Origin of the sequence: Acinetobacter nectaris CIP 110549 (assembly GCF_000488215.1) — a bacterium.
Lineage (GTDB): Bacteria > Pseudomonadota > Gammaproteobacteria > Pseudomonadales > Moraxellaceae > Acinetobacter > Acinetobacter nectaris.
The window spans coordinates 57,672-110,877 of the sequence record NZ_KI530736.1 but is presented as its reverse complement, the minus strand read 5'-3'; the positions used below and the strand labels follow the sequence as shown (position 1 = coordinate 110,877).

General features: G+C 34.6%; 33 protein-coding genes and 2 pseudogenes (1 of these 35 running past the window's edge). 24 read left to right on the top strand and 11 right to left on the bottom strand.

The annotated features are described in order from the left end of the window. Positions 1-620 precede the first annotated feature (620 nt). From P256_RS12160 to P256_RS12150, 3 genes are all read right to left on the bottom strand, one after another. Positions 621-2,219 carry an FAD-dependent monooxygenase gene (locus tag P256_RS12160; RefSeq protein WP_023273992.1) on the bottom strand — a complete coding sequence of 533 codons (1,599 nt, stop codon included), beginning with the start codon at positions 2,217-2,219 and terminating at the stop codon, positions 621-623. A 257-nt stretch (positions 2,220-2,476) separates the two neighbouring features. Next, positions 2,477-2,956 carry an Rrf2 family transcriptional regulator gene (locus P256_RS12155; protein WP_023273991.1) on the bottom strand — a complete coding sequence of 160 codons (480 nt, stop codon included), beginning with the start codon at positions 2,954-2,956 and terminating at the stop codon, positions 2,477-2,479. A gap of 27 nt (positions 2,957-2,983) precedes the next feature. Continuing rightward, on the bottom strand, positions 2,984-3,898 hold the full coding sequence (locus P256_RS12150) for an NAD(P)/FAD-dependent oxidoreductase (protein WP_023273990.1): 915 nt from the start codon (positions 3,896-3,898) through the stop codon (positions 2,984-2,986). Between the two features lie 1,071 nt (positions 3,899-4,969). Between P256_RS12150 and P256_RS12145 the strand changes: the two genes are divergently transcribed. The 5 genes from P256_RS12145 (at position 4,970) to P256_RS12125 (ending at position 10,157) form a co-directional block, all read left to right on the top strand. Next, a complete protein-coding gene (locus P256_RS12145; RefSeq protein WP_023273989.1) occupies positions 4,970-6,169 on the top strand; it encodes a tyrosine-type recombinase/integrase in 1,200 nt (399 codons plus the stop codon). Between the two features lie 404 nt (positions 6,170-6,573). Next, positions 6,574-7,743 (top strand): MFS transporter, encoded by a 1,170-nt coding sequence (locus tag P256_RS12140; protein ID WP_228130242.1) that lies wholly within the window; start codon positions 6,574-6,576, stop codon positions 7,741-7,743. Between the two features lie 183 nt (positions 7,744-7,926). Next, entirely contained in the window at positions 7,927-8,502 is a 576-nt protein-coding gene (locus tag P256_RS12135; RefSeq protein WP_023273987.1) for a TetR/AcrR family transcriptional regulator, read from the top strand. A 66-nt stretch (positions 8,503-8,568) separates the two neighbouring features. Next, positions 8,569-9,252: an NAD-dependent epimerase/dehydratase family protein gene (locus P256_RS12130; RefSeq protein ID WP_023273986.1), complete on the top strand. Its 684-nt coding sequence runs from the start codon at positions 8,569-8,571 to the stop codon at positions 9,250-9,252. A gap of 26 nt (positions 9,253-9,278) precedes the next feature. Further along, complete coding sequence (locus P256_RS12125) at positions 9,279-10,157, top strand: SDR family NAD(P)-dependent oxidoreductase (RefSeq protein WP_023273985.1); 879 nt, start codon at positions 9,279-9,281, stop codon at positions 10,155-10,157. Between the two features lie 693 nt (positions 10,158-10,850). On the opposite strand, the gene P256_RS12120 is transcribed toward P256_RS12125, so the two are convergent. Genes P256_RS12120 through P256_RS12110 form a run of 3 tightly spaced genes read right to left on the bottom strand, consistent with a single transcriptional unit; the run spans position 10,851 to position 20,176 of the window. Further along, complete coding sequence (locus P256_RS12120) at positions 10,851-14,828, bottom strand: prealbumin-like fold domain-containing protein (protein WP_023273984.1); 3,978 nt, start codon at positions 14,826-14,828, stop codon at positions 10,851-10,853. Next, entirely contained in the window at positions 14,815-17,496 is a 2,682-nt protein-coding gene (locus tag P256_RS12115; RefSeq protein WP_023273983.1) for a COG1361 family protein, read from the bottom strand. Before P256_RS12115 ends, P256_RS12120 begins: the two co-directional genes overlap by 14 nt. Positions 17,497-17,515: 19 nt before the next feature. Further along, the gene (locus P256_RS12110; RefSeq protein WP_023273982.1) at positions 17,516-20,176 is read right to left on the bottom strand and encodes a DUF11 domain-containing protein; all 2,661 of its coding nucleotides are present in this window, start codon (positions 20,174-20,176) and stop codon (positions 17,516-17,518) included. Between the two features lie 617 nt (positions 20,177-20,793). Here P256_RS12110 and P256_RS12105 point away from each other — a divergent pair. The 10 genes and pseudogenes from P256_RS12105 (at position 20,794) to P256_RS13415 (ending at position 39,141) form a co-directional block, all read left to right on the top strand. Next, a complete protein-coding gene (locus P256_RS12105; protein WP_407637989.1) occupies positions 20,794-21,237 on the top strand; it encodes a hypothetical protein in 444 nt (147 codons plus the stop codon). 136 nt (positions 21,238-21,373) lie between these two features. Next, positions 21,374-24,079, top strand: a complete 2,706-nt coding sequence (locus P256_RS12100; protein WP_023273980.1) for a beta strand repeat-containing protein — start codon at positions 21,374-21,376, stop codon at positions 24,077-24,079. A 151-nt stretch (positions 24,080-24,230) separates the two neighbouring features. Next, entirely contained in the window at positions 24,231-30,197 is a 5,967-nt protein-coding gene (locus P256_RS12095) for an SdrD B-like domain-containing protein (RefSeq protein ID WP_023273979.1), read from the top strand. Between the two features lie 488 nt (positions 30,198-30,685). Then, complete coding sequence (locus tag P256_RS12090; RefSeq protein WP_023273978.1) at positions 30,686-31,909, top strand: glycosyltransferase; 1,224 nt, start codon at positions 30,686-30,688, stop codon at positions 31,907-31,909. Positions 31,910-32,327: 418 nt separating this feature from the next. Continuing rightward, complete coding sequence (gene edd / locus P256_RS12085; protein WP_023273977.1) at positions 32,328-34,175, top strand: phosphogluconate dehydratase; 1,848 nt, start codon at positions 32,328-32,330, stop codon at positions 34,173-34,175. 25 nt (positions 34,176-34,200) lie between these two features. After that, positions 34,201-34,830, top strand: coding sequence for a bifunctional 4-hydroxy-2-oxoglutarate aldolase/2-dehydro-3-deoxy-phosphogluconate aldolase (eda, locus tag P256_RS12080; protein ID WP_023273976.1), 630 nt, complete (start codon positions 34,201-34,203; stop codon positions 34,828-34,830). 126 nt (positions 34,831-34,956) lie between these two features. After that, entirely contained in the window at positions 34,957-35,469 is a 513-nt protein-coding gene (locus tag P256_RS12075; protein WP_023273975.1) for a gluconokinase, read from the top strand. 386 nt (positions 35,470-35,855) lie between these two features. Continuing rightward, a complete protein-coding gene (locus tag P256_RS12070) occupies positions 35,856-37,238 on the top strand; it encodes a GntP family permease (RefSeq protein ID WP_023273974.1) in 1,383 nt (460 codons plus the stop codon). A gap of 9 nt (positions 37,239-37,247) precedes the next feature. Next, the gene (locus tag P256_RS12065) at positions 37,248-38,006 is read left to right on the top strand and encodes a glucose 1-dehydrogenase (protein ID WP_023273973.1); all 759 of its coding nucleotides are present in this window, start codon (positions 37,248-37,250) and stop codon (positions 38,004-38,006) included. A 305-nt stretch (positions 38,007-38,311) separates the two neighbouring features. Next, positions 38,312-39,141, top strand: a pseudogene (locus P256_RS13415) (IS982 family transposase). Positions 39,142-39,159: 18 nt separating this feature from the next. On the opposite strand, the gene P256_RS12055 reads toward P256_RS13415, so the two are convergent. The 4 genes from P256_RS12055 to P256_RS12040 all read right to left on the bottom strand — a co-directional run bounded on the left by P256_RS12055 (position 39,160) and on the right by P256_RS12040 (position 43,935). Continuing rightward, positions 39,160-40,116 carry a Csu type fimbrial protein gene (locus tag P256_RS12055; RefSeq protein WP_023273971.1) on the bottom strand — a complete coding sequence of 319 codons (957 nt, stop codon included), beginning with the start codon at positions 40,114-40,116 and terminating at the stop codon, positions 39,160-39,162. A 161-nt stretch (positions 40,117-40,277) separates the two neighbouring features. Beyond that, positions 40,278-42,707 (bottom strand): fimbria/pilus outer membrane usher protein, encoded by a 2,430-nt coding sequence (locus tag P256_RS12050; protein ID WP_023273970.1) that lies wholly within the window; start codon positions 42,705-42,707, stop codon positions 40,278-40,280. Next, positions 42,708-43,406 carry a fimbrial biogenesis chaperone gene (locus P256_RS12045; protein WP_023273969.1) on the bottom strand — a complete coding sequence of 233 codons (699 nt, stop codon included), beginning with the start codon at positions 43,404-43,406 and terminating at the stop codon, positions 42,708-42,710. Positions 43,407-43,419: 13 nt separating this feature from the next. Next, complete coding sequence (locus tag P256_RS12040; protein WP_023273968.1) at positions 43,420-43,935, bottom strand: Csu type fimbrial protein; 516 nt, start codon at positions 43,933-43,935, stop codon at positions 43,420-43,422. Between the two features lie 1,848 nt (positions 43,936-45,783). Between P256_RS12040 and P256_RS12035 the strand changes: the two genes are divergently transcribed. The 8 genes from P256_RS12035 to P256_RS12000 all read left to right on the top strand — a co-directional run bounded on the left by P256_RS12035 (position 45,784) and on the right by P256_RS12000 (position 51,941). Next, positions 45,784-46,785, top strand: coding sequence for a thiamine pyrophosphate-dependent dehydrogenase E1 component subunit alpha (locus tag P256_RS12035; RefSeq protein WP_023273966.1), 1,002 nt, complete (start codon positions 45,784-45,786; stop codon positions 46,783-46,785). A 10-nt stretch (positions 46,786-46,795) separates the two neighbouring features. Next, positions 46,796-47,809 carry an alpha-ketoacid dehydrogenase subunit beta gene (locus P256_RS12030; RefSeq protein ID WP_023273965.1) on the top strand — a complete coding sequence of 338 codons (1,014 nt, stop codon included), beginning with the start codon at positions 46,796-46,798 and terminating at the stop codon, positions 47,807-47,809. A 127-nt stretch (positions 47,810-47,936) separates the two neighbouring features. Then, positions 47,937-48,380: a GlcG/HbpS family heme-binding protein gene (locus P256_RS12025; protein ID WP_023273964.1), complete on the top strand. Its 444-nt coding sequence runs from the start codon at positions 47,937-47,939 to the stop codon at positions 48,378-48,380. Positions 48,381-48,390: 10 nt separating this feature from the next. Continuing rightward, positions 48,391-48,999 (top strand): nitroreductase family protein, encoded by a 609-nt coding sequence (locus P256_RS12020; protein ID WP_023273963.1) that lies wholly within the window; start codon positions 48,391-48,393, stop codon positions 48,997-48,999. A gap of 75 nt (positions 49,000-49,074) precedes the next feature. After that, a complete protein-coding gene (locus tag P256_RS12015) occupies positions 49,075-49,992 on the top strand; it encodes an FAD-dependent oxidoreductase (protein ID WP_023273962.1) in 918 nt (305 codons plus the stop codon). A gap of 7 nt (positions 49,993-49,999) precedes the next feature. Then, positions 50,000-50,197, top strand: a complete 198-nt coding sequence (thiS, locus tag P256_RS12010; protein ID WP_023273961.1) for a sulfur carrier protein ThiS — start codon at positions 50,000-50,002, stop codon at positions 50,195-50,197. 3 nt (positions 50,198-50,200) lie between these two features. Continuing rightward, positions 50,201-50,962: a thiazole synthase gene (locus P256_RS12005; protein WP_023273960.1), complete on the top strand. Its 762-nt coding sequence runs from the start codon at positions 50,201-50,203 to the stop codon at positions 50,960-50,962. A gap of 10 nt (positions 50,963-50,972) precedes the next feature. Further along, positions 50,973-51,941, top strand: a complete 969-nt coding sequence (locus P256_RS12000; RefSeq protein WP_023273959.1) for a HesA/MoeB/ThiF family protein — start codon at positions 50,973-50,975, stop codon at positions 51,939-51,941. Between the two features lie 2 nt (positions 51,942-51,943). Here P256_RS12000 and P256_RS11995 read toward each other — a convergent pair whose 3' ends face one another. After that, the gene (locus P256_RS11995; RefSeq protein WP_023273958.1) at positions 51,944-52,654 is read right to left on the bottom strand and encodes an IclR family transcriptional regulator domain-containing protein; all 711 of its coding nucleotides are present in this window, start codon (positions 52,652-52,654) and stop codon (positions 51,944-51,946) included. A gap of 482 nt (positions 52,655-53,136) precedes the next feature. Between P256_RS11995 and P256_RS13520 the strand changes: the two are divergent. After that, positions 53,137-53,206, top strand: a pseudogene (locus tag P256_RS13520) (cupin domain-containing protein); its annotated part runs 182 nt beyond the window's last position; the annotation flags it as partial.

The window sequence follows — 53,206 nt, the reverse complement described above, 5'->3', positions numbered from 1 at the left end:
GTATCCCAGATAAAGAGTCGATCATCTAGAACTGGGAAGTTTGCAGGTACAAGAGGTTGAGTTGTTGTTGGATCATCTGTGTGTACTTTTAAAGCATCTGCACGAGTCCAAATTGTTGATTGAAAGTTTAAGTTAGTCATTTCTATTTTCCTTATTTAATTAAGATTTGCGAAACCGCATTTAGAAAATAGAACAAGAGGAGAATTAAAAAAACTAAATCCCGATGTATGAAAAACTACACAACGTACTGATTTAATTATAGTAATAATTAACTGTCCACCTAATCACACAACCATAATAGTTGTATTATTTTATTAAAAATATTTATACTCGAAATAATTATGTCTTCTTCAAATCTGACACATGAGTGAGCTTTGTTGTACACAAATACTATTTGTATAATCAATTGGTCTTCTTATAAGAGGTGGTTAATAAATGTTTTTATCAAAACTCTATACTCAAGGTGTAGAATAAAAAGAAATAGCTTAATAACCAAAATTATCTAATTATTTTATAAGAAGGATTGTTAAAAACTAAAATCTTCAAAAAAGTGGAGAGTGCTATTAAATCAGATAACAGCCATTTCAGGTCTATTATCTGGTTAAATTTATTTAATTTTCTTATTTGTATGATGTAACTTTTTTAAATGCTTCCTTAAAACAGTTATATTTGTTTCCACACTGTTTTGTTGAACGCCAAGCTACTATTGCATCTGGCCTAACCAAGATGCAGTCATCTTTAGAAATGTCAAATAGCTCTTCAAATATTTTATCGTCTAGAAAATGAATATCTATACCAACGTGTAAAACCTCTATATCTATCCCTAATTCTTTAGATATTCTTTTTGCTATATCTAACCATGAAATATCTTTACTAATGGCGACAAAGCTTTTTGTAAATAGGTCTATGGTAGAAATGCGCTCTTCATATCTAGAAACCCAAGCATGAGGCACGCGTGTACCTGTATGTCCTAACCAAATATTTGGATGAGCAGCTAAAGGTAGATTTGCACAAGTATCATTATTTAAAACGGCTGTTGAGTTGACTCTTTGGCCAAATTCCATTGCTTCTGAACTCAATAGTGTTTCTGCTTTAAATGATGTATCTACCCACTGTAAATAATCAGGTCTTGAAAATGTTTGCTGATGTCTTAACCATCCAATTGGATAGCGCTCTAGGTGATAAGTTTCAAGCAATTCTTTACCTACATTTTTATTTTGTAAAACCATTTGTAGTTTCCAAGCTAAGTTATAAACATCATCAATTCCTGTATTTGCACCAAAACCACCTCTAGTAGGTGGCAGTTGATGAGCTGCATCACCTACTAGAAAAATATGTCCTTTTTGATATTCTTCTGCAATTTGACCCGCCATTTCCCAAGTACCTGTCGTAATAATATCTATATTCATTTTTCGACCAAGTGCTTGCAAAATATAGCTTTTTAAATCACTTTCAGAGTATTCATGATCAGCGTTGAACATAAGTACCCAGCGCCCATCAGGATAATGTGTTAAAAATGCTTTAAATTCTGTTTGATCAATTTCAAATTGCTGAATCCCTTCTTCTAGATAAAATTCTGCTTCTGTACAATAGAACAGTACGCTACGAATAAAACGTAAATGCCCGACCCCTTTTATTTTTATTCCCAATTGTTCACGTATAGAACTATTTGCACCATCTGCAGCAATTACATACTTCGCAGATATTTCATATATTTCATTTTTCTTACGATTTTTTACGCGGGCAAGGATTCCTTCTCCGTTTTCTATCAGTTCAATTAACTCAGTTCCCAAATGTAGGTTTGCACCAAAATCTTTCGCAGATTGTCGAATAATTGGTTCTAATAAATCCTGTGCTATTGCAGCGCCAGTTACAGGCGATAGTATTCCTTTATCATTTTCTTGTTCATGTGGTGTCCAAGGAATTTCCGCATGCCAATTCCCTGTAAGGCTTTCGACCTTTGCCCGTCTTAAACGACTGTTTGAATTAACCTGAGGAATTTTATCTATAATGCCAGCCGCACGATAATGTTCTAAAGATAGCTCTGTAAAACCAATTGCCCTAGGGTGTTTAGAACTACTTTCATGCTTTTCTACCACAATGACATTTACATTACGCCATGCAAGAAATAGAGCTGCAGATAAGCCTACGATACTGCCGCCTACAATGAGAACATCTGTATTATATTTTGGAAAGTTTTTAGAAATTTCTTGATTCATAATGAATCCCCTTTATTCAAGCCATATGAGCAATTAATAAAGGCGTATTTCTTCTGGTGCTAGATAGAAAAGTAAAAAACCATAGACAAAAGATAGACATACGCCTGCTTTTGTCATGGTCCGCGACCCAAATGGGTTGGAATTTACTTTTCTAGAATGATTTGCTAGATAAGTTAACTGGGGCTCACCACATCCAGTTTACCTTTTTTGACTACTTCATATTAAAGTGAGTAATTTAGGATGTCAATTGACTAATGTTACTCTGATTCATTTATATGAATAGGTTGAGGAGGTCCATTTTTTGTCCATCCTCCTTCTAAGCATCTTATATTAAAATCATTAAGTACATCTGCTAACGTAATTTGCATTAGCCTCATATGAATGAGTTTTTCAGCTTCATTAAATGTCTTATCCAAAATGCTCATTACAGATTTTTCCACAGCGCACTGTGAACCTTCAGTTCCAATGCCTAAAGCAATTAAACGTGGTTGTCCTACCGCATTATAAATGTCAGAGAGTGTTACTTTTTCTAAATTACATGAAATTGTCCACCCGCCTTTTCGGCCATTTATAGAGCTAACATATCCAGCGTTTCGTAATCCAGCCATAGTTCTACGAACTAAAGCTGCATTTGTATTTAACATTTTTGCAATTTGTTGAGATGTAAATGGCTCATCATGTCGAGCCATATGGAGTAATACGTGTAACATTCTAGATAAGCGGCTATCAGTCTGCATTTTTCCGACTCTGATACAAAAATGTTATCATACTTTAGGCTGCTTCAATTCTAAAATTCTTTGTTCTAAAAGATAATTTGTAACGATTGGTCCGATACGTGTACCAGATGCTGAAGCATGGGCTAGGTGATCCCATGGTTGGGTAATATTACCTATGGCATAAACACCTTTTTGACTTGTTTCTCCAAGATGATTAGTAATCACTGTACCATCTTGATTAGTCTTGCATAAGGTTGAAGTAAACTCAGAACTTTTTGCATATGTTTTAAGTGCTACCCATGTCGCATCACAAGGAACATAATCACCTCGTATGGTACGAACTGCTGTCAGTTTGTTCTGTTCATGAATTAACTCTTGAATATCATCTTGAATGATTTGAATATTTAATAGTTTTAACTTTTTCTCTTCTTGTTCATCAAACTTATGTGGAGATATAACCGTTATGTTATCTGACCACATGCTAACCCAAGATGCCATGTGGGCTAAACGCTCATGTATACCAAAAACAATAAATTTTTTTTCTGCAACTTCATAACCATCAAAACAAGGGCATACCCTTAGGTCTTTACCCCATAATGGAGAAATACCTAAAATATTTGGCTTTTCGTAATGAATACCTGTTGCAAGAATAACTGTCTTTGTGATTATTCTTTTATTTTCAGAGATGACTTCAAACCATCCATTTTCTAATGGATGAATATTAGAAACATGCTCTTCAATAATATTTACACCATAATTCAACACTTCTTTTCGAGCGTTATTAAGCATTACTTCAGGAGAAACACCATCAAAACCTAAATGTTCTCGCACTTTATCTACTGCCAAAATATTAGATTTTTTATCATCAAAAACACAAACGGATCTTTTTGCTCGTCCTAAAAATAGAGCTGCTGCTAGGCCAGAAATACCTCCATCAACAATAACACTATCTATTACTTTCATTTTATAAATATCTCTTGCAAGTAATCCCTTATAGTATATCGTAACTTTAATAGTTACAATATTGTATTTGGAAAATTTATAATAGGTTTTAAAAGAAGTAAAATTCTGGCTATTAAGTGAATTGAATTTTTTTGCTTTAAATCATAGGTAATAAGTGACAAAAATGTTCATAAAAAAGCCGACTTATTGCTGAGTCGGCTTTTTTATTCCTTAATATAATAAAATCATTTAAATGGATTTTTTTTATAATCGAAAAATAGGGAAGTAGATAAATAAACTATAAGTACCAATAGGGAGAGAACTAAAATAGAAAACAGCATAAAGTTACAACTAAAAAATACAAAAATATACTTTAATTGTTATTTTTTGTAAAATCAAACTTATATAATATATAATTTTTTATATTTAACATGCTATATAAAATTTAAACTTAGTATAAATGCTATCATATTAATTAAGGACCTAAAATTATATTTTTCTTAGCATTTAGAATAGATATGATCTAATCTTTCTATAATTTAGAAATAAATAGTAACCCAATTAATACTTAATGAATCTAATACTTGTTATTTTTTAAATAGAAAATAAATTACTAAAATTACTCCAAAATATTAACTAATTTTAATTGTGTCTTACTCCACCTTTAAGCTTTTCTTATAAGTAGAGTAATTAACCTTAAAGTAATATGAATTTTTACTAATTCCATTCTAATATTCTAGACATAAAATATCCTCATTTGGAAGTTACTTCAGAGGCTATACGGATTCAGTAGTAGCCAGCATTGTATTTCTTGAGTGTAAAAAATAAATCTCAGAATGTTTCAAATTTAGGCTATTTATATCGATGTACCATATAAATAATTAAAACTTTCCGCGAAATATAAATTTTATGCCGAATTTTTAAAATATTTATGGTACCTAAAGTGGTTACTAAAAAATCATTAACTTAAATAATAGTATTATAAAACAATATCTTGTATTTTTATATGATGCGTATAGTACGCATCATATAAAAATAATTTTATTTTGATATAATTAATTTAACTGGTCTCTCAATAGGTTTTATAAAAATATGAGTCTTACTGAAATTAAAGTTCGCCAAGCTCATTGCCAAGAAAAAACTTGTTTTTTATTTGATGAAAATGGATTAAGTCTAAAAATTGAGCCAAATGGAAGAAAAGTTTGGTGTTATCGCTATACAGATCCAAATACAAAAAAACGTCGTCGGATTCAGTTAGGAGTTTATCCATATCTATCTCTGAAAAAAGCACGACAGGTAAGAGATGATTTTAGAGAGAGTAATTTTTGTTTTGAACAACAGAATTCTTCTAAACTGGTAACATTTCGTAAAGTAGGAGAAGAATGGCTCCAATTCAAGCTTAAAAACTCATTTAATGATTTACCTCGATGTGGTGTATTCGAGTTAGCAGAAAAATGTTTACAACATGATATTTATCCCAAACTCCAAGATATACCTTTCCAAGAGATTAAACGCTATGATCTTGTTTCTGTCATAAAGAAAATAGAGGAACGTCAAGTAAAAGAACCTGTTAAAAAAGCTTGTAGTTATCTAAACCAAATTTATGATTATGCTGTAGCAATGGGCTATTGTGATTATAATATTGCTTATGGTTTAAATAAAATTACTATCAATCAAAAAATAAAAAGGAATTATCCACATTTAAAAGCGAATGATATATCTGATTTTATAAAAAAATTAAAAAAATTGAATACTCATCCCATTATTAAAAAAGCATTAATGTTCAAGTTGCATACCGGTGTAAGAGGAGCAGAACTACTTTTAGCTGAACCACATCACTTTGATTTAAATAATAAAATTTGGAAAATCCCAGCATTGCATATTAAGCAATTCCGAAGAAAAGTTATTTTAGGCCATGATATCCCTGATTTTTTAGTACCACTATCAGATCAGGCTTTAGAAATTTTAAAAGACGCTATGCAATGGTCATTTAATGAAAAATATATCTTTGCTAGCCCAAGAAAATATAATCACCCCATTCATTTTAATACATTAAATATGGCTATACGTAAGATGGGATATGAAAAAAATGAACTTTCCTCTCATGGTTTACGTTCTACTTTTAGTACTATTTTGAATGAATCAGGGTTATTTCAAGACAATTGGATTGAAGCACAACTTTCACATGTTGATAAGAATCGTACTCGTGCGAGCTATAATCATGCTGAATATTTCACTCAACGTACTGAAATGATGCAGTGGTGGGGTAATTATTTAAGTACTGTGATGTAATAAAATATATTTCTATATAAAAAATTGAATTCCAAAAGTGCACTTTTAATAGTACTTTACAGTAAAAATTAAAGTCAGCTAAGTATATTTAGAAAATTTTAACTGATTTGGGACATCTATTATCTAAAACAGAGGTATTATAGTTGTATTAAATACTGAAAAAATGCCAAATAAGAAGCTGATATTCCTACTAAAGCTGAAATATGGGTATTTATTTACTATTAATTAAATTAGTAAACGCTATCGATAGTCGATTTGATACTAAAAAAGTAACTAAAATGAAAAAATATAGTACCTATCTTAATGAGTTAGATCTACTTCTAAGTAGGTCTTTTATTTCTTTGATATATAAAAATTAATTTTATAAGACTTTACTTATTAGAGGAAAAATAATGAGAAATAACATGAAAAAGCACTCTATGTTCTTGATTCTACTTTCCCTAGCACTGGGTGGTTTTTGTATAGGAACAACAGAATTTTTAGCAATGGGACTTATTCAAGAAATTGCAAATAGTTTGAGTATCTCTGTACCTATTGCTGGTCATTTCATTAGTGCATATGCTTTAGGTGTACTTATTGGAGCCCCAATTTTTGCCATACTAGGAGCGAAAATTCCTCGAAAGCAATTCTTACTTGGATTAATTTTATTCTATGGCATTGCAAATGCCATAACCGCTATTTCAAATAATTATGAGGCAATCTTATTTTCTAGATTCATTGCTGGCTTACCACATGGTGCATATTTTGGAATAGCATCATTAGTTGCTGCTGAGTTCGCTGGGCCAAAAAAAAGAGCTACAGCTGTTGCACGTATGATGTTGGGTTTGACTGTAGCAAATGTTTTAGGTGTTCCATTTGCTACATGGATTGGCCAAAAATTTGGATGGCACGTAGGGTTTGGTTTTTCTGCAGCCATTGCATTACTTACCGTTATAGCCATTTTAATATTTGTACCATATGTTCCAATACATGAAACAGCAAGTATTAAACGAGAGATAAGAGGTTTTAGAAATATAAATATGTGGCTAACACTTTCTGTTGCTGCGATTGGTTTTGGCGGAATATTTGCAGTTTATAGTTATATATCTCCTATACTTACCAATTATACACATCTAAAAAGTGATTTGATTCCTGTCGTATTAGCAATTTGGGGGGTAGGTATGGTGTGTAGTAACTTTATCGCTGGCTATTTTGCAGATAAAAATAATACTAAAACAATTATTGGTATCCTCATATTTTCTACAATAGCATTTTCTCTATCATTCTTCATGATGCACAGTATTTATACTGCTGTTATTGCTCTATTTTTAATTGGAATTACAGTGATGGGGCTCGCTGCACCTTTACAAACAAGACTCATGGATGTGGCTGGTGATGCCCAATCTTTGGCGGCTTCTCTTAATCATTCTGCTTTTAATTTTGCAAATGCATCAGGTGCTTTTCTTGGAGGGTTAACTTTAGAACATAATTTGGGTTGGCTTTCTCCTTTTGGTGTAGGTATTTTATTGAGCTTAGGAGGATTGCTGATGTTTTTCATCGCTTTGAAAGTAGAAAAACTGAATAGCTATTCATAACATATTTAGATAAAAGTAAGGTATTTGTATTCTTATCTAATTGCTAGTGAGAACATAAATACCTTACAGGCGCTAAAGTTGTTTTATAGAAATTCCAGTGTTCTTTGTATGAAAAAACTCTATATTGACTTAATAAAATAAATAAATATAATTGAGTGATTACTTATTTATTTTGGTTTGTTAATGGCTCGTCCTCTAAGTGAAGAAAAGAGAGTATCTATTTTAGATGCTGCAACTGTTCTAATTGCTGAGCAAGGATTGAATGTATCTACCTCAAAAATTGCCCGTTTAGCAAAAGTATCAGAAGGTACAATTTTCACCTATTTTCAAAACAAAGATGAATTAATTAATCAATTATATTTAGATATTAAGGGAAAGCTACGAGAATCCCTTATCATTCATAGTCAAAAAACAGAATTACAGAAGCAAATTCAAGAAGCTTGGAAAGTATATATTAACTGGGGGTTAGAAAATCCCAATGAATATAAAACTCTTGCAACTTTAAGCTTATCATCAGTGATTACTGACGTGACAAAAGCTAAAGGTAATGATGCTTTTTGTGATATTAGCAATATTCTTAAAACTGTAATGCAAAGTGGTCAACTAAAAAATCAGTCTTCTGAGTATGTTGGTGCAATTATGGGAGCAATGGCAAATACAACTATTGAGTTTATAAAGCTCAATAACGCTGCTAAAGAAGAACTATTACAAGATAGTTTCTTAGCTTTCTGGAGAGTAGTATCCAATCTCAATAACTAATAATTTTTTAACCATTAAATGAGTGATTAAATACTCATTTAATGACTGGTAGAAATGAGAGTCTTAATGAATGTAATTATTTTTGGTGCAACAGGTATGGTCGGTAAAAGTGTTTTGATTGAAGCACTTAAAAAAGATGATATCGATCAGGTTCTTGTTATAACACGTCAAAGTTGTGGAATAGAACATTTCAAACTTAATGAAATAATACTTGATGATCTTTTTGAGGTGGATAAGTGTAAGGATGATTTAGTGGGATATGACGCATGCATTTGGGCCATTGGGGTAAGTGCCGTCGGTAAGACTGAAACTGAATATTCAAAAGTAACAGAAGACCTTACTCTAATTTGGGCAAATCGTTTATTAGAGAATAATCCTGAATTCTCATTTTGCTATTGTTCAGCAGGTGGAGCAGGTGGCTATGGAATGTGGGCACGTGTACGCCGCAATGTCGAAAATGCATTAAGAAATATGTCTTTTTTACATGTTGGAGTGGTGCGTCCAGGCGTTATCAAACCAGCTGAAGGTATTACAAGTCGAACTCGTGGATATCAGATTGGCGTTAAGTTAATGAAAACTTTGTCCTCAATTTATCCATTGCTTATATCTTGTTTTCCATGGCTATTTACTACTTCAGAGATTCTAGGTCAAGCAATGATTGGCATTGTTCAAGGCAAAAGTAAAAAATTTATTCTTGAGTCTAAAGATATTAATAATTTTGGAAAATCCATCGTAGGTTCAAAAATCTAGATTAAATTCACAATAAGGAACTAAATATGACTACAAAAGACTTAACTGGAAAAATTATTCTAATTACTGGAGCGACTAATGGCATTGGAAGAGCAGCAACGATAGAGTTTGCAAGAAGGGGAGCATCTCTCGTTTTAATTGGACGTGATAAAGAAAAGACAGAAAATACTATAAATGAAATTCGTAGAATTACAGGTAACTTCAAGCTAGATTATATTCTTTGTGACTTAACACATCTAGCTGATGTACGTCGTGCAGCAGAAGACTTTAAATCGAAATACCAAAGACTTGATATATTAATCAATAATGCAGGTGCAACATTTAAGAAACCTAAATTAGGGCCGGATGGTTATGAAATTACATTTGCATTAAACCATCTCGCTTATTTCCAAATGACTACGGCATTATTGGATATAATCAAAAAAACACCTTATGCCCGAATTGTAAACACATCAAGTTCCATGCAAGCTCGTGGAAATTTAGATTTAAAATTAACACCTTATGATACTAGTGTATCTGGGCCAAAAGCATACGGTACATCAAAACTTGCAAATATTCTTTTCACTAGAGAATTACAAAGAAAATTGAATGGAACAACTGCAATTGCAAACTGCTTTGAACCAGGAATGGTAAATACGAGCTTTGGTGCATTTGGAACTGATCAGGGCTGTTTTGTTAATCTGATTTATAAGTTAGCAAAACCATTTGCAATAACGCCTGAAAAAGGTGCCGATTCTCTTATTTGGTTGGCTACATCTAAAGAAGCAGAACAAATGAAAGGTCAATATATTTCAAAAAGAAAGGCAACTACTCCCTCTAGACAAGCATTAGATAATAAACTCGCAGTAGATTTATGGACATTAAGTGAAAAGCTATGTAAAGAAATTAAATCATTATCCAGTTAATATAATTATGATAACTATTTTGAAATTAAATTATTAGTTTGTAATCTAAAAAGTGAAATTTATGTTAAAAATCATATTTTGAGTTTTGGGATCTGATTTAATATATTCCATCAATAAAATTGGGTAAATAGGCTTTTAAGGAAAGTATCATTAGATACCAGTTTCAGTGTACCTTTAGACTATATCAAACATCTGCAATAAGGTGTTTGTTTGGGAATTTAAAGTATTCTGCGATCTTAAATGGTATACGTACTATATAGCAAGATATTACTTATATAATTAATTTATTCAACATATTAGAGAGCTAAAAATGGTTAAAGTTAGCTATTTACTAGTGTTTATATAGTTGAGCCCTTTCAAAACTGAAAAAATATATTGTGATGTATTTCAGTAATTTTTCAAGGTAATGATCCTACTGAATTGTTTAGTACACTAGCTATTATTCTAAAGTAAAAGAAATAATTCAAAGTGCAAACGAATAGGCATTATATTAAAACTTAGTACTCTACTTTGACAGAGTTAATCATGTACTAGATGCGACTAGCTTAAATATTAAAATAAAGTGCCATAAAACAATTAAAACCTAGGGGGGTATTGCCCCCGAGGCTACTTATTTTCTTTGATCTCATACTCTGTAATTATATCTTCAAGAGTATGTAAGCCAAATCCTATCGAATACATTGAGTAATTAAATCAATTAGATTGTGCTACACAAAACCTTAATGTTCCTGAATCTTGAGGATTTAATAATCCTGTTAGATTCCATTCTAAATCACTATTAGCATGGCTTGTATTACATGTAGTGCTACTTGGTGTTACATCACACTTCATACTGCCAAACTTAGTTCTCATAGGTAGACTATCTTTTACTTTGACATTTTGAAGTCTTTTCGTACTGCTGTTTTTATACGTAATTTCATACTCTAAATAATCTTTCTGAGCCACGTCATTTTTAGTCATAAAAACATTTGTATCAGATGCAGTAGATGGACATGCCGAAACAGCTCTAACTTTCTTTGTTAGGTTAAGTCCCGCACTGCCTATCAATGTTACATCTTTACGTTTCATTGTTTGTGCAGAAATAAGTTCCACAGGATTGGCTAAATTAATTTGATAGTTTGCTTGCAGTTCACCAATATGCTGTGCGCCTGCAACGACATTATTCGGAACATGAACCCTTTGTACTAAACAAATTTCTGTATTTGGTTGAAGTAATATTGTATTTGACTGGGCTGGACTAAATACTCTTTCTCCCAAATCTACTTGACCATTACAGTTGCTATCTAGATAGACAAGTGCTTGCCATGGTTGGTCTATACTTGAACTAGGTTGTTGTGTTTGTACCTGTAATAACTGTGTTAACTGTACTGGTGTTTGTGCTGTTAAACGGTGTGGATAATCCGTAACATCACCTGCAACAACCGTATGCTGACCATCTTCATGTAAAATAACGCGTTGAATGACATCACCAAAATTATTTTCTGTATAACTTGTCGCATCTGTCTTGTTGAGCGTAATTGTATCTGTTGAACGGTTATAACCTTTAGTACCACTTACAGAGATATATTCAGCTAAGTTCTGCTCAGCAATGCAAAAAGATGATGGCAATACGTTTTGATCTATAGAAAAAGAATAATCACCGTTGGCATTCGTAACCGCTGATGCAAGCTGGGTAGTACTACAATTACTTAACTTAATCATCGTATTTGCAATCCCTGTTTCGCCTGCATCTTGAATACCGTTATATGCCTTACTTACATCTAGTGTTGTGCCACTATTATCAGTAAATACCCGACCTGTAATACTTACAAAAACCTGCTTAGTATTGGTAAAAGTACAGGTAATGTTTGCCCCTTCTTTTATACGTTCCGCAGGAATCGTGGCTGTATTATTAGAAAGCCTCCAAAACACGCCTGTATTCCCTGTATTTGCGCTATTTTCGTCTATACAACTCACACTAGATAAAACATATCCATCTGCATTATTTTCAGTCAATGAAACATCGTCACCAAGTAACTTTGCCCATAATTGTTGGGTAGAGCTTACCGCTGTACCTGCCGTTACAGTCGTCACACTGTCTGTTGTTACAGTAGAATCTTTATTCATTAAATTGGTCAGGTTGCTAAAGTTAAAGATATCCACACCATTTATCGAGTTTTTCGCAATTTTAATTTTTGCACCATCAGTAATCTGAATGTTTACAGGAATACCTAAATTTGTTGCGTTGTCATAGCTTGCTGTTGAACAATCTCCAGTAAGCGATAGCCCTATTGCTCCATAGCCACCAGCAGATCTTTCATTACTACTATAATTATTTCTATTTGCAATACGATACGTAATTCTATGATAGCCAGATGCCAAAATAGCAGATTTGGCAAGTATACCATTTGATATATAACCATCTATACTGCTAACCACAACACCATCGACCATAATGTATCCGCTATCATCTATTCCTAAGTTGTTGTTACCAATACATACAGTAACTGATTGTTTATTTGGAATATAAATACCTGTTGTAAATTCCCATGCCCGGCGATTATCACCTATTACGTCACCATTACTTTTTGGACCAATATATGGAAGATTTACTGACGAGTTCGGATCAGCGGTAATATTGTTTATGATTCTTTGCGTCATTGGCTGTGCATTTTTACTAGATGCAGCATAAACAGAGTCCCTTACACTGTTACCACTATTCACAAGATAGCCACCAATTGGACTTATCTGGTTAATAGGCCATGCAGCTTGTATACTCGTCTTTTCATCGCTATAGTCACCTACTTTTTCTGTACCGCCTGTACCTTCATAGCCGACCCAAAAAGCACCATTTTTTCTAATTTCATTTTGCTCATTGGTTCCCCAAACTTTATAGAGTGTTTCCCCAACACCACTCCCAGGGTTAAACTCGTCGCTTGAGACCTTAATGCTTGCCTGCTGAGCCACCCCTAATGTAGACTCAGCTGTTGTGCTATAACGTACCGAAAGTTGTTTGATGGCTCCATTTGATATCCCACCTAGTGGGCATGACCAATTATTCCCATTTGCTGTACAGACAGCACCATCAACAACACTCATTCCCATTACAGTAATACCTTTTTGAGGTGAAGCAGTATATATTGCAACTGCATTGGTTGCGCTATTCGGACCTTCATTTTTAATATCAATGAGTTGTGTTCCTATTCGGCCACGCTCAATGATAGGTATATTGGGATTAATACTGAAACGTGCTTCTAAAATTTCAGGATCTGCAGTAACTTCGGGGTAAGTAATTATTGTATTTACAGAGCTACTGTCATTTGCTGTGTTTTGGTCTGTTGAGGTTGCCGCTATGGTTGCTGTATTTGTAATATTTCCCTCTACAGCTGCGGTTGCTTGTAATATAATAGTGCATGTTGTACCAATCGAACCACTAAAAGTACCATTTAGGGTGTTACCCGACAGTGTAGGTGAGCATGCTGCTCCTGTATCATTTTTTGTATCAACAATTTTCACATCTTTTAGATTAGACGGCATGGTATCAGTAAAAGGAGCTAAATAAACTGAGCCACCTACAGTTGCATTTTGTGGTTTATTATTACTGATCAATAGCTGATACTGGATCGTCGAATTTAATGGTACACTCAACTGATTTTGCGCAAAATTTCCAGATGTTCCTAATCGCTGACTTTTTAGAATAGATAGATCACTGTCAGCATCCATACTTGATATACCGAAGAAAAAAGCATCTCCACTACCAGCTGTGTAGTCTCCGCCAGCATCACCATGCATATATACATCAAATGTTAATGATCTAATACCTTTACCTTTAAGATAAACACTACCACTTGCTCCTCCATTGCCACTAGTACTAAGGCTATTTATAGTTGTGGATGTATTTATAATATTATTTCCATCAACTGCAAAGTTACTATTACCTGCTATTCGTCGAAGAGTAACTGCTGTATTACTATTGGTTAGTGTAAACTCAGCACTGAAGCCTAACCCATAACCTGTTGTCCCTCCCAAACCGCTCACTTGTAAGATTGGATTAGTAATTGGACGATTAAAGGTAATTTCTACTGTACCAATTTTGACCCTAGAGCGATTTGCGCCATTCACATTTCTCAAACTTTTAGCCATTGCCAAAAAGCTTACACCTTGGTTAGTTCCTGCATCTATCCCACCATTGGTAGTTAAGCAACTACCTCCGTTATTATTACAACCAGCTGGTGCATTTTGTAGTGAAGCAGCGAACATATTGCTTTGTGCACTACCAATTAGATTTAATGCTTGTAAAATATCCGTGGAGACTACAGTAGAGTTTCTTGTTGTCCCACCAAACATCAATTCAGGCTGATTTGAGCCTTTATCGGCATATACAGCAGTATTGTATACTGAGTTTGTAATCTGATAACTTACTGTTGTATTTGGGGTGTAAGGTTCAGCAATATTATCTGATGGGTTATTTTTATTGAGTAAAAAAGTATGCGTTCCTGAGTTTGCTGTTGGTCCTTGTCCAGAACCAGATCCTGCATAAATTTCAAGTGTTGGTGGTTCTGAAAAAGCATTTTCTGTAAATATTAAAATAATAAATAATAGAAATACCCACGAAAAAAAAGATTTCATCATACCTATAGAAAAAGAAGTTTGAGTTACTTTTTGCTGTGTTGCAACTTTATTGTCCAACATAACGTACTCCAAAATTAAGGTCATAACTTTGGTTTGCTACAACACGATTTAATGTACCTGTAATTGCACCCGACTGACCAACTTCTGGCGCTGTAGTTCGACTACAAGCGATACAGCTTGGCTGTTGAAACAACACTGTATAAGCTGGTGTCATATCCCTAAACGTAAATGGTTTTTCTAAATTTGTGGAACCTGTATTGGTTAAGCTAATTTTATACAGTACACATTGCCCTTCGCCATTGTTTTGCTTTCCAATTGTTAAACTATTGGTGGTATAAGGCTCATCTGCCGAGCCATTGCAGTCAAAATCGCGTGCTTGTTGCTTTGTCAGTTTTAACTGTATTGAATTTACAACCGTCACGTCAGTGATTGATGCAAGTATTTCATTATTTGCTAAGTTGGTTAGCTTAACCATGCTACTGTTGGTTTGTGAAATGTTATTTCCCACTACATTTTTTACTTGTAATAATAAATTGATCCGCTGATGTGCAGCTAGCTTTCCCTTTGGCAAATCACTAATACTTCTGACAACTATATCTCCTGCGTCAAAAACACCATTTCCATTCACATCATAGAAAAGAGTACTTTTAAATGTATTCTGATCATCATTCAGTATGAAACTATAATTTCCTGTCAGGTCGATATCGGTATTATTGATAAGTGTATGGTTATAGATCACTGTACCTAAAGGTGATACTTGACCACGAGAGCTAGGCATCATTTCCACTTGTGATACTGCATTTAGACTTCTAATCGTAATGGCATTTTTAAGTATATCTTGGCTTGGATTACTCGTATTATTTCCACTCACAAAACTTGGAGACAGCACACGAAAGTAAATTGGTGTTGTTATATTATTTTGATTTGATGGGTTAACTGTGACCACAGCACATACGAGCTGGCTTTCACCATCATTTAAGTAGCGTGTTTTGCCTATTTCAGCACCTAACCTGTCACATCCATTATTTTGCGCTATATAAAAGTGAATAGCTTGTATGCCGATAGGTAATGCCAAATGTGTAAAATCGTTGGTTGCATTGGCACTTAGCAAGTATTCTGTGCCAATGCCTGTATGTTTAACAGTCAAAGGAAATACAATTTGACTACCTGCAACAGCGTCCACACTTGTTGTAGTTTCTAACGTTTTCCAAGCATAACCAACATTATCAACATTACCATTGCCCAAACCATTATTTTCAGGACTATTCACTAAATCTACCAACTGCGATGTAGTGGTTGCACGTAATGTACCCTGATCTGTAACGATACTTTTTTTCGTTGTATCACCTAAAGATTGTGCTTGCAGATTTATATTAAATGTACTGTCTGCTGTCACTGTATAATCACTGGGTAAGCGCACTTTCACAATTACGGGTAAATAGCTACCTGATAATAATTCACCTGTATCAGGGATGCCATCTCCATTACTGTCTAATAAAGGTGTTACACCATCGATACGGTAAAAATCGATTTGACTGCCTACAGGAAGATTACTTTGAGCTACAGTTAAATTGAAACGATCTGTTATATTTCCTGTATTCCAAATATAGTTGGTAAAGCTCAATACGCCGCCTTGCGTAATTGGCTGAGCAGTCACATTATTACTATTACCACTATCATTGCTATTACCATTCATTTTTACCGCATATATTGGCGCAATATTTAGTGAAGCTGTATTACTTACATCAGATATGTTTGCAGTTGCGCTATTATTATCATGGTCATATTGAACATTTAGCGTATTATTTACTATACCTGCACTGGTTTTATTGACCTTTACTTTAAACTCAATATAACCGCTACTGTTTGCAGCAATCCGATCTAAAACAGCAGTTACAACATTTGAATTTACGCGATAATTTATACCAGCAGGGTTACTCCCAACACTTGAACTTAAAGCCAACCCATTCCAGTTTTCACCATTACTCGACTGATATTCTAAGCTAGGGTCTAAAGTATCGGTCAGTGTCACTATACCTGTTGCTGTATTACTTAAATTTTGATAGTCCAAACGTACTGTAACGATATCGCCATTTGCGACTAAACTCTGAGAAAACTTCTTACGTATCAGCAATGCTGACTGATTAGTTACCGTACTTGTATCTATATTTGTTGTTGTTCCAATTGCTTGCTTTGATGAGCTAATATTTAAGCTTAGAGCACCTTTTTGCCCAACCGTTGCATTGGCGGGTACAGTTGCAACCACAATAAGCCCTACAGATTCGCCAGCACTTAAGCTATAAGATGTAATAGGTATTCCATCGGGTATCCCATCATGGTTTTGGTCTAAAAACACAGAAAAATCATTTAGATTGTAGTTGTTGCCTGTGTTATTACTTACCGTGAAATTGTATTGATCGGTATCGTTTCCTGTATTACTCAAAGTATGGTTAAAATATACCTTTTGGCCTGCAAGTACATTTTTTATATTATTTGCTGTTAAGTTGACTGAATATACAGGCAGTACTGTTGTTTGAACCAAGTTAGATCGGCTTACCTGTACCACCGTAGAGCCTTCCTCACTGTATTCACCGACTGCCATATTACTAATAATTTGCTGTGTGGATGCTGCAAAACTTGCCTGCTGTATCATAAATACAGCCACAACCAATTGTATTAAGAATATAGCTTGACGACGGAAACGTATGAATGTCTTGATAATATTCATTTTATATTAACTGCCCCAATTACGGTGTAACTTGTATTGAAAAGTACAATGCTGCTTGTTCTTGTGGCACAAGGTCTCCTATTTTCCCTACAATCCTCCCACCACTTATAACAACACTACCTTTACTCACAGAAGGTGCCAAATCACTACGCAATATGCTATAAGCGGGCACCATATCATTAATGACAACATTTTCTGCGCGTGTTGAGCCATCATTTTTTATTGTTAAACGATAGGTTAAGCACTGATTAGGTTTGATCATAAGAGGCGTGCTGCTATATGTTGCTGTAACTGCATTCGTTAACATACAAGCTTCATCTTTGCTTTGCTCTTTTATTAAACGAAGTTGCGTCGGGTCAACCATCGTGAAGTCTGTATTTTGTATTGTATTTAAGCTCAAACCTTGTATGTTATTTGGTGCAGATACCATAATATTTACAATGCTTGATACACCATTTGTCGCTGTAGATGGTGCTTGAACTTTTAATAAAAGCTGTACGGATTTTTGTGGGCTTATACCACCAGTCACAGATAAATCTGTTGCAATCGGATCGGCTTCATCTAATATGCCATTGTTATTTGCATCATAATAAAGAGCATAGGTAAAGCCATCATTCAGATTTTGAGGAACAACTTTTAGACTAATTTTTCCTGCAGTATCTCCTTCAGTGACGGTACCCATATTTTTTAATGTATGTAGATAAACAACAGTACCGCCAATATTTACTTTTCCTTGCTGGTCATTGGCTAAAGTAAGTTGACGTACTGAAATATCTACTTGATCTTTAATACTGTCTCCCTGAGCATTCATCGGAGATTTCATCGCGAACCAAAGCTGTAAATTTGATAAGTCTGTATATTCAGGGATGTTGACCACCGCACAATATTGCTTTGTTCCCCCCGATGAAATATTCCCTGTATTTGTAATTTCATCTTGCAAGGATTGGCAAGTTGAATCGCCATTATAAAATTTGATCGTCCAGTCTGTAGGTAGGGTTGTGTTGATATTATTAATATCGATACTTGCACTTGAAGCATATAAGTTATAGTTATTTATAACTGCACTACTATTTTTAATAGCTAAAGGAAAAATAATCCGGCTACCTTTCATCGCATTTTTCACAAGTAATGCTTGTCCACTAGAGCCTGCTATATTTCCAATGCCAACACCCGAATTATTGCTATTGTATAAGTCACTTTCACCCACTGAAATAGTATTCGTTAGGCGATCTCGTGTACTATTTTTAATGGTTGTATCTGTTACAGAAGTTGCTGTCAGGTCAAAATCCATAACCGCATTAGAAGTACAATCCGATGGAAAATAAACACCAAGTTTAATTTTCTTTACAGTGCCTGCTGTAAGACTGCCTGTGTCTATTACGCCATCGCCATTGGTATCTGTCAGTAAAGTTCGACCATCGGCATGGTAAAAGCGAACAACTGCACAGCTAGGTACATTACTCGTTACAAGATTTAAATTATAGTTATCTGTCGATTGCCCTGTGTTCCAGATATAGTTATCAAATTGAATTTCTTTAGAAATACCAATAAATGTATTATTCAAAGTTTGTAAATTACTTGAGCTTATATTTGGTTCGCCATCATCATTTGCTGTACTACTATTCGCATTGAGTACAACACCAAGTGTTTGCATGACATTAAATATAACTGTATTGGTCATTGCATTTTTAGTTAATGTATTTAAGTTATTATATTGTTGATAATTTACAGTATTTGCTATTTTGTCTGTCGCATTTGTATTTACAATTGCTTTAAAACTAATACTGCCTTTGCTTAGAGGGGTTACATTGTCCAATTCGACATTAACTTGACCATTCGTGACTTTATATTTAATACCTGCATTTTCACCTGTTTCAATATCGTCTGCATCAGTCAAGCTATTGGTATTATTTCCCCAGTACCCACTATTTTCTTTATAGCTAAGACCTTTAACTAGACTGTCTTGCAACACAAGCCGAGCTGCTGCTGTACCTGTATTTGTATAGTTAAATGTATAGGTAATTTCTGTACCTGTTCGACCTACACTAACACTCTGTGATTTAGTCACTTGTATCACAGCATCATCTACTACTTTTGCTGTATCACTGACTGTCATTGCAATATTATTGTTATGTTGACTTGTAGCAGTTAAATTTAATTGTGCAAGATTATTTTCAGATACATTGGTTGGAATATCTCCAACAACAACCAATGATGCAAACTCACCTTCATTTAACCTTAGTGTTTTATTTTCATTGAGCAGGTTATTATTATCATCTGGTTCACCATTTTGATCACGATCAATATAAACAGCCATGTTTTCTAGGTTAAATTGGTCATTTGTAAGCTGGGTTAGACTAAACACATAGTCATCTGGTGTATTTCCTGTATTTATTAGTACATGAGGAAAGCTTACTTTACTTCCAATCGTACCAATATTCTGCTGATTAGTTTGTAAGCTCAGTGCATAAATCGGTTGTACTGTTAAAGCAACCGCATTGGAATTAATAACTTGTAAGTTACCTTGCTCATCATAGAAGTCACCACTTGCAATATTAATAATATTGCTTCCAGCTTTTGGTTGGGCAAAGACTAAAGTGCTATAACACCCAACCAATAAACCACTTAAAGCAACGAATGTTGTTCTTAAAACGGCATGTTTACTTAGCAGGGCGATCATTACTTATCCTTCAACACATATCATCACGATAACTTTGATTAAAAATTAGAGAAAAATTAAAAAATTACTTTTAAATAATATATTTAATAAATATTTAAATTACGACGAGGTGAAGGCTATTTCCACTTTTCATTATTTAAATCATTCTAGCTATGAAAGCTATCACAACCTGAATTCTATTAAAGATTGGGCTTATTAAGATTTATTCTTGTAGATTAAAAGTTTAAGCCAATCTTTATACGAAATAATGAATAAATAGATTCAAACCATGTATCTATGATTTATCTGCTGTGAGATGTTATCAACATATCTATATCCTAATGGCAAGAATCAATCTCTTTAGAAGGTGCCGTATTCAAAAATATTCTCTTTCATTTCTACAAAAAATCATTTCAAGAGCAGTTTATGCTTATAAAAATGAAATAATTGTTATACAAACTATACATTTTAAACAAAAACACATGTAATAGTTCATATTATAGATACAATATGGAGATTATTTTACCAATGTGTGAGAAAATGTCTAGGAAATGATTGGTTTAAGTTTAGGAGCAGTAAAATTGGATTTAAAAAGTATTTTCATTAGAGGGTTATTGGGAGTAACCAGTTTAGCTTTTATGACTATTAATGCTTCTGCTGAAACAAAAGTAGCAAAAGACCCTGTTTCTGTAGATCTAAAGACTTATCTGATCAGTGTAGGAAAGGATGGAAACCAAACAGCCAAATTGGTTTCGAATGTAAAACCAAATGATGTTATTGAGTATCGTGCAACATATACAAATAATACTTTAGGTGAGATAAAAAATTTATCAGCTACTTTACCTATACCTACAGAAACTCAATTTCTAGGTAAATCTAAGCCAGAAAATGCAAAGGCAACTACAGACGGTATAAATTTTTCTCCAATGCCTTTAAAGAAAAAAGAAGGCAACCAATTGGTTGATATTCCACTTCAAGATTACCGCGCACTGCGTTGGACAATTGCAGTACTTCCAGCAGGTAAGTCCATTACTGTTTCAGCTCAGATTCAAGTTAGAAGTGAAAAAGCCGAAACTAAATAAGCTAGCTTCTTTTAAAGACCAACATATCCTGATTATCAGATAGAACTATGCTGTGAAATTATCATGCAATCATGATTTCTAATCGTCAGTAATTTACGCGAAATATATTGAGTACATAAATAGGGGAACTTCCTAAATGTTTAGTCAGACACAATGTTTGAAATTAACAAAACTTGCAACTGCAATGGCATTAGTTGCTGGTGGATTTGCATTGACATCTGTAGCAAATGCTGCTGCACCAAATGCAGGTACGAATATTAGTAACATTGCATCTGCAAGCTATACAGATACGAATGGATCTAGTAAAACAGTCACATCAAATGTGGTAACTACAACAGTTCAACAAGTTGCTAGCTTTGCATTGAGTTCAGATCAAACACAGACAGCAAACGCAAATGGTCAAGTATCGCTATCTCATACATTAACAAATACAGGTAATGGTACAGATACCTTTACAGTTGGTGTTACAAATAATGATAGTCGAAATAACACATCAGATAATTATGATTTTAGTGGTTTAAATGTCTATCTTGATGCCAATAAAGATGGTGTTCCAGACAGCCAAACACCAATTACAAATGTTACTTTAGGAGCTGGTGAATCAGTTAACCTGATTGTTCAAGCGACGACTGCAAGTAATAGTGTTAAAGATGATCTTGGTAAATTAACAGTATCTGCTGCAAGCCATTTTGATACAACAGTTAACGCAAAAAGCATTGATACTGTAAAAATTACGACTGGTGCAGTAATTAGCCTTGTGACTTCTGCGAACGTAAAAAATGTAGATGCGACGCAGGCAAGTACAACAGTGCGTGAAGTAGAATATAGCCTAGCCTATCAAAACACAGGTAATACAACGGCAAAAAATGTTACGATTACAGATATACTTCCTGCTGGTTTAACTTATGTTGCAGGCTCTGCAACATTGAATGGAACAGCATTAAATGATGCAAGTTCTGATACAGATGGTTATGACTTTACTTCGGGCAAAGCAACATTAGTTATTCCTACTGTCGCTGCCAATAGCTCTGGTGTATTGAAATTTAAAGTTCAAGTTGTTCAAAATACTCCCGCAGGTAAAATTACAAACATTGCTGGAGTAGATCCAGATGGTTCAGGCCCTGAGAACACCACACCATCTAACTCAAATGATATTAATGTATTGAGCGTTAAAAAAGGTACGATGAATGACAGCTTGTCAGATGCCTTTGCTGATGGAACAACAACAACAACGCCAACTCCTGATGTAATTACTAAATCAACGACTCAAGGTACACCTGTTAGTTTTGGCTTGACGAATGATAGCGGTGAACCAATTGTTATCCATAACACAGGTAACGTTACAGAAGCGTATAATATTACGGTAAATAAAGATGCTTTACCGCCTGGTAGTATCGTTGAGCTATTCAAAGCAGATGGTGTTACACCATTAACAGATACAAATGGCGATGGTATTCTTGATACTGGACCAGTTGCGAGTGGGGCGACATATCAGGTTGTTTCTAAAGTAACACTTCCTGCTAACTATTTCACACCAGCACCTGCACCAACAACACCAATTAATGCAATTTTAACATCTGCGCCTGTAAGTAATTCAACAGGGACAGATACAATTAAGTTGGTTATTAGTCAAGTAACGGCATCTACTGTTGACTTATCTAATGGTGATACAACAGACAGTACAGGAAATACGGTAGGTGCTTCAGGTCAAGATACAGCTCAATACATTGATACAAAATCAACAAAACCAGGTCAAGCAGCGAGCTTTCCATTAGCTGTTAAAAATAGTGGTGCCACTGGAGATAACTATAATTTATCTACATCATCAGCATTGCCAGAAGGTTGGTCTGTTCAATATTACTTAGCAGATTCTTCAGGTGCTGCAATGGGTGCTCCACTGACAAACACTGGAAATGTGCCTAGTGGAAGTACTGTAAAATTAGTTGCGCTTGTTACTCCTCCAAGTAATGCTTCAGCTGGTAATCAGGAAGTTTTATTTAAAGTAGCTTCACCTGCAACGGGCTTAACTGATGTTATGTCTGACCGTGTAACTGTAGAAACTGTGCGTAAATTAAGTGTTCAAAATGACCGTAGTGGTCAGGTTGCACAAGGTGGTACGGTTACTTATACACATACATTGACAAACAACAGTAATATTGTTGAAGGTGCAAGTGCAGGCAGCCTACCATTTGAATTGAAGAATGCTCAGGCAGGAACTGGTTGGGTAGCAAGTATATTTGTTGACTTGAATAACGATGGTGTTGCCGATGCAAATGAGTTGGTTACAGGAAGTGACCTAGCTGAAAAACTTGGTGCCAGTGGTCTTGGAATTGGTAAATCAGTAAACTTATTAATTAAAGTTCAATCTCCAACAAGTGCAACTGCTGGAACAGCAAATAATGTGACTTTAACCATCAAACCAACAGTAATGGGTGGACAATCTAGTACTGATCTTATAAATACGGATGTAACTACTGTAACGAGTGGTCAGGTTCGTTTAGTGAAAGAGCAAGTGCAGGCTGACTGTTCTACAGGTAATAATTCATCTGCTTACACTCAAGGTAGTATTAATGCTAAACCTGGTGAGTGCGTGAAATATAGAATTACAGCATCTAACGAAGGTAATGCCAACGTAACTAATGTTGTAATTAGTGATGCAACACCTGCATATACAACTTTAAAAGTGATTAAAGATGTTTCTCCAGTTGCGACAAATGCAACAATTAGTTCCTCAACAACTACTTTAACTGATGGTTCAACAGGTACAGTCTCTGCAGAGAAAACACCGCTTGCACCAAGTTCAAGTGCTTCATTAGAGTTTATGATTAAGGTAAATAATTAATAACTCTATTTAATTTATTCATTATGAATATATGAAGTTTGTGGGCATTTACGTCTAGTAAATGCTCACATGAAGTTTTTTTATTGAGATTAGTTGGTTGGGTGCTGTGAAACGAAAGACAAAAGCGAAAGTATGTAAAAACATATCTTTTATGTTATCTACGTTAACAATATCTATATTGTCTACTCAGTATAGTAGTGCTTCGAGCATTCCAAGTTTTGGTACGACAATTAAAAATATTGCCTATGCAAACTTTACAGATATAGACAATAATAAATACCAGTCAGTTTCAAACACGCTTGAAGTGAACGTTTCAGCATTATATGCAATTGGGTTAACGGCATCACCTGTACTAGATATAGAACCAAATAAAAGAGTTATATGGGCAAATACTTTAACGAATAACAGTAATACACCTGTAAGTGTTCAGTTGGAAGCATTAACCACGAGCACATTAAATAATGTTAAAATTTATGTAGATACGAATAAAAATGGTCAGTTTGATGATGCTGATCAAGAGATAACGACAGTTGTACCTTTACAGGCTGGACAAAGTGTTAACCTATGGGTTGTTGCAACAACAAGTGCAACCTTAACCGATGATCAGCAAATTAATTTACCTATTAAAGCTACAGTTGCTGAGAATAGTCAAACAACAGTGACAATAGAGGATCATGCGGTAAACTATGGTGCAAAACTGGTTGCAAATGCCGATGTACAACAAAAGACATTTATACCTTCAGCGACATCAAGTTATGATTTGAACTACACCTTTAATGTGAATAATGAGGGGAAGCGGGCAGCTAAACCTATTGATGTTGTAGTCAATGGGCAAGTACAAAAAATGGTACTATTGGAAAATGATATTCCACCAAATACAACCTTTAAATCAGCTTTAGCTAAGAATCCTCAAGCTAAAATTTTATATAAACTTACAAATAATAGTTATAGTACAACGCCACCTAGTGATTTAACACAACTTAGTCAGTTTATTGTTGGGTTTCCACAAATTGATAAAAACACATCAGAACAAGTTAATCTTATTTTAAGTATGAACAATGATGTTGCCAAAACGACAATTAAAAACTCCTATAAAGTATCTTATGCTTTCGATGAAAAGCAGAAAGAAATAGTTTCTAATGTAGTGTCTACATTGGTAACAGGTACAGCACATATTTCACATAACTCAAGTAACTTCAAAAATATCTTAGCAACGGGAAGTGTAAATACTCCTTTAAATATAGAAGTAAAAAACTCAAGTTGTAATATGAGTCGTGATTCAGTAGATCATGTGAAAATTAGGATTAAATCAGAAAAAACGGGTGATATAGAAGAAGTTGTTGGTGTTGAAACAGGGGTAAATACGGGCATATTTCATTATAGTCTACCCACCACTTTGGCAAATAAAGGTATTTCGTACGACTCAGTTTTACAGACAATAAAACGTGATAAAGTTAATATTAGTTTAACTGACTGTTTAGACTCACAACATAACTCAACCGGAGTAGTTGAAGATCTAAATACAGATGTTCTTATAGACCCATATGGTATTGTTTTTGATGCAAAAACTGGGTTGCCTGTATCTGGAGCAACTGTAACCTTATTAGATCAAAGTGGTCACCCCATTGCTGATGGAGTTGCATTTAAAATTGATTCTCAAACGGGAGAAGAAATTTCAATTCCAGCAACACAAACAACGAATAGCTCAGGCGAATTTATTTATCCACTTGTGAAGGCAGGTACTTACAGTATAGTTGTAGATACAAAGACAATCCCTGGTAATACTAAATATACTTTTGTAAGTGATAAGTCAGTATATCCAAGCTTTTCTGCAGATAAAGCTGTTGACCTCAAGTGGTCTTACGCAGAGCAATTCACATTAAATAATGGCGATCCTGCACTTAATATAGATATTCCAATCGACCCTGTTGTATCAAATATAAGCTCATCTCTATTTGTTAAAAAATCTGCATCGAGTTCAACTGCAGAAATTGGTGATTTCGAAGACTATACAGTGACTGTTGCCAATAGAGGAACCGTAGATTCAACAAATGTAGCAATGACAGATACATTACCTAGAGGTTTTGTTTACATGCAAGGTTCTATGCGTGTAAATGGTGTAAAAGTTGAAGATCCTCTTGGTGGTAAAGGTCCTTATCTAAAACTTGGTCTTGGGACATTGAATCCAAATAATGAGGTCAAAATCCAGTATCGTGTATACATAGGTCCAAATGCACTCAATAGCGATGGTATTAACCGCGCTCGTGCTAAAGATGCTACTGGTGTCGACTCTAATGAAGCAATTGCCACAGTTGCTGTTATTCCAGGTGCACTAATTTCTGATGGTTTTATTATTGGTAAAGTATTTGCCGACTGTAATAAAAATGGTGTACAAGATCCTGGTGAACTTGGCGTACCCGGTGTACGTATTTATCTTGAAGATGGCAGTTATGTAATTACTGACAGTGAAGGTAAATATGACTTTTATGGCGTGAGCGCAAAAACACATGTTTTAAAAGTTGATAGTACAAGTCTGCCTATTGCATCTAAATTAGAGTTAATCAGTAACCGACAAGCAGGTGACCCAAATAGTCGTTTTGTTGATTTAAAACGTGGTGAACTACATCGAGCAGATTTTGCGATAACAGATGAGACTCTTGCATGCTCTGATATATTAATACAGCGTATTACTGATCGGAAAAAGAAAATTGAGCAAGACAATATTAATTTAGAGCAAATTCTACGGTCAGATTTAACACTAGACCCTATTTCATCGAAAGTAACAGATGTACGTGGACAGCCAGCCAGTGGCTGTATTTCAGCACAGGGTTTTCCTGCAAATTGTAACCTTGACTTTTCTAAAGACCAAATTAGAGAGTTAAAACAAACTCAATTTGAACCAGACAAAAAATTAGAAAGTAAGTCGTTATCTACGGCAAATACGAAAATGGTGAGTTTAGAGTCGGCATTAGAGAATTCGACCAATAACCAATTAGAAATTTTAAACCTGAAGCCAGAGCAAATCTTAGCTTACCCTCAAACATCTGTTCAGATTAAAGGTACAGCGGGTACACAGCTTGAGTTATGGGTAAATGGTCAAAAAATACCAGAAGCGCGTATTGGTAAGCGCGCGGTTTTACCAAGTCTGCAAGTTTCAGGTTTAGATTTTATTGGTATCGACCTTCAAGTAGGACGTAATACTATAGAAGCTCGTCAAGTAGATATGATGGGTAATATTCGTGATACAAAGCGTATAGAAGTTATTGCTCCTGATCAGCTAGATAAGCTTCTACTTGAACCGAATAAGGTAAATGTACAGGCAAATGGCTATGATCATTACAATGTTGTTTTAAAAGTTGTAGATCGACATGGAACGTTAGTCTCTAGTCGTACTCCAGTTACTTTAGATAGCTCAATTGGTAAAATTGATTTGCCAGATTTAGACCCAAAACAACCAGGTACTCAGGTCTTTGTTGAGGGGGGTACATTGGTTGTACCTGTTATTGCACCAATTGAGGCTGGTGAAGGCGTGTTGTCTGTAGAAAGTGGTATTTTTAGTGCCAGTACTCCCATACGCTTTTTGCCAGATTTACGCCCAATTATTGCTGTAGGGATGCTTGAAGGATCTATAAATTTTAAGAGATTTGATCCAAAACAATCTGGTCATTTAAAATCAAATGATGGTTTTGAGGAAGAATTAACTGAGATTTCTTCATCTCAACATGGTCGTTATACGACGAATGGGAGAGCTGCATTATTCTTAAAAGGTCAGGTTAAGGGAGACTATCTACTCACAGCAGCATATGACTCTGATAAAAGTAAAAATCAGCGTTTATTTCGTGATATTCGTCCAGATGAATATTATCCAGTATATGGAGATGCCGCAACAAAAGGCTTTGATGCCCAGTCTACAGGTAAATTATATGTACGAGTAGACAAAGGTCGTTCCTATATAATGTATGGGGATTATGTGACTCGTACCGAAAGTGATGAAGGGCTTTCTTTAGGACAATATAACCGCTCTTTAACTGGTATTCGTAGTGCAACAGAAACAGATCGGTATAAAGTCGTCACATTTGCTGCAAATACAAATACGCAACAGGTTGTGAATGAACAACGTGCAATTGGTATCTCAGGTCCTTATAGCTTAGGTAGCGTGAGTCTTCAAGATATACAAGAGAATAGTGAAAAAGTTGAAGTAATTACGCGTGATCGTAATAACCCCGGACTGATTATTGCACGAACCACACTAACTCGTTTTACCGATTATGAAGTAGATGCTTTTAGTAATAGTATTTATTTAAAAGACCCTGTATCTAGTGTTGATGCTAACTTGAACCCTGTATATTTACGTATTACCGTGGAATCTGATCAAGGTGGTGCAAAGTATACATTGGGCGGTATCTCAGGCTCAATGAAGGTAACAAAGCAAGTAAAAGTAGGAGGGTCTTATGTAAAAAGTAATAATCCACTTACTCAAGACCAACTCGCGAGTGTAAATACAGTCGTTAAATTTGCGAATGATAAAGGCAAGCTCATTGGTGAGTTAGCTCATTCAGAAAATATTTATAGTGATTTAATTAGCACAACTCAAGTGAGTACAGGCTCTAAGTCGTCAGGAAAGCTATCAGGGAATGCTGGGCGAATCGAACTAAATTATGTATATAAAGACTTGGATATGAAAATTTATCATACGCAAGCCGACAGTAATTTTTATAATACAGCAGCATCGATTACCTCAGGTCGTAAAGAAAGTGGTGTTAAAGGACGTATTCAATTAAATAAGATTGGTCTAGCAAAATTAGAGGCAATTCGTACAGAAGATCAATTAAATGGCATTAATCAAGGTGCTTCTGCGAGTATTGAGCGTGCAATTAACAGAATTCTTGCATTGGAACTGGGAGTAAGGTATTACGATAAATCGGCTGTACAAACAGCATTAGATAACTCTCAAATCGCACTTTATCATGGTATGTCAGTTCGAACAAAATTGACGAGTCAATTGCCTTGGCAAGGTTCTAATGTATTTGCTGAATATGAGCAAGATGTATTGGATAGTACTCGTCGAGTTTTTGCTTTGGGTGCAAACTATCAAATTAACTCTAAATTAAGAGCATATGGTCGCCATGAGCTTATTTCAAGCCTGAGTGGTTTATATGATTTAAATAGTAGCCAACGTCAAAATGTTACGGTTTTTGGTCTTGATAGTAAATATAATAATAATGGAACAGCATTTAGTGAATATCGTGTGCGTGATGGTGTAAGTACACGTGAAGCTGAAGCCGCTATAGGCTTGCGTAATCGTTGGGAGCTAGGACAAGGTATTTATACCAATACTAGTTTTGAACAAACTAAAGCACTGTCTAGTTTAAATACAAGCAACTCTGAGAGTACAGCAGCTTCAGTAGGAATAGAGTATTTAAAAAACCAAAATTGGAAAACAGTTGCACGTATTGAAGGTCGTTGGGCAAGTCAAACCAATACACTCTTAAATACATTGGGATTTGCATATAAATATTCTGAAAATACAACGCTTTTAGCTAAGAATATTGTAAGTCAAACGAATAGCAAGACCACGAGCAGTGGAGACCGTTTAATTAACCGTTTTCAACTTGGTTTAGCATATCGTGATACCGAGCGTGATCGTTTTGATGCTTTGGCAAAGGTAGAATACCGTTATGATCACAATCAATCAGACCTAACTAACCCTTATTTGAAGCATGTATATATTCTATCGCATCATCTTAATTATCATCCAATGAAAGATCTTACAATTTCTGGGAACTATGCAGTAAAAAGCGTAAATACAACTTTTTCTAACTTAGAATCTAGCGGTGTAACTCATATGCTAAGTGCACGTAGTATTTATGATATTACTGAGCAATGGGATGCAGGTGTAAACACGGGTGTATTGTGGTCAAATGTGGCATCAGGTCAACGTACTCTGTTAGGTGCTGAAATAGGATATCTTGTAGCAGAAAACTTATGGGTTTCTGGAGGCTATAATTTTTCAGGCTATAGAGATGATGATTTGGTAGAAAGTGATACAACCCATCAAGGTGCATATCTACGTTTTAGATTTAAATTTGATGAGAATCTATTTAAAAAAAATAAATAACTTGTGTTTGACGTAAGAGTTCTAAATTCGAATCATTTATTGAAATTTAGGTTTATTTGCAATCTAATGTAGATTCGAGATTATGCTCTATCTAATTGAAGCCTGCATATTCATATTTATCATAGCAAAACGGGTAAAATTGTAGCTTATGTATGGAAAAGTTTAAACTTATCGATAGTGAAATACCTAAATTCAGAACTAGATTAACTTAGTATTAGCTATTTTCATATAGCGAGTGACTACAGACATAATTTTTTGCATATTTCAGAAATAATAAGCAGGTGAATAGTAAGTTTTTACAGTATGAATTGAAAGAAAATTTGAGTATTTGTTATCGAATTAGGCATTACTTTGGGAGAAGCTGTAACTTCTCTAAAAATCTTGAAAATCATTTCAAAGCTTTTGATCTATTATTCGTTTATATCAACAATAATCTTATATAATGACAGCATAATTTATACTTTTCGATACACTACCGAATATTTAAAATGAAGAATAAACCTACAATTGCGATTGCAATGATTATTAAAGATGAAGCTAATATCATTAAAGATACATTAGATAATTTACGAAAATATATTAAGGATATTTCCTATTTTTGCATTAGTGATACAGGTAGTAGTGATAATTCTATTACCATAGTTAAAGACTATCTAAAGAAATATCACTTAGAAGGGGAAATTTACTCTGAAAAATGGGTTGATTTCTCTACAAACAGAAATCTTGTACTTAACAAATGTAAAGATAAAGCTGACTATATTCTAAGTTGGGATGCTGATGACCGCTTTAATAGTGAAGATGGAATATTCTTAGACTCTTCAAAGCTTAGTGCAGATATCTATTCTATACTGACAAAAGCCCCTGTAGTAGAAAACTATAATAAAGCGATTCCCAATAGAGACAATTATATTAAACCACTACTTTTTCGCTCTGATATTTATGCAAAATGGATTGGTGTCATTCACGAGGAATTACACTTCAAAAATACGTCACATGAATTGGTTCATGGTTTAATTAGCGATAGTAACATTTTTTTTGTTCAAGCAGGCCATTTTGGAGCTCGTAATAAGGATGTAGAAGCTAAACTTAAAAAAGATTTAGAAGTATTAATGGAAGCATTTGAACGAGAAACAAATCCATACCTTAAAGATAGATACACCTTCTATATAGGTACTTCATATTGTGCATTAAGAGAAGTAGATTCTGCTATAAAATGGTTAAAAAGCAGATTTTATTCTAATTTTTTGGTTCAAAAAGGTTCTTTTGAAGTATTTTGTGCTGGATATAAACTTGCTGACCTTTACAGATTAAAAGCATCATTACATCAGAGTAGTAATTTTGAGTTATATAAAAAATTTAATGATAAAGCAAAACATATTTATTTAATTTTAAAAGACTATTTTCCTAATATAAAAGAGCCTACTTATCAGCTAAGTATTATGTACTCAACAATTTATGATGATTTTAGGTTAGCTTTAACTTTCGCAGTCGAAGCAAATAAAATAATGAAGAATCGAGATAGACAGACTATTCTTGAATTTGAAGATCAACTAATTAGCAACTATGGGATAGACTATCAAATTCTTTTTTCTGCATATAAGTCTGGAAATACGAAAATTGCTAAAGATTTTCTTAGAAAATGTGAACAAAAGCCTTTCTTAGATCAAAGTTTCGCAAACACTCTAAGTAATTTAAAATCAATACTTTATTAATTTATAAAAACTCATCACACCAAAATTCTGAAATTAATATAATCTTAATTTAATAGTTTACTTGTATTAATTTCATACTCTTTTGATAAAGATAAAATTTTCATCATTTCTCTTAAATATCAACGAATACACTACAAAATTACGTCAATTAAATATATTTAGTAGTATTGATATTGCAATAGTTTCATTGTAGTTTTGGAGCCAGATTTAAATATATTTATGGTTAATTTTTAATTGAGTTTTTAATCTACAACTTAAGTTTTATATACCATTAATGAATGTAGGCATTAAAGTAGTATTTGCTGTATGGCAGAATATTACTTTTATCTGAACAATATTATTTATATCTTTCAATTGCTTTTAAAAGTATTTGACCTGTTCGTATTTTGCTATCCCCGGTCGTAAAGGAGCTTTCAGCATGGACATGCCGAACCCCATATTAGAAAAAGTGACCGAACGTGTAATCGCACGTAGTCAAAAAACACGTTCTGCATATTTACAGAAAATTGAACGTGCCCAAGGTAAGTTTCCTGCTCGAGGAGTCCTCTCATGTGCCAATTTGGCTCATGGCTTTGCTAGCATGGATGATACTGAGAAATTAATTATTAAAGTTGGCAATGAACCTAACATTGGTATTATATCTTCATATAATGAAATGCTTTCGGCACATGCACCTTATAAAACATTTCCAGATTTAATCAAAACTGCAGCTCTAAAAAATGGAGGAGTAGCACAGTTTGCCGGTGGTGTACCTGCAATGTGTGATGGTATTACCCAAGGTAATCCAGGTATGGAACTGTCTCTTTTTTCTCGTGAAACAATAGCTATGAGCACTGCTATTGCACTGTCTCATAATATGTTTGATGCTGCATTATGTTTGGGAGTTTGTGACAAGATTGTCCCTGGATTATTAATAGGTGCTTTACAGTTTGGTTATTTACCAACCATTTTTGTGCCCGCAGGGCCAATGGCAAGTGGATTATCTAACGATGATAAAGCCAAGATTCGTCAGAAGTTTGCAACAGGCCAAATTGGACGAGATGCTTTACTAGAAGCAGAATCTGCTGCCTACCATGGACAAGGTACATGTACGTTTTATGGTACGGCAAATAGTAATCAAATGCTCATGGAAGTAATGGGTTTACATTTACCAAGTGCTGCATTTGTTCACCCTCATACGCCATTGCGTGATGCACTTACTGCAGAAGCCGCCATTCGTGTACTTGATTTAACAGTTAATCGTGGAAATTATACACCAATCGGTCATGTTATTGATGAAAAAGCCATCGTAAATGGGATTGTAGCACTCCTTGCTACAGGAGGTTCAACCAACCATACATTGCATCTTATTGCAATTGCACGTGCTGCAGGTGTTCTGATTGATTGGGATGACTTTGATGAATTATCTGCTGTTGTTCCTTTACTCGCCAAAATCTATCCAAATGGTAAAGCTGATGTAAACCACTTTCAAGCTGCGGGTGGAATAGCTTTCCTCATTCGAAACCTACTTGAAGCAGGTTTATTGCATGATGATGTAACGACCGTAGCAGGAAAAGGGTTACAGCATTATACCAAAGAGCCAAAATTAATTGATGGCAAACTCGTTTGGGTTGATGGTGTTACTCAAAGCCTTGATGATCAAGTGTTACGTAGTATTGATAAACCATTTCAAGAAGATGGTGGTTTACGTCTAATGCAAGGTCGTTTAGGACGTGGTGTCATTAAGATTTCTGCTGTTGCACCTAAGCATCGTAAAGTTAAAGCCCCTGCAATCGTATTTGATTCACAAGAAGCAGTACAAGCTGCTTTTGATCGTGGTGAATTACATCGAGATTTTGTTGCAGTTGTGCGTTTTCAAGGTGCACGTGCCAATGGTATGCCAGAACTGCATCGTTTAACACCTGTACTTGGTGTGTTACAAGATCAAGGTTTCCATGTTGCTTTAGTAACGGACGGACGTATGTCTGGTGCATCAGGTAAAGTTCCTGCTGTAATCCATTTATCTCCTGAAGCTCTATTAAATGGACCAATTGCTAAAGTTGAAACAGGGGATATGGTCATTATTGATGCAGAAGCAGGTATCCTTGATATTGAACTAGATGAACAAGTTTGGCAATCACGCCCTGTTGCACAACCAGAACATCAGGCAGATAACGAAATTGGTCTGGGCCGTGAATTATTTGGCGTATTCCGTACAGCGGCTGCACCAGCAGAGCATGGCGCTTCTGTATTTGGTGCACTTACTGATGAAACAATTCACTCTTAGGTTTTAAGAATAATAGGAATACCTAATGATTCAAATTAAAGATATTGTTCAATTAGGACCAGTCGTTCCTGTACTGGCATTTGATTCAGCAGAACAAGGCGAGCATGTTTCACGTGCTCTACATGCTGGTGGTGTAAAAGTTCTCGAAATTACTTTACGTACAGCTGCTGGGCTTGCTGCTATTGAGCGTGCTAGCCAATTGGCTGATGATATTGTGGTGGGTGTTGGTACGATTACTAAGCCAGAACAGTGTATTCAAGCCAAAAAAGCGGGTGCTCAATTCGGTGTATCTCCTGGTTTAACTGAAGACTTACATTTAGCTGCGCAAGATGCTGGCTTACCTTTGCTACCAGGTGTAATGACACCAAGTGATTTAATCCAAGCCATTGAGTTAGGTTATGAAATTGTGAAGTTCTTTCCTGCACAACAAGCAGGTGGTATCGCAATGCTTCAGGCATTTTATGGTCCATTCCCTAACTTACGTTTTTGCCCAACGGGTGGAATCACAGCGGAAACAGCACCAGATTTTTTAAAGCAACCGAATGTTGTATGTGTTGGTGGCTCGTGGTTAACACCAAAAAGTGTAGTTGCTTCACAAGATTGGGTAGAAATTACATGTCTAGCTGAAATAGCAAGTCAATTACATCTCAAGTAACTACGAATTTTAAAGCTATCAAGTGTTATATCAACAAGATCAACGGATTTTGATCTTACTTAAAAAATAGGTGTCTCGTGTCATATCTATATTTCACGCGAAGACTGAACTAAAAGGGAAGTATCCATGATTGTGATCGCAATGGGTGTCTGTGGAACAGGAAAAACGCTAATTGGCGAGTTATTATCAGCACATTTAGCGTGTGAGTTTATTGATGGTGATACTTACCATTCTGCTATGAATAAAAGTAAGATGAGCCAAGGTATTCCTTTAACGGATGAAGACCGGTTCCCTTGGTTACAAACTATTCGTAATGTAATAGAAGATAAGCAAAGAAAGGGTGAAACAGCAGTATTTACTTGCTCTTCACTCAAGCGCTCGTATCGCGATATTTTACGTGGTAATGATAAAAATGTGCTGTTTGTCTACTTAAAGGGCTCATATGAATTATTAAAGCATCGTCTTGCGGAGCGAAAAGACCATTTTTTTGATCCATCTCTATTGCAAACACAACTCGATACATTGGAAGAGCCAGACGAGAGTGAAGCGATTGTTATTGATATTAAATTCACACCAAAACAGATTGTTGAACAGATCAGCCAAAAATTAGAGACTACTTACGATTTAGCCAAGTTTTAAGCCTTTTTCAACGATAAAGAACTTCCGTAGCTAATATTTAAGAAAATTAAGTATTAGCTACGGAGTATTTAAAGCATGCCTTACATGATTAGATTATTTTTATTAAAAATTAGTTACTTAGTTTGATTATATTCAAGGTAAAAAGTCTAATTTTCTACAAAATTTTGATAAATCAATTATGGTTTATGGCTATCATTAAATTTAGAAATATAGCTGAAATATTTTTTAAAGTTTCATCAAAACTAAACTGAATAAGTTTTTATAAAAAAGCCTATTTAAAAGAAAAAGGAATTTTCTTTATGGTGCTTATGAACAGCATCATGTATTAAGCATCAACCACAGACACATTTATGACTGTGGTCGCGTCGTTCAATGGAGAATTTGAAATGGAAGGCTGGACGCAAACATTAGGAACCCTCCCTTTATTGGGTATTGCAGCTGGAGCCATTGTGCTCATCCTTTTTATGGTCATCAAGCTGAAGTTACATGCTTTTTTGGTACTTATCTTTGTATCTCTACTCACAGCAATCACTACTGGCATCCCACTCAAAAATATTTCTGAAGTTCTTGTTACAAGTTTCAGTGGCACGCTAGGTCACATCGCATTGCTCGTTGGGCTTGGTGCTATGCTCGGTAGTTTAGTCGAATCTAGCGGTGGAGCACGTATCCTTGCTGATAAAATGGTGAGCATATTTGGTGAGAAACGTGCACCTTTCGCACTTGGTATTGCTTCATTGATTATGGGTTTTCCTATTTTCTTCGACGCAGGTCTTATTGTTATGCTTCCAATCGTATTCGCTGTTGCAAGACGTCTTGGTGGCAATAACTTAGTGTTGTATGGTCTCACCTCTGCATCTGCACTTTCTGTCATGCATATTTTCTTACCGCCACACCCAGGTCCGATTACAGCAACTGCGACTTATGGCGCTAACCTAGGCATTGTGCTTATACTCGGTTTAATCGTAGTTCTTCCAACTTGGTATCTTTCAGGTTACCTATGGGCAAAATTTATTAATAAACGTATCCCTTTACCTGTTCTAGCCCTCTTCGGCAGTCCTGCAGATGATGTTGAACCAACTAATCCCCCATCAGCTGCAACTGTTATTGGCATCATTGCTATCCCATTAATACTCATTTTCATGAACACAGGCCTCACTGCTCTCATTTCAGCAGGTATGCTTAATGGCAGTCACACTTGGGTACGTGCTCTAACCTTAATGGGTACAAGCGAAATTGCGCTTCTTATTGCTCTTATGGTTGCTATGTTTGTACTTGGGACTCGTCGTGGTCTACATGGCAGTGCTCTTGAAAAAGTCGTAGACCGCTCACTTGGACCTATATGCTCGGTGGTATTGATCACTGGTGCAGGAGGTATGTTTGGTGGTGTTCTTCGTGCATCAGGAATAGGTACAGCACTCGCTGATAGCCTTAATGGCCTTGGTCTGCCTTTAATTTTCGCAGCTTACTTAATTGCTCTCATTCTACGTGTTGCTCAAGGTTCTGCAACCGTTGCACTCGTAACCACTGCTGGGCTACTCGGGTCTGCTATAGCAGGAGCTGGTTTCTCACCAGTTGAACTCGCTTGTATCACGATGGCAACAGCTGCAGGATCTGTATTTGCAGGTCATGTCAATGATGGTGGATTCTGGCTTATGGGGCGTTTGATGGGTATGGATGTTAAGAACACATTAAAAACTTGGACTATGCAACAGGCTTTAGAATCAGTTATCGGCTTCGCTTTCATACTTATAATTTACGCAATTTTTTAAGGAGTTTTTATGTTTGATCTCAGCAATAAACTTGCTCTTGTGACGGGGTCGTCTAGAGGCCTTGGTAACACTTTGGCAGGTGCACTGGCATCTGCTGGAGCACGCGTTATTTTACATGGTCGTGACTCAAAATCACTCGACAGTGCTGCCATAGAGTGGGAAAAGTCTCATGGCATACGACCAGATACAGTTTTGTTTGATGTACAAGATGCAGCGGGTGTTGAAGCAGCAGTCAAAGATCTTATTGAAAAGTTTGGCACACCCGATATTTTAGTGAATAATGCTGGAATTCAGCGACGCTCACCGTTTGCAGAGTTCTCAATTTCAGATTGGGATGACATTATCGCAACGAATCTATCTAGTGTTTTTTATGTATCTCGCTTTATTGTACCTCATATGATACATAGAGGCTCAGGTAAAATTATCAACATTGCATCTGTGCAGTCAGAGCTAGGACGTCAAACAATTGCCCCATATGCTGCGAGTAAGGGTGGCGTTGCTCTGCTAACACGAGGAATGACGGCTGACCTTGCTCGTCATAATATTCAGGTCAATACTTTATCCCCAGGTTATTTTGCAACCGATATGAATAGTGCTCTTGTTGCTGATAAGAATTTCACAACATGGCTTGAACAGAGAACACCAGCAGGGCGATGGGGACGTCCTGAAGAGCTAGCAGGGGCATTAGTATTTCTTGCTTCATCAGCAAGCGACTTCATCACAGGACAAAATCTATTCGTAGATGGTGGTATGACAGCAGTCGTTTAGTTAAGCGGGCTATATTTACTCATTTCTATGAAATGAAGATGTACTATTAACACTAAAAGTACTCAAATTCTTATTGAGAAAGTTACTTGCATTAAATTACATAATTTATAAATTCTCCAAAAAACTAAAAAGCTAGCATATATCGATGCTAGCTTTTTTATGCACGAGCTCGTCATATTATTATAGTAAAATGGACTAAAAAAAATACGTAACCAATCCGAATCTGTCTTAAGGAATAAGATTGAAAAAAGCTAGAGCTAGAGCCATGAGTTGAGTTACCACACTAACAAACAGCCCTAGTCCTGATGAATGATATTACAGCTTTATTCTGTACAACTGATGATTTCTTTTTAAAATTTGAATCGGTTTATTGGAAATACCTCAAACAGGTAAAAGCTCGTATAAGACTTAGATCCACAAACTTGAGCCTGTCTGAAATTATTCTAATTGCCATATGGTACAAGACCTCACACTTCAATAATTTTAAAGCATTTTATACTTCTCTAAGTCACAATTACTCTAATCTATTTAGATACTTACATTGCTATCAGCGCATGATCAACCTAATCAATATGCATCAGCTTGCAATACATGCCTTACATTTTACTTTGATGAAAGACAGACAGAATTAATGCCTGTGGATTGATTCAACCACTCTGCCTGTGTGTAAGAATCAGCGTATACAACGTCATAAATCCCTAAGTGATATTGCAACAAGAGGGAAAAGTTCAATGGGCTGGTTTTTGGGTTGCAAACTACATGTAGTGATGAATGCAGAAGGTGAGATGGTCAATACTATTTTATCCAATGGACACGTTGCTGATATTAAAATGGTTGAATAGCTTGTGATAGGATTACATACTAAACTCTATGCAGATCGAGGTTATCTCAGTCAAAACCTTAAAAGTAGACTGAAAGAGTAGAATATTGATCTGATTACCTATCATCGCAAAAACATGCAATTCATTGAATTGTATCAAACAGATGAATATCACTTGAAGCAATCCAACATCCTGCTTAAATACCATCTAGTGACGATTAAGGTACATAGTATTGAGTGCCATATCGCATGATATATATATACATCTCTATGTGTGCTTATCAACTTATTCAAATCATGACCTTTATGGTTTAATAAGTAGGATTCAAGCTATTAATAATTTACATTTACAATAACATTATCTGTATATGTAGCAGGTATACTAGCTATTTTCTGGTGGTTTGGAATACGCCCATAAACAACATTTGTCTGTGCTGTACCAATACCTATATTTGAAATACCATTAAGGCTATCCCAAACTGTAGAGTAATTACTATCTTGATAAAGCTGATATGGAATATAGTTTCCATTATTAGCCATTTGTCTATATGAGTTAGGAATTCTACTATTACCATCACCTAAATAAATTGTATATGGTGTTCCAGAATTGCATATTGTTGAAATAGCTCCTTGAGCATCATAATTCTTTGAACTTGTTCCTATATCAAAGATATTTCCAAAATTGATATCTGATGTTGAACTTATTTGACATAAAGGAGGAACAATATAATCTGCCGTAAGGTTAATTGTACCTTGCTCATAAGGTGTCATATCTGAACAAGATAAAAATCCAAATAAACTCGTCCCCGTATACCAATTGAGTGTCAATGTACCTATATAGCTTCCTATAGGATAAGCAATTAATGAATTAGAGTTAGCCGGCACTGTAACTGTTATGGAGTATTTATATATATTTCTTCTATAAGAGTTTGGATCAGCAGAAAACTGACTCCAAATAGAGGAGTTAAGTGTTGTAGAGTCACCACCACTAAAGGACGCATTTACAGTATATGGAAATGAGTTACCCCTATTAGTAGATGTATTCGAGTTAAAGTTAGCCTGCAGACACATATTATTAAAAATAATAGAGGGTGTACATCTAATTTCACCTTGATAATTAATACTAGCATCCTGTGTAATAGTCGCAGCATTATAATTATAGGTTTTTATTGTCTTACCTACGGTAGAGCATGATGCATGTACATGCGCAGAAATAATCAAAAAAGATAATGATATAAATATATTGAAAAAAATTAACTTTAAGTAATTTTTTTTTGCATTATCTATCATTGGGAGCATATCATTCTATCTTAAGCTAATTCAAAAACATTTAAACGAGAAATTAATAATATAATAAATTCTAAAATATATTGAAAAATTCTATTTAAATTATAATTAAAAATTAAATAAAACCCAAGTTAAAATATCATGCCATACCAATACTAGCTATATTATTTACACATATATGTACCTAACATATTAAATAATTTTTTTGATTTAGCATAAGAAAACTCTATAGTACACTCTCCTTTATCTAATAAATCGACAAGTAAAATATTATTTTTTTGTATATTCTCCAAGAAAACTTGGCCATCATAACCAACTATTGCACTATCTTTTCCATTAACTAACACAGCATACCCTGGGGCAATTACCCTCCCAGATTTATCTATGATCTTAATCAATCCTTTAGCTGATTCATGAGCACCAAAATCAAGGTTTACGCCCTGTTTATAGCCAATTATTGTACTTTTTTCTGTAGAATTTAATGACCAATCTAAAGGTAAATTAGTAGGATCAATATAAATAAATTGTGTTTGATACGGATTTAGATTCGTAATTAGAAACTTACCTTTAGCATCTGTTTGACCTAAATTAACACCACCATTTAATACCTGACTTTTAGGGCCAGCATTATTCACTATAGCAAAGCCATTACCAATTTGATTAGCAAAAAATATTTTCCTTGAAGCCGCAATAACAGACCCTGATAAAGATACTGCTACCTGCCGATTGTTATTATTTTCTGCGTATGTTCCTGCAATTGTATTGTAATTTCCCATGTAAGAGCCATATAAAGAGCTATCATAAGATGCTCCATTACTTTCAATAGCCCCTCCACCTGAAAAAGCCCCAACTCTATTATTACTGATATTAGAGCCAGAAAATTCTTGTCTATAGCTTACTGTATTATCATTTAAGGTTGTACTTGTAGTAGCATTAAACTTCATACTAGGACTGTATCTTACTGCTAAAAAAGCACTATTATTTTTTTTAGTAAGCCCTGTATATCCTGATAAGTAGAAACTCCAATTTTGACTCATATTTCCATTTAGATTCATTGATAATAATTGGTTTATAGAGTTATCAGAGCTAATTTGATTATAGCCAAGTGTCAGGGAGTAATTTGGTATGGGTGAGTAACTAATCCCAGCCCGAAGTATCTTTTGTGCAAAAGCAGTTGATTTAAAACTATCAGTATTTTTCTGGTATTTTTGCTCTGAAACATAGGCTAAATTTGCATATTTATTTAACGTTTCCTGATAACTTGTATTAAAAGTCATTGTTGGACTAATTTGGCTGTCTATACCAATTTGAGCAAGTCCCCCAAAGTTATTTTTGTAATGACTCATAGCTATAGATGTATTAAATACACTACGTCCTAAAAACTTTGTTATGCCTCCCATACCCAAATTAATCAATCCATCTGTTGATACCTCACTCCCACCACTAAGGGTAATAAGTGGATTATAGCCATATCTAAAAGATCCAGAAGAAAGAACCGTATGTGCGTTATAATTATTAGACAATAATCCATAGTTATATCTCGGTATACCTACATCCACCGAAAACTCTTTTATTTCAGTATTTAATAATTTAGCAGAATAATAATATGGCTCTTTTTTTATAACCTGATGGCCTGTTTCATCTGTCGTTACTAATGTTACTTCATTCCCAGATATATAAGGAATTTGCTTAATATCAAATCTACCTGAAGGAACATTACCTGAAAAAATTCTTTGTTGATTTACATATAAATCTAAAGTTGATGGTAGAACAGCAGATCCCGAAAAGCTAGGCATCGCTGTTGTAATAATATCAGGTCTTTGGGAATATGCACTTGACCATTGGAATCCAGCTAGTCTCGTACTAGAGCCCCAATCTGTTGTATTTGAATTAAAATCTCCAATGGTATATTGACTAATTTTGGTTGGATTAATATGTTGCCACTTAGTATCTAGGCGAATAAAGTGCTGGAGTTGACTATCTTTGGTACTATTACTATATAGAAACCCTGTATTCAAATTTCCTGAATTTGTACTATATGTAATATCTTGATTTGATGTTAAAGCATAGTGATGATTAAAATAATTTGTATATATATTATAGTTTAATATTAAAGCATTTATTGTATTTATATTTTCAAAATTCTTAGAAACGTTATTAGTTTCTAAATCAAATGTATAGGTACTCAATTGATCAGGAGATGCTTTAATAAAAAGTGATTGCTCATTAGGACTATAAGAAAAACTTATACCTTCTATACTATCTAAAGGTATAAGCTCATTATCTGCAATAGATGAATTAATAAGTAATCTAAGCAAGCGTAGATCCTGTGCTCGTATATAGAGTTTCCCTGCACGATCTTGTTTTACAGCTATTAAATCTTTATAGGCAGCTTGATTAACGAAAATACTTAAAAATAATAGTGTTCTAGTATCATCATTCTTTTTAGATACTAAAGAAGCTACTCCACTAGGCGGAACTGTAGGTACTATAGCATCAGTACTATCTATAAAACTGTCTGCATAACCTCTATGATCTAAACTAGATAATAATAGGAAGTATATGAAGACTTTCTTCGCACTATATTGCACCATCTACAGAGTAACTAATTTTCCATTTAACAATATTGATAATGTATATTTATGACCATTAGATGGATTAATAGACTTCCCAATTGCATAACTTCTCATCTGTTTGGCTAGGATGTAACCATTAACTGTATTTACTTGAATCGGATATGACGTATGAGTCGTTGTATCATTAATTACTAGACTTCCCATTAATACATGCCTTCCCCCAATATTTTGTAATACTAGATATGAGTTATTATTCTCTTGTTGAATACTCCAATGAATTTCAGCAATAGCATCGGGATTAGTGATAAATAAAGGCAAAGAAGATCGGAGTAAAACATTTAGCCCTTGACCAACTTTTCTACTATCTATTGCTTTTGGTAATTCATCTATTAGAATACGGTAGGATTCTTCTTGTGATACTGCAGTTGGCATAAGTCTAACAACACGAATATTATAAGAAGCGTGTGGTGCTACATTCACAAAAGGAGGGCTAACAACCATATCATCCGTTTCTTTTAAAGTATCTTGCCCATTTTCCTGTGTCCATTTAAAGATTCGGACTTGCAAGTTACTTTCATCGCTCCCTTGATTATATAGACTAATCGATGTAGCAGGTTGCTCTCCAACGAGTTGGAGAGTTACAGGAGAAAAACGTATTGAACCAGCATACGCCTGACCTGCTAGTAATAAAAATATAATTATACTAAATAACTTCATTACAGTATTTCGATCAGTAAGTTATTGTCATGGTAACTGTATCTGCATAACTGCCTGCACTTGGGATAGGCGTTCCAGCAGCAATTAATCCATAAACATTTAGACTCTGTAAGTCTCCTGTACCCGTTCCTGTTAAGTCCTTTGTACCTATACCAATTGCTTTTGAATAACCTGAATCAGAATATAGACTGTAAGGAATAAATTCACTTTTTCCATTTCCCATTCTACGTTGTGATTGAGACGAGTTCTGACCACCATCTAAGCTTACTTGCCAAGCTGTTGAGTTGTTACATAAGACACTGATTTGTGTACCACCAGTAGATGTATCACGCTTAAAATCTTTAGTTAGAGAGTCAATTTGTCCGAAATTAAGAGCAGCATTTGTAGGAGTACCAGTAGGACTGGTATTAATCATACAAGTTGGCACAACAGTTGCACTTACATTTAGAGTTCCTGTAGCAGACCCTGCATACGAATGAACAGCAATACAAGAACCCAAACTGATAATACAAGATATTGTTTTTTTCATAGTTATTCTCTACTAAGTTCTATACAACATGAATAAAAATATATTTTTATAAAGTTATATAAAATAATTGATGGATGGTATTTTACGCTTAAATATTAAACTAAAAACATTAAATGTATATTTAAATTTAAGTAATTTTTGAATTATTTAATCTAAATATTTCTTATATTTCCTAAATAACAATTAAATGAAAGCAAATAAAATAAATTATTTTAATTTTTGACTCCTATGATTGGTTCTCTTCAATTTGAAAATTTAGAAAAATGTCTTTTATTTTGCATACAAGCAGTCAAGCGAGATAGCCGTTCTCCCAATTCTAAGCCCTTCTTTATAGTCATATATTCAACACTCGGAAGAATTTCTGGATGTAAGAGTCTCTCAACTAATTCTAGTAAAATAAAATTTTTCAAATGTTTAGATAACTATCTCTGAATAATTAGCTGCAAGACTTTTACAAGACAACCCCAAACCATACAAGCTCATTTTTTTTAATACATCGATATAATATGGAAGTTCCCACTTTCCAAATATAATCTGTATAAAATGAATCATAGGACAGTGGTATAGTTTAACCTTATTATTAAATTACAAAAACTTACAATAGAAAATATTTTTAAATGACTTAAGTCAAATATTATGAGAAATAGGTATACAAGTGATTACTTTCTATATTTTTATAAATAACAATACTTTATTATTTTTAAATAGAGTATTAAGTTAATACGCTTAAAACCTAAACCTATACTAATTACTGGTGCAGCATCAGGAATAGGAAAAGCAAGCGTAGAAGCATGTTCAAAATAAGGTACAACAGGCATTCATTTTGGGAAGAAATAAAAAAAGAGCTCATAGCCTGTAAAAGAAATGGAGAAAATATAGTATAGGACTTATCAGTGATGCTAATAATTTAGGTGATCAACAAAAGTTAATACAAAAAATTAGGAATGTAACAAGCAAACTTGATGCTATATATTTTAATGCTAGAGATGTAACACATGCCTCATTGGAACAGTGGATTAGTTTTCTTTTTGATCAGATTTTTAATATAAATATTAAGGATGAATTCCTTTATTAGTCAGGAATAGTTCTATCATTTTTTGCGGCTCTAGGTCTAATCTATATATTGGCTTAGCACAACGTAGCATTTATGCTCAAGCAAGTCAGCTTTACATTCTCTTGTAAAAAAATTATCTAGTCAGATTTAACCTACTTTCTCTTAACCCAATACAGACAGTCGCTTTGATAAATTAGGACTAAACAGTTATAAAAAAATAGCTTATAAAAGAAATTAAGCAATTAGTCCCTATAAAACAAAAACGCTTAGGACTCCATCATAAAATAGCTCATGCTGTAATTTTTTAGCTTCTGATGAACCACAATTCATGCTAGGCACAGAATTACTTATAGATGAAAACGTTGCAAATCTATAGTAAATAAATAGCCTTTATCTAATTTCTTCATTTCAAATAAAAATCTAAGGTCTTAGGCACGCATATTATTTTTATGTAAGCCTAAGGCTGAAACTTTCAGTGCAATAAAACAACTTCTATTCATATATTTTTAGAAAAAAACATTATTTGGGATGAGTATTAAATCATAAATTTTTCACTATAAAACATGCCTTACTCTTAATGTACCCTAATCCCAAAAAACAACAATTCACTTAGTTATACGCCATAAAACACAACATATATTTGATATTGTCAAATATTGAGTAGATTCATTTACCTCAATACGTCTTTTATATAAATTAAGCCAAAAGCAAATGGGCACAGTATATATCAAGACAATATATTTTTAAGCTATTGATATATATTTATTTTTTAATGTTGGTTTGAGGTTTCATGTATGACTCAGTCAAAAAAAGATGCATCTTCTACTCCTTTTGAAGTTTCAAAAGATCTTATGCTTGAAGCATATAGAAGTATGCGAACAATACGTGAGTTTGAAGATCGGTTACATACTGAATATAAAACAGGAACCGTTCCCGGATTTGCACATTTATATGCTGGACAGGAAGCTACAGCCGTAGGAATTATGTCTCATTTAGATGATGAAGACCAAATTGCAAGTACTCACCGAGGTCATGGCCACTGTATTGCAAAAGGTGTTGATGTCATTGCAATGATGAAGGAAATCTATGGCAAGCAAGGCGGCGTATGTAATGGTAAAGGTGGCTCTATGCATATTGCGGATTTAAGCAAAGGTATGATGGGAGCAAATGGTATTTTAGGTGCTGGCTCACCTTTAGCATGTGGTGCTGCACTTGCTGCAAAACTTAAAGGAAATCATAAAATTGCCGTAAGTTTTGGTGGTGATGGAGGTATGAACCAAGGTGCTGTTCTAGAAAGTATGAACCTTGCAACCGTTTGGAACTTACCCATTCTCTTTGTTGTAGAAAACAATGATTACGCACAATCTACACCTCAACAAGCAACAACTTCCGTACAAAGCTATGAAGATCGTGCAAAAGGCTTTGGTATGCCTAGTCTCACTATTGATGGCCTAGATTTTTTCAAAGTTTATGATGAAGTTGGAAAGATTATTGAAAAAATGCGTACTAATGGTGGTCCTGCACTTATCGAATGTAAGAGCGTACGTTTCTACGGTCACTTTGAAGGAGACCAACAAGCCTATCGCCCTAAAGGTGAAGTTGAAGATGCTAGAGAAAATAAAGACTGTTTAGATATTTTTATTAAACAAGCACTTCAAAAAGGTCTTAGTCAACAAGATTTGAATGCCATTGATAGTGAAGTTAAAGAGCTTATAGAAACAGCTGTTATTGAAGCGAAAAAAGCGCCTTCTCCAAATCCTGAAGAACTATTTACAGATGTATATGTGAGCTATTAAGGAAAAGAATATGTCTAGAAAACTTAGTATGAAACTAGCGATTAACGAAGCGCTAGACCAAGAAATGACTCGTGACTCACAAATGATTTTAATGGGTCAAGATACAGCAGGTGGTATTGGTACAGATGGTGAAAGTGATTGCTGGGGCGGTGTGTTAGGTGTAACAAAAGGTCTATATAGCAAACATGGTAATCGTGTCATAGATGTTCCACCTACTGAATTAGCCTATATTGGTGCAGCCGTTGGTGCTTCTACTTTCGGCATTCGTACAGTTGCAGAAGTACCTTTTATCGACTTTATGGGTGTGTGTTTAGACCAGCTTATTAACCAAGCAGGAAAACTTAAATACATGTTTGGTGGAAAAGCTGAAGTACCTGTAGTTATTCGAACAATGGTTGGTGCAGGAATCAATGGCGCTGCTCAGCACTCACAAATGCTTACACCTATGTTCACTCACTTTCCTGGGCTAAAAGTAATCTGTGCAAGCAATGCTTATGATGCCAAAGGTCTTCTTATTCAGGCAATTAGAGATAATGACCCTGTTATATTCTGTGAACATAAAAATCTTTATGAAATGGAAACTGATGTTCCAGAGAATGACTACACAATTCCTTTAGGTAAAGCAAATATTGTTCGTGAAGGAAGTGACCTTTCAATTGTAACTTATGGACAAATGGTTCATCGTTCACTAGAGGCTGCTGAGCAACTAGAAAAAGAAGGTTTTTCTGTAGAAGTTGTCGACTTAAGAACACTTTCTCCATTGGATATAGATACTGTTTTAAGTTCGGTAAATAAGACTGGTCGCTTGTTAGCTGTAGATGAAGCATACCCTCGTTGTAACATTGCAACGGACATCATTGCTCAGGTTACTGAAAAAACTTTTGGTATTTTAAAATCAGCACCTCAAATGATCAGTGCTCCACATACACCTGTACCTTTTTCGCCCGAATTGGAAAAATTATATATTCCAAGCGTAAGTAAGATTTACGAAACTGCGAAAAAATCTATTGAGTGGAATAAATAATTAGAACTGGGTGCTTTTATGCTTTGCGTATAAAAGCACTCATCTCACCATCTTAAATTTTCTTTGTTATCTAAGATAAAACTTTATTTAATTTTTTATATTGCGATGCGTATCTGAGGTTTCTTAAATGAATAAAATAAATAGACAGTACAAATCTATTATACAAATAGATTTAGTGGAAGCGAATCAATTAATTGAGTCAGCAATGGAAGAAAGTAACCAACTTGGGTTAAATATTGCAGTTGCTATTGTGGATACGGGCGGACATTTAATTGCCTTTAATCGTTCGGAAAATGCAGGCTTTCTTACTGTAGATGCTGCGATTAATAAAGCATGGACTGCAAGCTCTTTTGGTCATCCTACACATACTTGGAATGAGTTATTTAATGATTCTAAATTAGCCCCTCTTTCCAATATACCAAGAATGCTAGCCGTAGGTGGCGGATATCCTATTATTCATGATGAAAAGATTATAGGCGCTATTGGTATTTCTGGTGGCAGTTATACAGAGGATCAGCATATTGCAGAGTATGCACTTAAAAATTTGAATAATAATATAAAAGATATTTAAAAGGTCATCTATGAATGTTTTAGATGCGATTAAAAATCGCCATTCTGCCAAGAACTTTGATCCAAACTATATCATCAGCTCAGACATAAAAAAGAATCTCCTTGAAATTTGTTTAGAAAATGCACCAAGTGCATTTAATTTACAACACTGGCGGCTTGTTCTGATTGAAGATCAGAAACAAAGAGCTCAAATACGTGAGTTCTCATGGAATCAACCTCAGGTAACTGAATCATCTATGCTAGTTGTTATCACTGCACATAAAAATAGTTGGCAAAATAAAGTTGCTCAACGTGTTTGGAGTGGTGCAACGCAAGATGTGCAAAGTTTTATGATGAGTGCAATAGATCAGTATTACCATGGTCGTTTAGAAGTTCAACGTGATGAGCTTATGCGTAGTGCTGGTATTTTCTCTCAGACACTCATGCTTGCTGCTCAAGAATTTGGTCTAGATAGTTGTTCTATGGTTGGCTTTGATTTTGGAAAAATGGCAGAAGTTATCCATTTACCAAATGACCATGTCATTTGCTTAATGGTTGCTATTGGTAAAAGTACGACTCAACGCTATCCAAAAATAGGAAAGCTTCCTTTTGATGAGGTCATCAAAATAAATAGTTTTTAATAATTTATAGGTGGTATTTAAAATAATATTACCTATAAAAATATATTTTAATCATTATTATATGAGCTACTTACTATGAAATGGTCTATTTTAGGTAATGGTGTCACAGGACTCTGCATTGCTGTTGAACTCACTAAAATGGGAGAAAAATGTGAAGTTATTACATCTGATATTACAGCAGCATCACATTGGGCAGGTGGAATGCTTGCACCGTATTGCGAAACAGAGAGCGCACCATCTTATGTTACAGAACAAGGTATAAAAGCAATTTCATGGTGGTCTAGTACCATCCCTTTAGTACACCAAAATGGTACTTTAGTTATTGCTCCTGCAAGAGACATAGAAGAGTTAAATAGATTTTCAAAAATGACAGATCAACATACTTGGGTTAGACCCCAAGATATTGAATCAGATATCTCCGACCATTTTGAAAGAGGACTGTTCTTTTCTGAAGAAGCCCATTTAGACCCAAGATATGCACTTTCTCAATTACGAGAGTTCTTAGTGAGTAAGGGTGTTCCATTTCATCAAAGTAAACCTAGTGGAACAATTGTCGATTGTCGGGGCATTGCTGCACAAGACAGTTTAAGTGATCTGCGTGCAGTACGTGGAGAAATGCTGATTTTAGAAACACACGATATTCACTTTTCTAGACCTATTCGATTTTTGCACCCAAGATTTCCGTGTTACTTAGTCCCTCGTGATAATGGACGTTTTATGCTAGGTGCCACCATGCTAGAAAGTAATGATCATGGAAAAATTAGTGTAAGAGCTGTTCTTGAACTCTTAACTTCTACTTATGTGATTAACCCAGCATTTGCTGAAGCAAAAATAATTGAAACAGGTGCAGGTTTACGTCCTTCATTTCCTAGCAATTTACCTGAAATTAAGTTTAAAAATGGCAAATACTTTGTGAATGGTATGTATCGTCATGGTTTCCTACTCGCACCAATCATCGCACAAAACTTTATTGCAAGACTTAAAGCAAAATAGGCAGCTTATGAATATTTTTTTAAATGGACAGAAGATTGATACCAAAAGTCAGACGTTAAAAGATCTTTTGTTAGAACAAAGTTTTGATATTAAATGTATTGCAACAGCAATTAACTCTGATTTCATGCCTCGGAAAGCATATGAAACAAAAGTACTAGAAGAAAATATGCATATTGAAGTTGTATCACCCATGCAAAGAGGATAAAAAATGATCTACAACTTTCCTTTAGCATCTAGATTACTTCTTGGTACAGCAGGTTACTCTTCACCTGATCTATTAGAAAAAGCAATTACTGCATCAAATACTGAGATTATTACTGTAAGCCTACGTAGAGAAGGAAAAAAAGGTGGCGAAGAGTTTAGAAATCTTTTAAAGCAAGCAAATAAAAAAGTTCTACCAAATACAGCAGGTTGCTATAGCGTCAAAGAAGCTGTAACAACAGCACATATGGCACGTGAAGTTTTTGGCACAAATTGGATTAAACTAGAAGTCATTGGCCATGCAGATACATTACAGCCAAATCCTTTTAGTTTAGTTGAAGCAGCAAGAATACTTAACCAAGAAGGTTTTGAGGTATTCCCGTATACAACTGAAGACTTAGTCATTGCAGAAAAGTTAGTACAAGTTGGGTGTAAGGTACTTATGCCTTGGGCTGCACCTATTGGTTCAGGACAGCGCATACGTAATGTTGAAGGACTCCGCGCAATGCGATCTTATTTTTCAGATATTCCTCTTATTGTCGATGCAGGTATTGGCGCACCCAGTCAAGCTGCAAAAGTAATGGAAATGGGGTTTGATGCTGTACTACTTAATACCGCGGTATCTAAAGCAAAAGACCCTATTCAAATGGCTCAAGCATTTAAGCTAGCAATTGAGGCAGGACATATTGCCTATAAAGCAGGGTTAATGCCCAAAAGAGATATGGCACATGCATCTACTCCTGCATATGGATTAGCTAAACTAATTTAGGAATATATAAGTGCGCTATCAAAGACAAATACAACTTAAAGAAATTGGTGAAATAGGACAGAAAAAGCTTCAACATGCAAAAGTTCTTGTAGTCGGTGCAGGTGGCTTAGGTTGCCAAGTTCTACCACTTTTAGTTGGAGCTGGTATTGGTTTTATTCGATTGTATGATGCTGATATCGTCGATGAAAGCAATTTGCATCGTCAAACTTTATATAGAATGCAAGACATTGGTCAGAGTAAGGCATTAACTGCAAAAAATACCCTAAAGCATTTAAACCCCTATGTCACTATAGAAACACATACAACTCGATTATATATTTCTAATGCTAATTTGGCATTGCAAGATATTGATATAGTTATTGATGCTGCAGATAATTTTGCAACAACATATATATTATCTGACCAATGTATGCAAATGAACATACCACTTGTCAGTGCATCAGTGATGATGAGAATGGGATATGTCGGTGCATTTTGTGCAGGTTATCCAAGTTATCGAGCAATTTTCCCACATGTACCCAAAGCTATAGGAAGTTGTAATACAGAGGGTGTTATGGGGACGGCCGTTGCTGTTATTGGTTCAATGCAAGCTCAGGTTGCTCTAAGTATCTTATTAGAGTTCTATCCATCGCCTTTAGGTAAACTTTTTCAATTCGATTTCTCAACATGGCAAAATACTATTATTAATTTTCATCTTGCAGAAGAAAATCATATAAAATCACATATAAAATTTATAGATTCATCCGAAATTGATACAGATGATTATGTTATTGAACTAAGATCTAATGAAGAAATTAATACTTCAAACTCCATTGAATATAATATTCAAATAAACTTTGAAAAAAGTATTAATTTTATACCTCAAACAAAGCAACGTACTGTCCTTGTATGTAAGACGGGTATGCGTGCACTAAACTTTGCAAGCCATTTAGAAGAAAAAGGGGTTAATAATCTTGCTATTATTGCTATGGGCATCTAGTTCTAGAAGTCCATCGTATCTTGATTCAAGAATTTTTTCACATTTATACATATGCTTTCATTGATATAATTATCTGTCGTCACAACGGTAACAACAGCACTGAATTTGTTTTTATCAAAGATAGGAAATGCAACACATGAAATAGATGCATCTACCTCTCGAATATCTAAAGCATATCCTTTTTCTTGAATTTTCTTAATTTTATCTTCAATGATAGGGGTTATATAATTTCCCTTTCTCATGGAAGAAAGTAACTTTTTATCATAAGCGAGGAATATATTTCCTGTTGCTGAAGATACCATGGATACAAAGGGACTTCTTTTCTTATTATCTTTAAGCTTATATTCTTTTTCTATGTAATCTAAAATTACATAATGATGGCTACCCGATTTAATAGCAATTAGACATGTATTTCCACTCAGATCAGCTATCTTTTCTATTTTAGGTCTAAATTTTTGTATTAGGTCATCATAGTAGCCATTTTTTCGTCCTGCCAATAGTGACAAACGAATATTAGGACTATAGTTACCTTTATTATTAATTACATAACCTAAAATGACTAACGTATTTAAAAGAGCATGAAGTGTTGTCTTATTGACAGAAAGTAAAAGTGATAGTTCATCCAGACTCATTTCACGGTTTGAAGCACTTAATAACTCAAGTACGAAGAATGTTCTTTCAACGGTCTTTAAAACTTTATTTTCATTACTCATACATATTGTCTTAATCTAAAAACATTGAACTCAATAATCAACGATTATATTTTTATAAATTACTTAATATTCAAATATTATAGCAAATTTAACGATATTTTATTCAAAATACCTATTTTAAAATTAGACTTTGTAACATATTAGACAACTCAATCCTTTAAAAAATATAATGCGAATATTGGTTAAGGTTAAATAATAAGCATCAAGGATATAGAGTTCGTATTTATACAATTCAAAATTAATTATGAGGTTCACTATTAGTAAATATTCTTAATGGAAGAAAACTTATGAACTTTTTAAAACAGTTAACTACAACTTTTCTCATATCTATTGCGAGTTTACATACAGTTTATGCTCATGAAGAATCACAATCTGCAAAAGTTGATATGTTATTAACCACACAAAAAGCATGAGATGGTACTCATTATAAGCAATATCCTAAAGGTAAACCCGAGTTATCAGTACTTAAATTCCATTTAAGCCCTAACTCAGATTTACCTTGGCATACTCACCCTTATCCAAATGCTGGTTATGTATTACAGGGTACTTTAA

Bases quoted from the DNA above. Each gene is read 5' to 3' on its own strand.
- P256_RS12160 (WP_023273992.1), bottom strand. From the start codon at position 2,219: ATGAATCAAGAAATTTCTAAAAACTTTCCAAAATATAATACAGATGTT.
- P256_RS12155 (WP_023273991.1), bottom strand. From the start codon at position 2,956: ATGCAGACTGATAGCCGCTTATCTAGAATGTTACACGTATTACTCCAT.
- P256_RS12150 (WP_023273990.1), bottom strand. From the start codon at position 3,898: ATGAAAGTAATAGATAGTGTTATTGTTGATGGAGGTATTTCTGGCCTA.
- P256_RS12145 (WP_023273989.1), top strand. From the start codon at position 4,970: ATGAGTCTTACTGAAATTAAAGTTCGCCAAGCTCATTGCCAAGAAAAA.
- P256_RS12140 (WP_228130242.1), top strand. From the start codon at position 6,574: ATGAAAAAGCACTCTATGTTCTTGATTCTACTTTCCCTAGCACTGGGT.
- P256_RS12135 (WP_023273987.1), top strand. From the start codon at position 7,927: ATGGCTCGTCCTCTAAGTGAAGAAAAGAGAGTATCTATTTTAGATGCT.
- P256_RS12130 (WP_023273986.1), top strand. From the start codon at position 8,569: ATGAATGTAATTATTTTTGGTGCAACAGGTATGGTCGGTAAAAGTGTT.
- P256_RS12125 (WP_023273985.1), top strand. From the start codon at position 9,279: ATGACTACAAAAGACTTAACTGGAAAAATTATTCTAATTACTGGAGCG.
- P256_RS12120 (WP_023273984.1), bottom strand. From the start codon at position 14,828: ATGTTGGACAATAAAGTTGCAACACAGCAAAAAGTAACTCAAACTTCT.
- P256_RS12115 (WP_023273983.1), bottom strand. From the start codon at position 17,496: ATGAATATTATCAAGACATTCATACGTTTCCGTCGTCAAGCTATATTC.
- P256_RS12110 (WP_023273982.1), bottom strand. From the start codon at position 20,176: ATGATCGCCCTGCTAAGTAAACATGCCGTTTTAAGAACAACATTCGTT.
- P256_RS12105 (WP_407637989.1), top strand. From the start codon at position 20,794: ATGACTATTAATGCTTCTGCTGAAACAAAAGTAGCAAAAGACCCTGTT.
- P256_RS12100 (WP_023273980.1), top strand. From the start codon at position 21,374: ATGTTTAGTCAGACACAATGTTTGAAATTAACAAAACTTGCAACTGCA.
- P256_RS12095 (WP_023273979.1), top strand. From the start codon at position 24,231: ATGTTATCTACGTTAACAATATCTATATTGTCTACTCAGTATAGTAGT.
- P256_RS12090 (WP_023273978.1), top strand. From the start codon at position 30,686: ATGAAGAATAAACCTACAATTGCGATTGCAATGATTATTAAAGATGAA.
- edd (WP_023273977.1), top strand. From the start codon at position 32,328: ATGGACATGCCGAACCCCATATTAGAAAAAGTGACCGAACGTGTAATC.
- eda (WP_023273976.1), top strand. From the start codon at position 34,201: ATGATTCAAATTAAAGATATTGTTCAATTAGGACCAGTCGTTCCTGTA.
- P256_RS12075 (WP_023273975.1), top strand. From the start codon at position 34,957: ATGATTGTGATCGCAATGGGTGTCTGTGGAACAGGAAAAACGCTAATT.
- P256_RS12070 (WP_023273974.1), top strand. From the start codon at position 35,856: ATGGAAGGCTGGACGCAAACATTAGGAACCCTCCCTTTATTGGGTATT.
- P256_RS12065 (WP_023273973.1), top strand. From the start codon at position 37,248: ATGTTTGATCTCAGCAATAAACTTGCTCTTGTGACGGGGTCGTCTAGA.
- P256_RS12055 (WP_023273971.1), bottom strand. From the start codon at position 40,116: ATGATAGATAATGCAAAAAAAAATTACTTAAAGTTAATTTTTTTCAAT.
- P256_RS12050 (WP_023273970.1), bottom strand. From the start codon at position 42,707: ATGGTGCAATATAGTGCGAAGAAAGTCTTCATATACTTCCTATTATTA.
- P256_RS12045 (WP_023273969.1), bottom strand. From the start codon at position 43,406: ATGAAGTTATTTAGTATAATTATATTTTTATTACTAGCAGGTCAGGCG.
- P256_RS12040 (WP_023273968.1), bottom strand. From the start codon at position 43,935: ATGAAAAAAACAATATCTTGTATTATCAGTTTGGGTTCTTGTATTGCT.
- P256_RS12035 (WP_023273966.1), top strand. From the start codon at position 45,784: ATGACTCAGTCAAAAAAAGATGCATCTTCTACTCCTTTTGAAGTTTCA.
- P256_RS12030 (WP_023273965.1), top strand. From the start codon at position 46,796: ATGTCTAGAAAACTTAGTATGAAACTAGCGATTAACGAAGCGCTAGAC.
- P256_RS12025 (WP_023273964.1), top strand. From the start codon at position 47,937: ATGAATAAAATAAATAGACAGTACAAATCTATTATACAAATAGATTTA.
- P256_RS12020 (WP_023273963.1), top strand. From the start codon at position 48,391: ATGAATGTTTTAGATGCGATTAAAAATCGCCATTCTGCCAAGAACTTT.
- P256_RS12015 (WP_023273962.1), top strand. From the start codon at position 49,075: ATGAAATGGTCTATTTTAGGTAATGGTGTCACAGGACTCTGCATTGCT.
- thiS (WP_023273961.1), top strand. From the start codon at position 50,000: ATGAATATTTTTTTAAATGGACAGAAGATTGATACCAAAAGTCAGACG.
- P256_RS12005 (WP_023273960.1), top strand. From the start codon at position 50,201: ATGATCTACAACTTTCCTTTAGCATCTAGATTACTTCTTGGTACAGCA.
- P256_RS11995 (WP_023273958.1), bottom strand. From the start codon at position 52,654: ATGAGTAATGAAAATAAAGTTTTAAAGACCGTTGAAAGAACATTCTTC.